The organism is Finegoldia sp. (assembly GCF_046991905.1).
Classification (GTDB): Bacteria; Bacillota; Clostridia; order Tissierellales; family Peptoniphilaceae; genus Finegoldia.
Window position 1 is genome coordinate 1 of sequence record NZ_JBKWZF010000015.1, and the last position, 57,671, is coordinate 57,671.

The 57,671-nt window shown below is 31.2% G+C and carries 54 protein-coding genes, 1 tRNA gene, 1 pseudogene and 1 riboswitch (1 of these 57 running past the window's edge); of the genes and pseudogenes, 7 read left to right on the forward strand and 49 right to left on the reverse strand.

Annotated features, from left to right (window positions below):
- Positions 1–121: 121 nt before the first annotated feature.
- Positions 122–934 carry a J domain-containing protein gene (locus tag ACLUJM_RS07335; protein ID WP_154253639.1) on the reverse strand — a complete coding sequence of 271 codons (813 nt, stop codon included), beginning with the start codon at positions 932–934 and terminating at the stop codon, positions 122–124.
- Positions 935–1,013: 79 nt separating this feature from the next.
- Between ACLUJM_RS07335 and ACLUJM_RS07340 the strand changes: the two genes are divergently transcribed.
- Together ACLUJM_RS07340 and ACLUJM_RS07345 are read left to right on the forward strand one after the other, a co-directional pair.
- On the forward strand, positions 1,014–1,922 hold the full coding sequence (locus ACLUJM_RS07340) for an AAA family ATPase (RefSeq protein ID WP_294685818.1): 909 nt from the start codon (positions 1,014–1,016) through the stop codon (positions 1,920–1,922).
- Positions 1,922–3,607: a hypothetical protein gene (locus ACLUJM_RS07345; protein WP_412412547.1), complete on the forward strand. Its 1,686-nt coding sequence runs from the start codon at positions 1,922–1,924 to the stop codon at positions 3,605–3,607. The genes ACLUJM_RS07340 and ACLUJM_RS07345 overlap by 1 nt, the downstream gene beginning before the upstream one ends.
- 48 nt (positions 3,608–3,655) lie before the next feature.
- Here ACLUJM_RS07345 and nrdG read toward each other — a convergent pair whose 3' ends face one another.
- The 8 genes from nrdG to ftsE all read right to left on the reverse strand — a co-directional run bounded on the left by nrdG (position 3,656) and on the right by ftsE (position 13,203).
- Positions 3,656–4,156 (reverse strand): anaerobic ribonucleoside-triphosphate reductase activating protein, encoded by a 501-nt coding sequence (gene nrdG, locus ACLUJM_RS07350; protein WP_094208906.1) that lies wholly within the window; start codon positions 4,154–4,156, stop codon positions 3,656–3,658.
- On the reverse strand, positions 4,156–6,279 hold the full coding sequence (nrdD, locus tag ACLUJM_RS07355) for an anaerobic ribonucleoside-triphosphate reductase (protein ID WP_412412548.1): 2,124 nt from the start codon (positions 6,277–6,279) through the stop codon (positions 4,156–4,158). The genes nrdG and nrdD overlap by 1 nt, the downstream gene beginning before the upstream one ends.
- 237 nt (positions 6,280–6,516) lie before the next feature.
- Entirely contained in the window at positions 6,517–7,476 is a 960-nt protein-coding gene (locus ACLUJM_RS07360; protein WP_227904979.1) for a polysaccharide deacetylase family protein, read from the reverse strand.
- An 8-nt stretch (positions 7,477–7,484) separates the two neighbouring features.
- Positions 7,485–8,660 carry a S41 family peptidase gene (locus ACLUJM_RS07365; RefSeq protein WP_412412549.1) on the reverse strand — a complete coding sequence of 392 codons (1,176 nt, stop codon included), beginning with the start codon at positions 8,658–8,660 and terminating at the stop codon, positions 7,485–7,487.
- 142 nt (positions 8,661–8,802) lie between these two features.
- Complete coding sequence (locus ACLUJM_RS07370; RefSeq protein ID WP_412412550.1) at positions 8,803–10,254, reverse strand: peptidase S41; 1,452 nt, start codon at positions 10,252–10,254, stop codon at positions 8,803–8,805.
- A 151-nt stretch (positions 10,255–10,405) separates the two neighbouring features.
- Complete coding sequence (locus ACLUJM_RS07375) at positions 10,406–11,629, reverse strand: murein hydrolase activator EnvC family protein (protein WP_412412551.1); 1,224 nt, start codon at positions 11,627–11,629, stop codon at positions 10,406–10,408.
- 10 nt (positions 11,630–11,639) lie between these two features.
- Positions 11,640–12,533: a permease-like cell division protein FtsX gene (gene ftsX, locus ACLUJM_RS07380; protein ID WP_094206029.1), complete on the reverse strand. Its 894-nt coding sequence runs from the start codon at positions 12,531–12,533 to the stop codon at positions 11,640–11,642.
- On the reverse strand, positions 12,520–13,203 hold the full coding sequence (ftsE, locus tag ACLUJM_RS07385; RefSeq protein WP_002835102.1) for a cell division ATP-binding protein FtsE: 684 nt from the start codon (positions 13,201–13,203) through the stop codon (positions 12,520–12,522). The genes ftsX and ftsE overlap by 14 nt, the downstream gene beginning before the upstream one ends.
- Before the next feature lie 99 nt (positions 13,204–13,302).
- Between ftsE and ACLUJM_RS07390 the strand changes: the two genes are divergently transcribed.
- Positions 13,303–13,836: a 5-formyltetrahydrofolate cyclo-ligase gene (locus ACLUJM_RS07390; protein WP_278735448.1), complete on the forward strand. Its 534-nt coding sequence runs from the start codon at positions 13,303–13,305 to the stop codon at positions 13,834–13,836.
- 79 nt (positions 13,837–13,915) lie between these two features.
- Here ACLUJM_RS07390 and ACLUJM_RS07395 read toward each other — a convergent pair whose 3' ends face one another.
- From ACLUJM_RS07395 to ACLUJM_RS07525, 27 genes are all read right to left on the reverse strand, one after another.
- On the reverse strand, positions 13,916–15,406 hold the full coding sequence (locus ACLUJM_RS07395) for a peptidase S41 (protein WP_412412552.1): 1,491 nt from the start codon (positions 15,404–15,406) through the stop codon (positions 13,916–13,918).
- The gene (locus ACLUJM_RS07400) at positions 15,396–15,560 is read right to left on the reverse strand and encodes a hypothetical protein (protein ID WP_412412553.1); all 165 of its coding nucleotides are present in this window, start codon (positions 15,558–15,560) and stop codon (positions 15,396–15,398) included. Before ACLUJM_RS07400 ends, ACLUJM_RS07395 begins: the two co-directional genes overlap by 11 nt.
- Before the next feature lie 28 nt (positions 15,561–15,588).
- Positions 15,589–17,064, reverse strand: a complete 1,476-nt coding sequence (locus ACLUJM_RS07405) for a peptidase S41 (RefSeq protein ID WP_412412554.1) — start codon at positions 17,062–17,064, stop codon at positions 15,589–15,591.
- Between the two features lie 14 nt (positions 17,065–17,078).
- Positions 17,079–17,213: a hypothetical protein gene (locus ACLUJM_RS07410; RefSeq protein ID WP_412412555.1), complete on the reverse strand. Its 135-nt coding sequence runs from the start codon at positions 17,211–17,213 to the stop codon at positions 17,079–17,081.
- Positions 17,214–17,295: 82 nt separating this feature from the next.
- Complete coding sequence (locus ACLUJM_RS07415) at positions 17,296–18,789, reverse strand: hypothetical protein (RefSeq protein WP_412412556.1); 1,494 nt, start codon at positions 18,787–18,789, stop codon at positions 17,296–17,298.
- A gap of 31 nt (positions 18,790–18,820) precedes the next feature.
- Positions 18,821–18,946: a hypothetical protein gene (locus ACLUJM_RS07420; RefSeq protein ID WP_412412557.1), complete on the reverse strand. Its 126-nt coding sequence runs from the start codon at positions 18,944–18,946 to the stop codon at positions 18,821–18,823.
- Positions 18,947–19,028: 82 nt separating this feature from the next.
- Positions 19,029–20,639: a hypothetical protein gene (locus ACLUJM_RS07425; protein WP_412412558.1), complete on the reverse strand. Its 1,611-nt coding sequence runs from the start codon at positions 20,637–20,639 to the stop codon at positions 19,029–19,031.
- Between the two features lie 59 nt (positions 20,640–20,698).
- Positions 20,699–22,228: a hypothetical protein gene (locus tag ACLUJM_RS07430; protein WP_412412559.1), complete on the reverse strand. Its 1,530-nt coding sequence runs from the start codon at positions 22,226–22,228 to the stop codon at positions 20,699–20,701.
- 449 nt (positions 22,229–22,677) lie between these two features.
- A complete protein-coding gene (locus ACLUJM_RS07435) occupies positions 22,678–23,763 on the reverse strand; it encodes a phage tail protein (protein ID WP_316094975.1) in 1,086 nt (361 codons plus the stop codon).
- 71 nt (positions 23,764–23,834) lie between these two features.
- Positions 23,835–24,176: a type II toxin-antitoxin system PemK/MazF family toxin gene (locus ACLUJM_RS07440; protein ID WP_002835111.1), complete on the reverse strand. Its 342-nt coding sequence runs from the start codon at positions 24,174–24,176 to the stop codon at positions 23,835–23,837.
- Positions 24,177–24,285: 109 nt separating this feature from the next.
- Complete coding sequence (gene alr, locus ACLUJM_RS07445) at positions 24,286–25,461, reverse strand: alanine racemase (protein ID WP_304066758.1); 1,176 nt, start codon at positions 25,459–25,461, stop codon at positions 24,286–24,288.
- Complete coding sequence (locus tag ACLUJM_RS07450; RefSeq protein ID WP_304066755.1) at positions 25,461–26,300, reverse strand: NAD(P)H-hydrate dehydratase; 840 nt, start codon at positions 26,298–26,300, stop codon at positions 25,461–25,463. Before ACLUJM_RS07450 ends, alr begins: the two co-directional genes overlap by 1 nt.
- A 1-nt stretch (position 26,301) precedes the next feature.
- On the reverse strand, positions 26,302–26,655 hold the full coding sequence (acpS, locus tag ACLUJM_RS07455; RefSeq protein ID WP_154272294.1) for a holo-ACP synthase: 354 nt from the start codon (positions 26,653–26,655) through the stop codon (positions 26,302–26,304).
- On the reverse strand, positions 26,645–28,012 hold the full coding sequence (locus ACLUJM_RS07460) for a GTP pyrophosphokinase family protein (RefSeq protein ID WP_304066750.1): 1,368 nt from the start codon (positions 28,010–28,012) through the stop codon (positions 26,645–26,647). Before ACLUJM_RS07460 ends, acpS begins: the two co-directional genes overlap by 11 nt.
- A 97-nt stretch (positions 28,013–28,109) precedes the next feature.
- Positions 28,110–28,373 carry a DUF3343 domain-containing protein gene (locus tag ACLUJM_RS07465; protein WP_002835117.1) on the reverse strand — a complete coding sequence of 88 codons (264 nt, stop codon included), beginning with the start codon at positions 28,371–28,373 and terminating at the stop codon, positions 28,110–28,112.
- Positions 28,363–29,646 carry a double-cubane-cluster-containing anaerobic reductase gene (locus ACLUJM_RS07470; RefSeq protein WP_002837167.1) on the reverse strand — a complete coding sequence of 428 codons (1,284 nt, stop codon included), beginning with the start codon at positions 29,644–29,646 and terminating at the stop codon, positions 28,363–28,365. Before ACLUJM_RS07470 ends, ACLUJM_RS07465 begins: the two co-directional genes overlap by 11 nt.
- A gap of 11 nt (positions 29,647–29,657) precedes the next feature.
- The gene (locus ACLUJM_RS07475; protein WP_412412560.1) at positions 29,658–30,452 is read right to left on the reverse strand and encodes a 2-hydroxyacyl-CoA dehydratase; all 795 of its coding nucleotides are present in this window, start codon (positions 30,450–30,452) and stop codon (positions 29,658–29,660) included.
- A complete protein-coding gene (locus ACLUJM_RS07480) occupies positions 30,452–31,207 on the reverse strand; it encodes an acyl-CoA dehydratase activase (RefSeq protein WP_294684408.1) in 756 nt (251 codons plus the stop codon). Before ACLUJM_RS07480 ends, ACLUJM_RS07475 begins: the two co-directional genes overlap by 1 nt.
- 149 nt (positions 31,208–31,356) lie before the next feature.
- Complete coding sequence (locus tag ACLUJM_RS07485) at positions 31,357–32,001, reverse strand: hypothetical protein (protein ID WP_412412561.1); 645 nt, start codon at positions 31,999–32,001, stop codon at positions 31,357–31,359.
- A gap of 252 nt (positions 32,002–32,253) precedes the next feature.
- Entirely contained in the window at positions 32,254–33,561 is a 1,308-nt protein-coding gene (locus tag ACLUJM_RS07490) for an NCS2 family permease (protein WP_294685338.1), read from the reverse strand.
- An 11-nt stretch (positions 33,562–33,572) separates the two neighbouring features.
- Positions 33,573–35,486: a ribosomal protection-like ABC-F family protein gene (abc-f, locus tag ACLUJM_RS07495; RefSeq protein WP_412412562.1), complete on the reverse strand. Its 1,914-nt coding sequence runs from the start codon at positions 35,484–35,486 to the stop codon at positions 33,573–33,575.
- Between the two features lie 53 nt (positions 35,487–35,539).
- Complete coding sequence (yfcE, locus tag ACLUJM_RS07500; RefSeq protein WP_412412563.1) at positions 35,540–36,082, reverse strand: phosphodiesterase; 543 nt, start codon at positions 36,080–36,082, stop codon at positions 35,540–35,542.
- On the reverse strand, positions 36,082–38,412 hold the full coding sequence (lon, locus tag ACLUJM_RS07505) for an endopeptidase La (RefSeq protein ID WP_294685335.1): 2,331 nt from the start codon (positions 38,410–38,412) through the stop codon (positions 36,082–36,084). The genes yfcE and lon overlap by 1 nt, the downstream gene beginning before the upstream one ends.
- A gap of 63 nt (positions 38,413–38,475) precedes the next feature.
- On the reverse strand, positions 38,476–39,711 hold the full coding sequence (gene clpX, locus ACLUJM_RS07510; protein ID WP_306478856.1) for an ATP-dependent Clp protease ATP-binding subunit ClpX: 1,236 nt from the start codon (positions 39,709–39,711) through the stop codon (positions 38,476–38,478).
- Positions 39,712–39,721: 10 nt separating this feature from the next.
- Positions 39,722–40,309 (reverse strand): ATP-dependent Clp endopeptidase proteolytic subunit ClpP, encoded by a 588-nt coding sequence (clpP, locus tag ACLUJM_RS07515; protein WP_002835127.1) that lies wholly within the window; start codon positions 40,307–40,309, stop codon positions 39,722–39,724.
- 40 nt (positions 40,310–40,349) lie between these two features.
- Positions 40,350–41,675 carry a trigger factor gene (tig, locus tag ACLUJM_RS07520; RefSeq protein WP_412412564.1) on the reverse strand — a complete coding sequence of 442 codons (1,326 nt, stop codon included), beginning with the start codon at positions 41,673–41,675 and terminating at the stop codon, positions 40,350–40,352.
- Positions 41,676–41,798: 123 nt separating this feature from the next.
- Positions 41,799–42,785: a cell wall-binding repeat-containing protein gene (locus tag ACLUJM_RS07525; RefSeq protein ID WP_304110806.1), complete on the reverse strand. Its 987-nt coding sequence runs from the start codon at positions 42,783–42,785 to the stop codon at positions 41,799–41,801.
- A gap of 126 nt (positions 42,786–42,911) precedes the next feature.
- Here ACLUJM_RS07525 and ACLUJM_RS07530 point away from each other — a divergent pair, with 126 nt between their 5' ends.
- Positions 42,912–43,574, forward strand: a complete 663-nt coding sequence (locus ACLUJM_RS07530) for a helix-turn-helix transcriptional regulator (RefSeq protein ID WP_304110804.1) — start codon at positions 42,912–42,914, stop codon at positions 43,572–43,574.
- A gap of 14 nt (positions 43,575–43,588) precedes the next feature.
- Here the strand turns inward: ACLUJM_RS07530 and ACLUJM_RS07535 are convergent, their stop codons facing one another.
- Genes ACLUJM_RS07535 through ACLUJM_RS07550 form a run of 4 tightly spaced genes read right to left on the reverse strand, consistent with a single transcriptional unit; the run spans position 43,589 to position 46,383 of the window.
- Entirely contained in the window at positions 43,589–43,729 is a 141-nt protein-coding gene (locus ACLUJM_RS07535) for a FeoB-associated Cys-rich membrane protein (RefSeq protein ID WP_002835131.1), read from the reverse strand.
- A gap of 27 nt (positions 43,730–43,756) precedes the next feature.
- Positions 43,757–45,886, reverse strand: coding sequence for a ferrous iron transport protein B (gene feoB / locus ACLUJM_RS07540; protein ID WP_294685330.1), 2,130 nt, complete (start codon positions 45,884–45,886; stop codon positions 43,757–43,759).
- A gap of 12 nt (positions 45,887–45,898) precedes the next feature.
- Positions 45,899–46,129, reverse strand: a complete 231-nt coding sequence (locus tag ACLUJM_RS07545) for a FeoA family protein (RefSeq protein WP_035109672.1) — start codon at positions 46,127–46,129, stop codon at positions 45,899–45,901.
- 29 nt (positions 46,130–46,158) lie between these two features.
- Positions 46,159–46,383, reverse strand: coding sequence for a FeoA family protein (locus ACLUJM_RS07550; RefSeq protein ID WP_002835135.1), 225 nt, complete (start codon positions 46,381–46,383; stop codon positions 46,159–46,161).
- A gap of 334 nt (positions 46,384–46,717) precedes the next feature.
- Between ACLUJM_RS07550 and glmS the strand changes: the two genes are divergently transcribed.
- Positions 46,718–48,538 (forward strand): glutamine--fructose-6-phosphate transaminase (isomerizing), encoded by a 1,821-nt coding sequence (gene glmS / locus ACLUJM_RS07555; RefSeq protein WP_412412565.1) that lies wholly within the window; start codon positions 46,718–46,720, stop codon positions 48,536–48,538.
- A 70-nt stretch (positions 48,539–48,608) separates the two neighbouring features.
- Here the strand turns inward: glmS and tsaD are convergent, their stop codons facing one another.
- From tsaD to ACLUJM_RS07580, 5 genes and pseudogenes are all read right to left on the reverse strand, one after another.
- Entirely contained in the window at positions 48,609–49,631 is a 1,023-nt protein-coding gene (gene tsaD / locus ACLUJM_RS07560; protein ID WP_294685339.1) for a tRNA (adenosine(37)-N6)-threonylcarbamoyltransferase complex transferase subunit TsaD, read from the reverse strand.
- 21 nt (positions 49,632–49,652) lie between these two features.
- Positions 49,653–50,108: pseudogene (gene rimI / locus ACLUJM_RS07565) on the reverse strand (ribosomal protein S18-alanine N-acetyltransferase); the annotation flags it as partial.
- Positions 50,050–50,736, reverse strand: a complete 687-nt coding sequence (gene tsaB, locus ACLUJM_RS07570) for a tRNA (adenosine(37)-N6)-threonylcarbamoyltransferase complex dimerization subunit type 1 TsaB (protein WP_294685328.1) — start codon at positions 50,734–50,736, stop codon at positions 50,050–50,052. The gene tsaB and the pseudogene rimI, both read right to left, overlap by 59 nt.
- Entirely contained in the window at positions 50,717–51,181 is a 465-nt protein-coding gene (gene tsaE / locus ACLUJM_RS07575; RefSeq protein WP_294685327.1) for a tRNA (adenosine(37)-N6)-threonylcarbamoyltransferase complex ATPase subunit type 1 TsaE, read from the reverse strand. The genes tsaB and tsaE overlap by 20 nt, the downstream gene beginning before the upstream one ends.
- Before the next feature lie 110 nt (positions 51,182–51,291).
- Positions 51,292–51,882, reverse strand: coding sequence for an ECF transporter S component (locus ACLUJM_RS07580; protein ID WP_294685326.1), 591 nt, complete (start codon positions 51,880–51,882; stop codon positions 51,292–51,294).
- Positions 51,883–51,952: 70 nt separating this feature from the next.
- Positions 51,953–52,067, reverse strand: a riboswitch (FMN riboswitch).
- An 83-nt stretch (positions 52,068–52,150) separates the two neighbouring features.
- On the opposite strand from ACLUJM_RS07580, the gene ACLUJM_RS07585 reads away from it, so the two are divergent.
- Together ACLUJM_RS07585 and ACLUJM_RS07590 are read left to right on the forward strand one after the other, a co-directional pair.
- On the forward strand, positions 52,151–53,413 hold the full coding sequence (locus tag ACLUJM_RS07585; RefSeq protein ID WP_294685325.1) for a M18 family aminopeptidase: 1,263 nt from the start codon (positions 52,151–52,153) through the stop codon (positions 53,411–53,413).
- 174 nt (positions 53,414–53,587) lie between these two features.
- Positions 53,588–53,664, forward strand: a tRNA-Pro gene (locus ACLUJM_RS07590).
- A gap of 149 nt (positions 53,665–53,813) precedes the next feature.
- Here the strand turns inward: ACLUJM_RS07590 and ACLUJM_RS07595 are convergent.
- From ACLUJM_RS07595 to cdaA, 4 genes are all read right to left on the reverse strand, one after another.
- Positions 53,814–54,491: a 5'-methylthioadenosine/adenosylhomocysteine nucleosidase gene (locus ACLUJM_RS07595; RefSeq protein WP_294685324.1), complete on the reverse strand. Its 678-nt coding sequence runs from the start codon at positions 54,489–54,491 to the stop codon at positions 53,814–53,816.
- Complete coding sequence (glmM, locus tag ACLUJM_RS07600; protein ID WP_294685323.1) at positions 54,488–55,837, reverse strand: phosphoglucosamine mutase; 1,350 nt, start codon at positions 55,835–55,837, stop codon at positions 54,488–54,490. The genes ACLUJM_RS07595 and glmM overlap by 4 nt, the downstream gene beginning before the upstream one ends.
- A 144-nt stretch (positions 55,838–55,981) precedes the next feature.
- On the reverse strand, positions 55,982–56,959 hold the full coding sequence (locus ACLUJM_RS07605) for a YbbR-like domain-containing protein (protein ID WP_412412566.1): 978 nt from the start codon (positions 56,957–56,959) through the stop codon (positions 55,982–55,984).
- Positions 56,949–57,671, reverse strand: the 3' portion of a protein-coding gene (gene cdaA / locus ACLUJM_RS07610; RefSeq protein ID WP_294685321.1) for a diadenylate cyclase CdaA. Its footprint extends 120 nt past the window's final position; only the last 723 of its 843 coding nucleotides appear in the window; its start codon lies beyond the right edge, outside the window; the stop codon is at positions 56,949–56,951. The genes ACLUJM_RS07605 and cdaA overlap by 11 nt, the downstream gene beginning before the upstream one ends.

Below are 57,671 nucleotides of genomic sequence, written 5' to 3' on the forward strand. Positions count from 1 at the left end.
ATGTTTTGTTTGGTCACTTACATATTAACACAGCTGATTAGCTATGAGTTATTTTGTGTTGCACTTGTTATGATAAATTATCTGCAATAAAAAACTGGGAGAATAATCTCCCAGCAATATACTATTTTTTGTTTTTGATTCTGTTATATCTTTCAATGTTTTGCTCATTGGACAAAAAGTCGTATGCGTTGTTGACTTCTTGGAACTTCGCAGTTGCATCAGCTGCCTTGTTTATATCAGGGTGATATTTCTTGGCAAGTTTTCTGTAATTCAATTTTATTTCGTACTTGTCTGCGTTATATCCCACTCCTAATGTATCGCAGTGTTGTTCATAAGTTTTTACAAAATCGTCCACTGGATTTTGGTATTGATTTTGATATCCATACCCTTGTTGTCCGTAACCTTGGTTGTATCCACCGTATTGACCTTGTTGTTGATAATATCCAAAATCATTAAAGTCAAATCCATTTTGATTGAACCATTCGTTAAATCTTCTAGTCCATTCTTCTTGTTCACGTCTTTGTCGTTCTTCACGCGCTTTTCTTTCTTCTTCTTGTTTGTTGAAGATGTATTTTTTCTTGTAATCAGAATAAGAAGTGTATTTTGTTTGTGAATTATTGAGATAATAATCCCCGTATCCAAGTAAGAATTCAACCATAGAATATTTTACATATTTTAGATAATTTACAAATCCTTTGCCTAGAATCGGAAATATCGTTATGAACAAAACCGTAAATGTAATCCATTTGTATTTGAAAAATATATAAGGAAAGAACAAAATAAATATACAACCGAAGGATAATATGGATCCTAGTACATACCTAAATCCCACAGTTAAATTAACCAATGTTTCTATAAATGCTATTAAAAATCCGAAAAATCCATCTAAAAATTTCGCAAATCCTTTTACGAAACCTCCCCATGCTTTCTTCATTTATTCACCTACTTCCAATTTCTTTTAATTTATTATATCATACTAATGTCACAATTAGATGAATAATGAAAGAGGTAATATGATTAATTTACTTGAATCACAAAATATAAATAAAAATTTAATAAAAGATGTAGAAAAGTTTTTGAAGAATAATGATGTAGATGATAAATTCAAATCTAGAATTCCCAAACCACGATTTAATTATTATGGAAAAGAAGTTTTGGAAATGGCTATAACTAGCATTTTAGAATCTAACAATTTGTTATTAGTTGGCCCTAAGGCTACTGGAAAGAATATTTTATGCGATAATTTGGCGTATATTTTCCAAAGACCACAATGGAATATTTCTTTTCATGTGAACACGGATTCAGAAAGTTTGATTGGAATGGATACTTTGAAAAACGATGAGGTTATTTTCAGAGCTGGTCCTGTACTTGAATCTTCATTAAATGGTGGTTTCTGTGTTTTTGATGAGATTAATATGGCAAAAAACGACTCTGTTGCGATTATGCACTCCGTGTTGGATTACCGTAGAATTATCGACATTCCCGGTTTTGAAAAAGTAGACATCCACGATAAAACAAGATTCTTAGCTACAATGAATTACGGATACGCTGGTACTCGTGAAATCAATGAGGCGTTGTTATCCAGATTTTTCGTGATAGATATGCCAAAAACAGACGAAAAAACTCTGAACAAAATACTTTCAGAAGAGTTTTCATTGACAGACACTGCACAAAAAATGTTCGTGAAATTTTTCATGGATTTACAAGAAAAAAGTTTGAATTCTGAAATTTCTGGAAGATGTATAGATTTGAGGGGTTTATTGTCTTCAATTCATGCTATGAAAAGAGGTTTGAGCGTAAAATCCAGTCTCAAACTTGGTATAGTGAACAAAACATTTGATGAATTTGAAAAAACAATCGTGCAAGATATTATCGATACTATATTTAAGGACGATTTAAAACCGGAAGAGATATTTGAATAATGGAAGATTCAAGGTCCAAAAATCTATTTTGGTTGTTGAGTGAAGATTACAACATTAACCCTAATTTAGATTTTATTACAAAAGAAAATGTCAATTCAGAGATTTTTCAGACTGCGCTTTTTGGATTTGCCCACAGATTCTACGATATGAATTCCGTTATGAAAATAATTGATAATGTGTCAAATAAAACGGATATTTTTACGATTTTGATGATAATTTTAGATAACAATCTAAAAGAAAAAATGTTAAATGAAAGAAATGGGCTTGAGGATTTTGACAGGTTACAGAAATTATACTATTCTGACAAGTATTATAGGTCCAATCCTAGAAAAATTTCTGAAGAATTGGAAAAATATCATTACACTGATAAGCCCTGGACAACTACAAAATCCATCAGAGAAATCTTGATGTTGACTAAAACAAAGTGCAATGATAGCTTGTCTCTTATAAACCTTTTGATTGAGATTATAAATAAATATTTCTACTCATATAAAGATACTCGCAATAATGATAATTTCGAAAAGATAAAAAAAGAAGTCAAACCAGTTATCCAGAAAACTAATCAGAAAATTATAACAAAACAAGAAAATGTATCTCAACTTGAAAAATATTCCATTGGATCACAAGAATTTACTGAAGATTTGTACAAATTATTGGAAGATGAGGATGTCGACAACGACTCTTCCACTCAAAAAACTTCCCGTACTAAGGATGTTCATCAAAATATCGAAAGATTGTACGGAAAAAGTATCGTTGATCAATCTATCTTGAATTCTTTGAAAAATAAACTGTCTACCGATATTCATTCTGATATAAATTTTCACATAGTGAATGCCAATTCTACTAGAATTGAAAACTACAGAACGAATCTTTTGGTAGAATCTTACAATGAGAATATTAAACATTTCGAGAAAAATATCCTCATTTACAATCGCCAAGTCAATGTTTTAAGTGAAATGCTGAAACTTGCTCTTCTCAAAAATGAAGATGATGATGTTAGAAGGTCGACGTTCGGAACTATCGATATCAAAAGAGCATGGCGTCACACCAAACTAAACGACAATAAAATTTTTAACAAAATCTACAAAAACGAAAACAGTCCAATGTCTGTTGATTTATTGTTGGATATGTCTGCGAGTCAAAGTGAGAAGAAGGAAATTATAGCAGCACAAGCTTATGTTATAGCGAAAGCATTAAGTGATTTGTCCATAAAAGTTCGTGTACTTGGTTTTCAAAATATGTACGATTATTTGATAATTACAAAATTCAAAGACTACGACGAACAGAACTGCAAAAATATTTTTCATTATCATCCAGAAGGCTCAAACAGAGACGGATTGGCACTCAAATTTATGAGAAATATTATGACGGAGCAAATGGAGTCCAAACTTTTGATAATGCTAACAGATGGTAAGCCCAACAATATCGTAAATCTCAATTTTGTTGGCAAAACCAGATTTAAAGCAGAAGATTATGTCGGAGAATTGGCAGTAAAAGACAGCGCAAAAGAAGTATTCTTGACTAGAATGCAAAAAATAAAATTACTAGGTGTGTTCACTGGATCACAAGACGATTTGACTTTTGAGAAGGAAATCTTCACCAATGATTTCTGCTACATTAAATCTCCTGAAATGTTTAGCAAAACCGTCGGCTCATTTATCAAAAATATAATATCTAATATGTAATTAATTGCAAAACGAAACCGTTAGAACCAGCTGATTCTAACGGTTTATTTATAATTTATTTTCATCAACTAATATGATGTCATCCATTGTGGTCTTGTTCAAATCAATCAATCTTTGATTTGAAGATCCACGAAACTTCAATCTCAAATCTTTTAATTCTTCTACGAATCTTCCATCAACAAGTACATCGCACATGTCCAATAGTTTTTTGCAGTTTTGTTTTTGAGAAAGTGTTTCGTAAGTGTATCCCGAAAAAATCCAGATACTTTTGTTCGTATTTTCTCTTATTTTGCCCACAATTTCTATCAAATCATCGCATGATTCGAATGGTTCTCCACCTAAAATTGTGAGTCCATCAATTTCTTCTTGGTTCAAATAATCTATTACTTGATTTGTTTGCGTATCGGTCCATTTTTCTCCAAAATTGGGATCTTGGTATTCTTTGTTAAAACAATTCTTGCAGTTGAGGCTACATCCTGTTACAAAAAACGTGCATCTAATTCCAGGGCCGTTTGCCACATCGTATTGTCTGATCTGTGCGTAATTCATTAAATGTGTAATACCCTATCTTTGATTTCTTTTGTTCTTCCTTCATTCCAGAAGTTTTCTCCAAGATATCCACAAGTTCTTCTAACAACATTCATCGTAGCATGGTCTTTGTTTCCACATTGTGGGCATTGCCAATCACCATCTTCGTTGATTGTAATTTCTCCATCGAAACCGCAGTTTTGACAATAGTCGCTTTTTGTGTTGAATTCTGCGTATTGAATATTATCGTAAATGTATTTGACAAGAGTTTCCAAAGCTTTCAAATTCTTGCTCATGTTTGGAATTTCTACATAAGAAATACATCCTCCTGATGATTTATCTTGGAATTTCGATTCAAATGAGAACTTTTCAAAAGCAGATATTTCTTCTCTTACATCAACGTGGAATGAATTTGTGTAGTAACCTTTATCTGTGATATTTTCGATTACTCCGAATCTTTCCCTGTCGATACTATTAAATCTGTGAGTTAAACTTTCTGCTGGAGTTCCATACAATGCAAATCCTAGATTAGTTTCCTTTTTCCATTGTTTTATTTTTTCATTCATGATATCCATTATTTTCATTGCAAATTCTTTGCCTTTTGGATTTGTGTGGCTTTCACCAATTGTTAGTAGCGTTGCTTCGTAAATTCCAATGTAACCCAAAGTCACAGTCGCATATCCTCCTATCAACAAATCTTTGATTGGTGTGTGTGGTTTAAGTCTCGCGATAGCTCCGTGTTGCCAATGAATTGGTGACGAATCACTAGTGACATCTTTTAGTAAATCGTAGCGTAATAATCCTGCACGTTTGCACATTTCCAATCTTTTGTCTAATATTTCGAAGAATTTGTCTTCATCTCCATCAGCCAAAATCCCTATTTGTGGCAAATTAATCGTAACCACACCGATATTAAATCTTCCTTCGAATTGATAATTTCCACGTTCATCTTTCCATGGTGACAAGAATGCTCTGCATCCCATTGGACTGAACACATTTCCTTCGTAGTTTTCTCTCATTTTCTTAGCCGAAATGTAATCAGGGTACATTCTCTTAGCTGTGCAACGAATTGCAAGTGAAGTCAAATGATAAAATTTGCTGTCCTTGTGAATGTTGTTCTCATCCAAAACGTAAATTAATTTAGGGAATGCTGGTGTAACATACACTCCTGCTTCATTTTTAATTCCTTGAATTCTTTGCTTCAAAATTTCTTCTATTATCTTTGCAGTTTCTTCCTTGTATTCATCGTGATCTTCAATAAACATAAACAAAGTCACAAATGGAGCTTGTCCATTGGAAGTCATCAATGTATTGATTTGATATTGGATTGTTTGAATTCCTGATTCCAAGTCTTTTTGAGTCATCTTATCTGCCATTTTTTCAGCCATGTCGATGTCTCCAAGAGTTTCAATGCACAAATTCAAATTCTTTTCGTAAGATTTTCTCAAATACTTTGACAAACATCTAATATCGATACTTTGACCACCGTATTGATTACTTGCTATTTGTGCGATTATTTGAGTCATTACATTACAAGCAACTTGGAATGATTTTGGCGATTCTATTAATTTGCCGTTTACAACTGTTCCCTTATCAAGCATATCTTTCATATTTACAAGGCAACAGTTAAACATTGGTTGAATTATGTAATCCATATCGTGAAGGTGAATTGCTCCTTCATCGTGAGCTTGAAGCAAATCTTGAGGAATAAGCTTTCTTCTAGCAATATCCTTACTAACTTCACCAGCTATTAAATCTCTTTGAGTAGAAGCTATCACTGCATTTTTGTTGGAGTTTTCTTCTAACAAATCCTTGTTACTTTCTTCCAATAAACCGATTATACTTTCATCAGTAGTGTTAGTTTCTCTTTTATATTTTTGTACGGCTTTATAGTTTTCATATGCTCTTGCCGTAGCGGGATTGTTGTACTGAATTAACTTATAATACACTTGGTCTTCGATATCAGTAATACTCAAAACTTTTCCAATCGTTTTGGCATATCCTTCAATTTCTTTGGCGATTTTTTCAGCCAAATTTTCCTCGTAAATTCCTGTACTACTATTCATAGCTTTTTCTATCGCAACGACAATTTTTTTAGCATCAAATTCAACTTGTCGCCCGTCTCTTTTTTCTACAGTTAGCATTTGCAATCCCTCTTCTCTTTCCTTTTTTTATAAGATTAAATCATTTTTTTACTATTTCCTAATACTGCTTTATTATATCAAATACTACAGATAGTATCAATATGTGGGTTTTTGATTTTTATTCATACTATATATAGTTAGTAGGATTTAAAACATTAAAAAAGCACCTTATCAAAAAGGTGCTCTGCATAATAATTTAATTGTGGCAAATTTAAGCTAATATTTATAATTTTAAAATTATTTTAAAATTCCAAATTCATATCCCTTATCTTTAAAATTTTTAATAATTGCTGAAAGTGAATCAACAGTTAGTTGTTTTCCTGGTGCATCGTGACACAAAACTACAACTAAATCTTGCTCAGCTTGATAAGTTAATGAAGTATTTGCAAATTCAACCATACCTTCTACTGTCGTTGGTCTTCTGCTTTTTGGTTCAGCATCTCCAACTAAACTGTTCCAATCTATCCAGTGAATGCCCAAAGATTCTAATGCATCATCGCCTGGCTTTAATTGTTGCCAACTCATGTGTCCGCCCGGATATCTCCACACACTCGTTTTAAAATCAGGACCAAGCACATCTTGTAATGCTTTTTGTGCCATTTCAGCTTCTTTTTTAATTCTATCAGCGTTTGCAACTCTTCCTGGATATAATTTTGAATAATCGTGTTCAAAAGAGTGAAGAGCAATTGCGTGACCTTCATTTAATTGGCGTTCCAAAATATCTTTTGTATCTTGTGAAACATGTTTACCAACTACAAAAAATGTAGCAGGAACATTTTCTTTCTTTAATACATCCAAAACTTGTGGAGTTATGCTGTGATTTGGACCATCATCAAAAGTCAAGAAACAAATTTTTTTGTTGTCAGTGTTTTTAACATATCCCTCAGATTTTGTTGGTCTAATAAATTGACTAATTGTTTTGGCATCATAAGCATACGAATCTGCTTTTAAAATATGATTTGAACCCTTCATTAATTTATTCGGATCTGGTTTTGGCTCTTCTTTTTTCTCTGCGTTTTTTTTGTTCGATTTCTTAGAAGAATTCTCAGCTACTTTTGGATTAAGACTTTGTTCGCTGTTGGCTACTTTTACTGCAACAAAACTTCCCACAGCCAATACAAAAACCAAAAGAACTATTGAGTTGATAATTTTCTTTCTTCTCTTGCGTTTTCTTCTCGCTTCTCTTTCTTCTCTCATAATTTCTCCTATTTCTTATTTAAAATCTCCAAAGCTTTTTGAAGTTGGTTATCTTCATTCATAAACTCAACTCCGATACCCTTAGCTTTTTCATCTAATTTGATTTCAACATCTGGTTTAACACCTTGCTTGTGAATTTTATTGCCATTTGGTGAAAAATACTCGCTAATAGTAAGCTTCAATCCTTCGCCTTTTTCCATCGGAATAATCGTTTGAACGATACCCTTTCCAAATGTTTTTTCTCCGACAACCGTAGCCTTCTTGTAATCCTTCAAAGCCCCCGTCAAAATTTCAGATGCAGAAGCACTTGAACCATTCACAAGAACTACCATTGGTAGATTTTGTTCCGAAGAATCACTCTTTTGAACATCTTCTTTTTTATTCTTATCCACAGTCTTAACTATTACTCCTTGTGGAAGAAGATAGTCTGCTATTTTAACCGTAGAATCCAACAAACCACCAGGGTTGTTACGCAAATCCAAAACAATTGATTTCACATTTTGCTTTTTCAAATTTTCGTATTGTTCGATAAATTCCTTATCAGTTTTCCTGTCAAATTGAGTTATATTGATATATCCTATGTCTCCAATTTTTTGAGAATTAACAGTAGTCAGACTAATCATACGACGTGTGATATTTACATCGAAAATCTTACTAGTTTTGTTCTCCATTCTGGCAATAGTAAGCTTAACATCTGTATTAGGCTTACCTTTCATAACCTTCACTGCATCATTCATTTGTGATGCATTGTAATCCTTGCCGTTAATTTTAAGTATAATATCATCTTTTTTGATGCCTTTTTCAAAAGCTGGACTACCTTTGATAGCACTAACAACAGTTATAGCACCAGTTTCAGAAGGAGTAACCACAATTCCAACACCTGCATATTCTCCCTCAGTTTGTTGATTCAAACTATCCATCTCTTCCTTAGTCAAAAACTCAGAATAAGGATCTCCCAAAGCCTTTACATACCCTTCGACAGCCCCTTCTTGTTGCTTGTTCTTGTCTATATCAAAAAGATAATATTGGTCAATTAAGTTTTCAATCTTATTGATCTTCGCTAGTGGAATACCATTTTCATTCGCAATCGCAGTTCTTTTTCCTGTAGCATTTCCTACAGAAAAACTTAGATAGACCAATAAGCAAAGTCCCAATCCGATAAAAACTTTTTTTAATGTCTTCATAAATCACCTCTTAACTAATATATAGTATAACAGATTAACGATTTTTTGTATTAAAATTGAGTTACAATTTGTCTAAGATTATTTGGTTTTTAATAAAAAATATCCCCTCTTAATAAATAAAAGAAGATATTAATTACATTATTTAATTGTTAATAGCGTAATTCATAACCCTGTCATTTCCAATAGCATAATCTTGGATTTGATTTTCGATAAACATATCTGGATACCACGTTGATCCATCTCTTTTATTAAGATTGGAACAGTGTACTACGTCATCTAATGTATAATCGTACCTTGTGACTCCACTAGATTTTTTTACAAATAATTTACTACTTCCTAAATACATAATACTTGACGATTCTGTCGTCCAACCAGAAGGTCCTCCAGTATTTTCCCCAATTATCTGAAGATTATCAAGATTTCTCTTAACTCCGTCTACGAAAAAGGATCCAGCAGAGTAATTTTCTGATCCAGTTAATAATTTTATTTCCAATTTAGGATTCAATAGTTGATATCTTTTCAGTGCCAATTCAAGTTCCCTTGCATGTGTTGGCCAACCACCTGTGTTGTATCTTACATCTACAATTATTTTTTCTATATTATTTTGTGAAACATCTTTATCCATTTTTTCTATCATATTTTCCAAGATGTTATTTTTATCGGTATTATAACAATTGTTGTATTGTATGATTAAGTTAGTATCATTAATATAATAATAAAATGGTTTCATTTTCATGTATCTCATCTTGTCATTTTTTGTGAATTTATTTTTTGTGATATCTGTCATATCATATAAGATTTGAGAAAAATCTGTATTTTCATAACTATATTTGTTTATTTTAAAATCTGGCAAATCTATCATTTTGATTTTTTTATTAAGCTTTTTGCCATCAGTTTCTATTTGTAATTTTACTTCTCCATTTTTAATTATATTTTCTTTTTCTAGTGCATCTCCATAATATAAATAAAAATCTTTTATTATCGTATTTTTGAAATATTTATTTTCTGCTGAAGTGTATTTGTATAATCTTTCTGTTATGTCCTTGGTATCAATATCGGCAAATTTTATTATCTTAGAGTATAATAAATCTTCGTATTCAGGTGTTGTATTAATTATGTAATAATCTCCATTTATAATTCTAATCTTAATTGGCATACAGCTTTTCCCTATTCCATACATAGCTGAAGTATGTCCATCATTAGTGTTTGCAATTAATTTTGCAAAATCTAAGTTTAAATCAGAAACCGTTTTATTGTCCGATGTTTTCAATAGCTCTTCACCAAGTTTTTCTATTTCTTCTCTTGTAGAATTTCCTAAATAAGCTTGCCATTCCAAATAATAATTTATAAAATTTTTCATATCTTTTTCATACTCAGATTTCGTAAGTACTCTGTTTAATTCAATTTTTCCCAATTGTTTAACTCTTAAATCATCAAGATTGTGCTCTTCTAAATTTAAATTAAGTTCTATTGGTATTGTAAGAATTTCATTATCCAATTCATTCTTTGCAAATCCTCGTGTTTGTGTATTTAATGCAAGAATGCACGTTAGTAAGAATAAAATTATTTTTTGACTTCTCTTTGTTTTTTTCATTTTTCCCTCTTATTTATTGTCAATCGTTTTCTATAAACTCATATTACAAACAAAGAGCATATTTGTCAAATATTTAGTTATTTATTTCTGAAAACATCGGGAAAATTCTGCAATAAAAAAAAACTAAGTTATTGCTAACTTAGTTTCATAATTATCTTAAATAGTTAAGGGGATCAGTGTGTTGACCATTGAATCTAACTTCAAAATGAAGATGAGGTCCTGTTGAATATCCAGTTGATCCCATATATGCAATTAGTTGTCCACGTTTTACTCTTTGACCTACGCTACAATTAAATCCACTCAAGTGTCCATAATAAGTCAAAGCTCCATTATCGTGTTGAACTTTTACAAGATTTCCGTAGCCACCGCTCCATCCAACGTGAACTACAACTCCATCTTCTGCAGATACGATTTGTGTTCCCATTGGCGCTGCAATATCAAGTCCTGTGTGGAATCCTGATCCTCTTCCGAATGGATCGCTTCTCCATCCATAAAAAGAAGTCATTCTGTGAGATGATGGTACAGGCCATTGTAAGTATGCTCCATCGTTATTGATGACTGGTGCTGAAATGTTTGTGTTGATGGCTTTATTTCTTTGCGCCATTTCACGTCTTCTTCTTTCAGCTTGAGCTCTTTGTGCGGCAAGTAATTTTGCTTGTAATATCGCCTTTTTTTCTTGGTCGATTTTGCCGTCAATTTTTTCAAGCTCTTTAATTAATGAAGATATTTCTGATTCAGTCATGGTTACATTTTTAGATATATCGTCGATTAATTTTTGTTGTTCTGCCAATGTATCATTTAATGCTACGACTTTTAATTCCAAATTCTTTTTTACAATTTCCATTGTTTGCATCTTGGATTTTAGTTCGTCTTGTTTGTAATCTAATGAGATTTTTTCGTGTTTCAAATCATTCAATAGATTTTTGTCAAATCTAGCAATGTAATTCATCAAACTTACGTTGTTCAATAAATCATTCAAATTTCCAGATCCGAAAAGCACATCGACCTTTGCGCCGTCTTTTGATATGTACATTCCTTTTAATCTTTTTTGAAATTCTTTTGTTTTTTGGCTGATACTAGATTTGTAATTTTCGATTTCTTTTTTAGTGTCATCTATTGATTTATTAATTTTCGCCAATTCTTGTTGTTGAATAGCAAGTTCTGACTGAGTTTGAGTTAATTTTAAGTTGATGTTTTTCAACTTTTCCAACTCAGCGTCTTTGTCATCTTTTAATTTATTTAGGTTGGATTTAGATTCGTTTAAATCCGAAGTTTTTGCTTTTTTTTCGTTATTTAATTCGGTTAATTTGTCTGCATACACTGCATTAGTCATAAGCATCATGCACAAGGCTAATGCGACAATTTTCTTCTTCATAATTCCTTCCTTATATTTTGAGATATTTTTTGCTACTTAATACGGAACCGAATGCCCCAATTCCGATACCTAGACTGATAAAAATCTTCAACAAATCCCACCTAATCATCACTGGTGGAACCAAATATGTTGATATCAATCCATACACAGTCTTATTATACCTCAAATACCCATATCTGTACAGGTAATAACAAGCCAAAAACGCAACCACAGCGCCAATTATTCCGAAAAATATTCCCTCAACAACAAGCGGTGCAGATATTACCAAATTCGATGCACCAATATTTTTCTTAATGGCAATTTCTTTTCTTCTGGCATACACAGTTAATCTAATCGTATTTGAAATATTTATTATTGAAATCATCACTAATATTGCAACAACGATTGATCCAGCGTATTTTACAATTCTAGATGCATTTGAGATTTTTGCAATTAAATCCTTGTAAAAGCTTACCTTTTCAACTCCATCTATTTTTTGAAATTCTCTAACGTATTTTTCAGCATCGTTTACATCCTTCAATGTAACTTCAAATGATGCAGGAAAAGCTGATTCCATACCTTCTATCAGAGTTTTATCATCTAAAGACTTGGAGAAATTCTCCATAGCTTGTTTGTTGGAAACATACTTCAAATCCTTAATTCCATCTTTTTGTTTGATAAACTGTTCAATCTTTTTCGTCTTGTCCTCTTGAATTCCATTTTCCAAGTACACATTTACAAGATTAACTTTTCCTTCTATGTCTTTTACAGCTTGATTCATCGTCAACATAGATATAATTACAGATCCCAAAATCAAAAGCGCCAGAGATATCGTCGTCAAAGATGCAAGTCCCATCGATCTGTTTTTCCAAATACCTACAAATCCTTCCTTCAAAGTGGATATCATAACTCTAATTCTTCTCATACATTCCACCTTCTTCATCTCTAACAATAATTCCTTTGTCCAATTGAATTACTCTTTTTTGTAATTTGTTCACAATATCTTTCTCGTGAGTTATCATCAAAACAGTCGTGCCACGTTCATTAATTCTAACCAACGCATTGGCAATGTCCATACTAGTCACTGGATCCAAATTCCCCGTAGGTTCGTCTGCAATAAGTAGTTTTGGTTTATTAACCATTGAACGTGCAATGCACACTCTTTGCATTTCCCCGCCGGATAATTCGTGAGGATATGCATTCTTTTTGTCTTTCAAATTTACCAAATCAAGCACAGTATCAATCGTAGATTTTATTTCTGAAGAGCTTTTCCCCAAAATTTGCATAACGTATTTTATGTTTTGGTACACAGTCTTATTCTCCAATAATTTAAAATCTTGGAACACCATTCCTATACTTTGTCTTAATTTAGGAACCTTTCGTGCTTTTAATCTAGTTATGTCTTCACCGTAAAGGTAAATCTTACCCCTATCTGGATTTATTTCTTTAAGTATAAGTTTAGTAATAGTTGATTTGCCCGCACCACTTGGCCCAATCAAAAAAACAAATTCACCTTGTTCAATTTTAAAATTGCAATCGTTTAGTGCGCACACTTTATTTTTATATGTCTTATCGACATGAACGAATTCTAACATTTTTCACCTCGTAAACCTAATTATATCACAGTCTTTTTAAATTTTTAAACAACTGGATATTTAAATCTTTTTAGGGTATATATATTTTAGGTGATGAAAATGAACAAAAAAGAAATTAGAAAACAAATGTTAAAACAAAGAGACTCCATCTCTGATAAGCAAAAAGTCGACGATGAACTCTTAAAGGAATTGGAAAACTTAAAAGAATTCAAAAATTCCGAAAACTTTTTTGTGTATGTAAGCTTTGGATCTGAGTTTAACACTCATAAGCTTATAAAAGATTTGTTGGAACAAGGAAAAAAAGTGTACGTTCCCTATGTAAAATCAAAAGGACACATGATTGCAGTAGAAATCAAAAGCATGGACGATTTGGCTCCTGGAGCTTACGGAATCCTAGAACCTAAAAATCCAGTTGAATCAGACGTTAAATTTGATTTCATGCTAGTACCTGGACTATGCTTTGACAAAAACAAATACAGAATCGGCTACGGCGGAGGATTCTACGATAGATTCATCGACAAAATCGGCGAAGATTCGTATAAAGTATCCATAGTCTACGATTTTCAATTAGTCGATGATTTAAATCCAGAAGAATTCGACAGACCAGTAGACAAATTAATAATCCAAAAATAAATACACACAATCAAAAAAGACCACAAAATTGAATTTCAATTCATGTGGTCTTTGAATCTTCTCATATTCCTAGAAATATCTAATTAAATATTCCCTTTATTCTATCAAACAAAGAATTGTTTCCTTCATCTCTCAGCACATAATTCATAACCTTGTCATTGCCAACTGCGTAATCTTCGATTTGGTTTTCGATAAACATATCAGGATACCACGTTGATCCATCGCCTTTGTTTAAATTCGAAGAGTGTATAACATCTTTGTAAGTATAATCATATCTTCTCATTTCTCCTGATGTGTATATGAATAGTCTGCTTTTCCCGAGATATACAATATTTCCTCCAGACATATTATGATTCGAAGCTCCCGCAGTATTTGTTCCAATCATCTGTACATTTTCTAAGTTTCTTTTTACACTATCTATCATTCTTATTCCTGCTGAAAAAGTTTCTTCACCAGTTAACACTTTGATATTGATTTTTGGATTTAATAATTGATATTGCATTATTGCAAACTCTAATTCTCTTGCGTGTGTAAACATGCCACCACCATTATATCTGATGTCTAATATGATGTTGTCAATATCTTTTGCTTGTATTTCATTTTGCATTTTAGTTATCATATCTTTTAATACGTTATATTTATTGATATCGTAAGTATAATTATATTTAATTACTAAATTTCTGTTTGATTTATAGAAGTAAAATGGTTTATTTTTTGTGAATTGTTCTTTTTCCCAATTTGTATATACATCCCATTTTAATTCACTAATATCGTACATTATTTGATTGTAGCTTTCATCATCGTAGTAACTTTTGTATATTCCAACATTATCAGTGTTTATAGTATCTACAGTTTTATCAACGATTTTTCCATTTTGTAAAATTTGGAAATGTACTTTATCTCCTTTTATTATATTTTCTTTTTTAAGTAAATCAGTGTATAACATATAACTACGATGTAAAATATTTTTCCTTCCAGTTTCATTCTCTGCAGAAATGTATTTGCACACTATTTTCAATATTTCAGATGATTTTACACCTTCAATGCTTACGATTTTTGAATACAATAAGTCCTTGCATTTTTCCGTTGTGTTTATGATGTAGAATTCATCGCCAATTATTTTTATTTTGAACGGGAATCGCTCTGTCCCCAAAAAAGACATAGCAGTTGTGTGTCCATCGTTCATGTTAGATATTATTTTAGCAAGTTGCAAATTCAAATCACCAACGGTATTTTCTGTTGGATTTTGTAGTAATTTATCAATATCCGAATCTAGTTGTTCTTTTGTGTATCCGCCCAGATATCCTTGTTCATGAATATAAAAGCTTTTAAAATTATTAACATCTTTTATGTAATCTTCTTTTGATAAAACTCTATTTAATTCAATCTCTCCAAGTTTTTTATGCTTTTCCTTGTTTGTGTCCAAGTTTCCCTTATCATACATGCTATCTACAGAGAATGTAAGCACCTCTATATTATCAAGTTCGTTGTCAGAATATGAAATATTAGAAAAAGCTACTGCTATAACTATAATTATAGCAGCGCTCATTTTTTTGATCTTATTTATCATTTTTGATTTGTAACCCTTTTCTGTATGGATTAACACATGGATATACTGGATCTATACCTCCTCTTCCACCTCCGTCCAATACTATACAAGCTGAACTTGAATTTGGTTTTATTTTAATTAAGTTTCTACTATTTCTTTCTTTAATGATTTTCATAAAATACTCCTTTCAATATTTCCTGATATTATTTTTTCAAATTTTTTATTTTATTGATCAAGAAATTGTCTCCTTCATCTCTCAATGCATAATTCATCGCAGGATCATTTCCTATCATATAATCTGCAAATGACTGTTCTGCGTAAAAGTCTGGTGACATTGTATTCCTGTCAAAATCAAAGTTCATATAATTAAACAAATACGAATCGACATTTCCATAGTATTCTCTAAAAACCATCATACAGTAAGATATTTGAAAATAAGTATCTTTAGTATAAAACATATTAACATTTCCAGCAGATGTTAATACTGGAAATCCACTATCTGTACCAATTACTTCAACGTTATGAAAATTCTTTACAAATAGCAAAGCGCAGTCTCCTGCAGCAGAGTAAGTTCCATCGCTTACAAGAACTTTTATTTTGGTTTTAGGATTTGCTCCCTGATATGCCATCATCTTACTAAAAATATTGAAGATATTTGAGGAATCTCCTCCGGAGTTATATCTTAAATCAATGATTATATTTGAAAATTTGTTACTATCTAATTTGTCACAGACATCCTTGGTGAATTTTTCAATCTTATAATTATCATTTTCAGTACAGGAATTATATCTAAGAATTAAATTGTCACCTTCTATTTCAATATAATGTAATCTGTTTACATCTACAGGATATGATAATGGTTTTATTGAAACATTTTTTTCATTACTAGTTCTTTTTCTTTCATATTGTAATATATCAGTCTTTTTCCCATTTACCTTTAATTTACTTACTATTAAATCATCTGACTTAACAAATGGTATATCTACTTTTATAATTTTATCTGCTGTTTTTAATTCATAAATATTCTGTTTTTCTGCAATTAGATTTTCTTTTTTCAAAATATCGTAAGAATTTAAGAAATAATTTTGATGACTACGTCTAAAACTTTTGTTTTCTCCAATAGCATAAGTTTCTAATCTATCAACAATATCTTCTATTTTAATATTATTTATGCTTATAACTTCTGATCCTAGTAAGTTATTAAATTGTTCATTTGCTTCCACTATATAATATTTCCCATTAAATTCAGCTATAAAAACTTCAGATTTTTTCATATCAATTGGATGAATAGAAACATGCCCTTGTTTATATTTTGAGATTACTTTCATTAAATCAAGATTTAGATCCAGAACAGTTTTATTTTGTGAATCATTTAATAGTTTATTATACGAATTTGTAATTTCATCAATGTTTTGTGCTTCATAATAAACATGATTATCTATCATAAAATCTCTTATACATCTTACCTGATTCTCGTATTTCTGCGAACTAATTGGTTTAATGCCTTCAATTTTTTTAGAATTATATTTTTCAATGTTACTAGTGTTGATGTAATCAATTAAGTCCTGTTGACTATTTGTTATAATTTCGTCCTGCTTAACAAAACTAGTAGTGGTTATAAAAAAAATCATAATCACAACTAACTTTATTTTTTTACTTAACGTCTGTCTTTGCAACATATCCATCACCTTTATTATAATTCTTGAACACATACTAAAGTTCCATAACAGTTGCATTTGTTATTCCAACAAGAAACTTTGCTAATGCTACAAACTCCACTTCCACTTGTTCCCGCTCCGTGATTTCTTCCGTTCATTAATACTTTCATATTTTCCTCCTTGAATTTTATCCCGTTTCTCCAAATTTATTTTTAGAGAATGCCGTTCTCTAACTACCTGTTTTTAATTTTATTAATTAATAATAGACTGCAACTTATTAATTAGCGAACTATCTCCTTCATCTCTCAATGCATAATTCATTGCTGGATCATTTCCTATCATGTAATCTGCAAATGACTGTTCTGCATGAAAGTCTGGAGTAAGCAGGTTTTCATCGAAGTCATAGTTTTTGTAATTATGATTGTATATATCTTCAATGGTATATTCAGATCTGATTAAAGTATCACCGTAACTGCAAATGCTTTTAATGCTACTTATATAAAACACATTATTTATTCCAAATGTATTATTTATTGTACTGCTTGAATCAGTTCCTATTATTTCTATATTATCTATGTTTCTCATTGTATTGATGCAAGCTTCTCCTCCAGCAGAATATGTCAAATTTCCAATCAATAATTTGGTTTTTGTTTTTGGGTTTTGTAATTTATATAACATAATTTCTTTTAATATCGGACTATAAACATAAGAGTGTCCTCCCGTATTAAATCTTATATCTATAACGATTTTCAAAGGTTTATTAGTTTTTAAATTATCATTTAGCTCTTTTTCAAATTTATCTATAGTGTACTTATCATTTTCAGTGCAAGAATTAAAATGTATTATCAAACTATCATTTTTATTTTGAAGATAAAATAGTTTTTCTCTTATATATATCTTATCTAATGGATTAATAGTAATATTACTTAATTTTTTGACTTCATGAATATTTTCAAATCCTGTATCCTTATATATTTCATTAAAATCTGATTTTATTTTCTTAAACTTCCACTTTCCAGTTTTTATTGGTGTGATTTCTTTATAATATATTTTGCCATTATTTTCTAATTTAAATTGGACTTTTTCACCATTTACTATGTTTTCTTTTTTTAGAAAATCATAATGCATTATCCCTCGAATTGAGTTTGTTGCAGTGAAGATTTTATTTTCTCCATAAAAATACTTTGAAACTTTTTCTATTACTTTTTGTATAGGTACTCCATTAATATCTAAAATTTTTGCTGCTGCTATCTCTTTATTATTTTCAGAAAAGTATATGTAATATCCATCTTTGAATTTCATAAATCTTATTGGCAAAATTTCTGTATAATAATCATTACTTATTCCAAAATGTCCTTGTCTCAGACTAGATATCAGTCTTTTACATTCCATTTGCGTATCAATAATTGTATGAGCTTTCTCATTTTGGATTGCTTTTTTACACTCTTTTGAAAAGTCTTGCCTAGAAATTCTATCAAATAATATGTGATTATCTAACACAAATTTTTCAATTCCTTCTATGGTATTCTTATATTCTTGTTGGGATATTTCATCTTTAAGATTGATATCCTCAGTTTCACCATATTCTCCATCTATCGAATACATCTTATCTAGCATATAAGATGGAATTTTTTGCACACTAGTGTCATAATTAAAACCTGAAGTAAGTATAATAAAAATTATACTTAAAACAAGCTTTAAATACATTTTTTTACTTGTATTTATTTTTGATTTCTTCAATTCCATAATAAAAATTCCCCCCCCCAGAAAAAAGCAATTAAGTATTATGTTTCCACAAGGATAATATTTTTTTGACTAGACAAGAAATACCATTAACTGTTGAACAAGGACTACTACTATTTGTTCCTGCTCGATTATCTCTACCATCCATTAAAATTTTCATATTTTCCTCCGTTAACTTCATATGTTATTTCTGTAAATCTATATTTAGTTAATGTTATTTTCCAAATACCTTTTTTAATTTATTAATTAAAAATAGACTTGATTTTATTAAATAAAGAACTATCTCCTTCATCTCTCAATGCATAATTAGTCGCAGGATCATTTCCTATCATGTAATCTGCAAATGACTGTTCTGCGTGGAAATCTGGTGTCATTGTATTATGTATATAATCGTAATTCTTATAATTATGGTTATATACATCACTAAGCATGTAATCATTACTAAAGACTTTAGGACAATATGTTCCTAATACTTGAAATCTTTTTACATAAAATAAATTCAAAGCGCCTGATGCCATTCTCACAGGAAATCCTGAGTTTTCTCCAATAACTTCTACATTATCTAAAACTTTTAATATACTCAATGCATTATCACCTGCTGCAGAATAAGAATTCCTTCCTATTAAAAGTTTAATCTTTACATTTCCATTTTTTGATTGATATTGCATTATTTTCATTATTATATTCTCGAAAAGATAATCAGATCCACCTCCATTTAGTCTTAAATCAATAACTATACATTTAGGATTTTTGCTAATCAATTTTTCATTAAAATCTTTTTCTAACTCATAAATACTGCTGTTTTCATTTTCAAGTGCTGAATCATAATGCACTATTAGACTATTATTTTTAATTTCATTGTAATATAATTTATTTTTTGGTTTATTTTTTGGTATTGGTCTGATTTTAATGAATTCATCTTTTAAATTATTAAAATAAAATTCACCAATATTGAATGTAAAGAATTGTTTATTATTTATTTCTATTTTGTTTACTTTAATTTTGGGGAAATCACTTGATTTTATATCATAATTGTATTTATTATTGTCTTTTTTTAAAGTTAACCTTATATTATGGTCTTTTGTTATATTTTCTTTTCTCAATAAATTCATCATTATTATATTCTGGCATGCTACTTTATTACGAAATGATTCATTTTCACCAGATACATAGTTAGATATTCGTTTAATTACTTCATCTATATTAATTCCATTTATTTCCAATACTTTACTTCCGATAATATCATTTTGCGAACTTGCAAATACATAATATCCGTCACGAAATTTCTCTAATATAATATTTGAATATGAATTTTCATAATCGGATATAACTTGTACATGTCCTTGTCCAAGCTTTGCCATAAGTAATTTCATATCATACTGCATATCTAATAATGATTTAGTATTCGCATTCCTGATAATATTATTACATTCACGTTTAAATTCTTCTCTTGAAACATTATCAAACAAAATATGGTTTTCTACCATAAAATCCCTGAATTCTTTCATGATTTCTTTATATTCTTCTATATCTATCTTATCTTGTGGATTTATGTCCACAGTTTCTAGCTTATTAATATTCTCATTTGAAATATACATGCGTGTAGTATCTTCATCAAATTTATCTATGTATTTAAAACCAGTAGTAGTCATGATAAATATGATAACTACTAATAGGTTAATAATTTTATTTTTAAAATTTATTTTCTCATTAAACAATTTTATCCTGAAATTTTCACAATTTATTCCGAAACAATTGCAACTTAAATTACCACAATTAGATTCAGTAATACTGCCGGCATCGTTATTGTTTGTTTCTACTCCAGGATTTCTTCCATCTAGTAATAACTTCATTCATTTTCTCCTATTAAAATAAATTTATATTTAGCTAATATTATCCTAATAAAAACCTTTTAATTTTTAGAATATAGAAATCCCTTTATTTTATCAAACAAGGAACTATCTCCTTCATCTCTCAATGCATAATTCATCGCAGGATCATTTCCTATCATGTAATCTGCAAATGACTGTTCTGCGTGAAAATCCGGTGTAAGCATATCCCCTTCATAATCATAGTTTTTATAATTATGATTAAATACATCTTCCTTTTCATAATTTTGTTTAACTATTCTTATCCCATAATTACAATAAAGTTTTAGACTTTTGATATAAAACATACTATCAGAGCCCGTTGTATTTTTAATTGTAAATCCCGAATCAGATCCTATTACTTCAACATTATCCATTGTTCTCATCGTTTGCATAGTTGCGGGTGCTGTTGCAGAATATGAATTATTACTTATCAATACTTTAATTTTTGTCTTGGGATTTTTTATCTGATACAATGACATTTCTTTTAAAATATATGGGTAAATGTAAGCACTACCTCCCTCATTGAATCTTAAATCCACAACTATTGTAGAAGGCTTACTTTCATATAATTTTTTATTTATCTCTTTCGAAAAATCGAAAATATTAAATTCTGCATTATCAAAACATGAATTATAATAAATTATTAAATCTTTGTTTTTTATTTCAGAATAAAAGTTTTTTTCTGTTTGATTTATTACATCAAGTGGTTTAATGCTAACAGAATTCTGATTATTCATTCTATTTACAATCTTAGCTATATTCATAAAATAAAAATCAGTATTTTTAGAGTCCAATTTCCCAAATTCCCATTTTCTGAAATTTTGAGGAATTACATTTTTATAAAATATTTTCCCATTTTTTTCTAATTTAAGTGTTATTTCATTGCCACTTACTATATTTTCGCGTCTTAAATTATCGACTATTCTAATGTTTTCAATTGCAGAAAATCTGGATATATTCTTGTTTTCACCTAAAAAATATTTTGATACTTTCTCTTCTACTTCTTCAATTGGAGTATTATTTATTGCTAAAAGTTTGCTTCCTAGCATGTTACTGTCTTGTTTGTTGCATATTTTTATGTAGTAACCATCTTTTAACAGAATTAAATCTACTGGCAATTCTTCAGTAAAATATCCTGACCCAAATCCAAGATGTCCTTGTTTTAAACTTGACGCCAGTACTTTTAAATCTAGTACGGTATCTACTATTGTATGTTCTTTTTTATCTTTAATAAATTTGTCGCATTCTTTTGAAAATTCCTCTCTGGATGTATTATTAAAAATTATATGATTTTCTTTCAAAAAGTTTTCTACATCTTTTATTGTTTTTTCATATTCTTCTTGTGAGATTTTAGTTTTCAAATCAACCGTAATTTTGTCTTCTAAATTGATATTTTCTTTTGTAATAATTTCACGTATATATTCAGGTACTTCTTGCACATTATCTGAATATGTAAATCCTGAGCAAAAAGTTAAGAAAATTAAACTAAGTAGTGTTTTAGTAATAAAGCTAATTAATTTTGTCTTTTTATAGCTTATACAGATGTGTTCTTCTGTTTTGTTGTTTTTCACGCTAATTTCCACTCCTTTTGATAATGAAGCATAAATATTGCAACTTATTTGATATTTGACTTCTAACTTGTCGATTTTATTTTCAATGAGATTTATTTTGAATTTTAATGTTTTTATTCGAATCGTGTAACGTTTTCATAATATTTAAATAAAATCCTCGCTATTAATTCATATTATATTTAATTGATTTTTTTGTCAACAGTTTATTTATTTGAAGTTCTTATATATAAAGATTGATACGGATTAGTTTTTGTTCTTTTGTTTATAAATCAGATTATCCATAATAAACAAGTATAGATATTATCCGCTTTTGCTAACTTTATTTCATTTATTTGATAAATCTATAAGTATTTGTTTTTATATCGATACAAGATAGTTTCTTGTTGGAAATCATAATATGAACTAAAAAACAGAGACATTTTAATGTCTCTGTTCAATCTCTAATATTATTATTTAAAATCCAGTGTATCCACGAATTGTAATATTTCTAATAACTTTGTTCTTTTTTTGAATGTTTTTTCTATGTTTTTCTTCAAATATTGGTACAAATCATCGTTTCTAGCTTCAAATGATTTAATTTCCATGACAATATTCATGTACTTTTTGTCTTTGTATGTGCTTTTTAATCTCTTTCGATAAATTTCCCATACTTTTTCAAATGTTTTGTCTCTGTCCTGTTTGATAAGTTCTTCTACGAATAGTATAAAATAATACGAATCATGTATCGATGACAAGTTTTTGAACACATTCGTATAATCTTCTTCGTTCAAATATTTCTTGGTTTCTGATATGATTTCTTTCTCCATTTCAATTGAGTAATTATCATTGTCCAAGCTTTGTGAAAGCATGATTACATAATCGTTGATTAATTTGAATGTGGATTCTTTGTCGTCGACTTTTGAGTATTTGTACAGAAATTCTCTCCATTTTGCTATGAATTTGGTCATGTAATTCATAAGTATATACGTTCTTACATCTATTGTGAACACGTAATTAGATGTGAAGATGAAAAACTTTTTGAAATATTCAAAATATTTCAATAGCGCATCTGATATCATGCTAATGGATAATGTTGTGACTATTTCTTGGTTTTCTTCTGTCAATTCGATGTTGCCTTTTAATAGTGACGGACTATTTCCATATTGTATTAATTTTTTGATTGCGAATACAAATAGATACGAATATGATTGATCATCTTCGATTTTGTCGAATAAATCTTGTAGCATATCAAAATCTTTGTCTTTGATGAGATATAGTATGGCCTTTTTGTGAAGTTGTACTTCGCTCATATCGCTGTAGTAATTCACAACTGAAGAAAATGAATTTTCTTGTTCACGCTCAACTAAATCGATTAATTCGATGTCACTGTTTCTGTCGTTGATGTATATGTCGTTGATTTTAAGAAGTTCTTGTTCGCTATTTTCGTTTTTGAATGCGAATTTCTTCTTGTTCCAATCGTAGATGCTTAACCCATCTGTTCCTGTTTTTTTGTATATTAAAAAGTTGTTTAATCTAAAAATATCGTAATTTTCCATAGCTTAAATTATATACAAAAAAAGCTACCAAATCAAATTTGATAACTTTTTTATAAAATATGTAGTTTAGATTATATACCCACAGATATTTTTAAAGCTTCATCCAACTTTATCAGAACTCTATCGTCAAAGCTACCTACTTTTTCACGAAGCCTTTTTTTATCAATAGTTCTTATTTGTTCAGCTAAAATAACTGAATTTTTCGGTAAGCCGTACTTGGATCGTTCTATTGCCACGTGTGTTGGTAATTTCGCTTTATTTATTTGTGAAGTAATAGCTGCTATGACTACGGTTGGACTGTATTTGTTTCCCACATCATTTTGAACAACAACGACAGGTCTTACACCACCCTGCTCAGATCCAACAACAGGGCTTAAGTCTGCGTAAAATATGTCTCCTCTTTTTACCTTCATAAACTCACCCTATAAACTCTTCGCTATTTTAAGAACTATTTTTATTATATCCAAAACACTTCAAGAAATCAATATAAAAAACTTGCCCAACTTAAAAGCTGGGCTAAGATTAGTTGATTTTTTGTAAATAGTCACACACTTCTACGACTTTTCCATTTCTAGTATAAATTCTAGGAATTCTCATTGTAACTCTGCACAAAAGCTCATAAACATTTGTGTTTGCCATTTCTGCCAAATCATACAACGAGATTTCTCCCATGTCATCTTTTCCGAACAACAAAATTTTGTCGCCGACTTTTACATCTCTAATGTATGTTACATCTATCATGATTTGATCCATGCAGACTTTTCCCAAAATTTTTGCTTTTTTGCCGTTGATAATTACATAAGCTTTGTTGGATAATTCCAATGGATAGCCGTCAGCATATCCGATTGTCGCTGTTGCAACTACTGTTTCAGAGTTTGTCGTGAATGTTCTACCGTATCCAATGTCTGTTCCTTTTGGAACTGTTTTAATCATGGACACTGTTGTGTAAAGTGATGATATTTCTTCTAGGTTTAATCTTGAATTTTCCCTTACATAATCTGATGCGTGATAGCCGTAAAGTCCGATTCCGCATCTTATCATATCCAAGAAATATCCGTGAATTATCGCTCCTGCATCATTTGCTATGTGTTTTATTGGAACAGTTATTCCTCTGTTTTCCACATCAATCATAAAACCAATGTATGTATTGTATTGTTCTTTTGTATAGGAATAATCTTCGCTATCAGCATCTGAAAAATGGCTGTAAATTCCTTGCAACACTACATTATCCATTTTATAGATTTTGAAGATGTCTTCCAAGCATTTATCTTTGTCAAGTCTAACTTGAAATCCTAATCTTGTCATTCCTGTATCGATTTTGATGTGAACTTTGCATATTTTATTCAAACTTTTTGCAACGTTATTGATTTCAACTGCAGTTTCGTAATCGTAAACCGTTAATTCGATGTTGTTTTTTATTGCTACTTCAATGTTTTCATTGGAAATGTAGCCTAAAATCATAATTGGTTTGAATATTCCATTTTTGCGAAGTTCCAAGGCTTCATTTATATTGGACACTGCAAAGTAATCTATTCCTAAATATTCCAATTCTTTTGTGATAAATGCTGCGCCTTGTCCATAAGCATTAGCCTTTACAACGGCACACATTTTGACTAAATTGCTGATGTTTTTTATTTCTTTGTAATTGTGTTTTAATTTGTCCAAATCAACCTTCAAATAACTTTGATACTTAAACATTATTTCTCCTTACAGGCATTGATTGCTTCCGGTAAATTTCTAATAATATCCGATGCAATAATGCTATCTTCTCCTATTTTTTGTTTTGCAAAATCTCCAGCCATTCCGTGAATATACACTCCCAATTTACAAGCTTCGAACACATCTCTGTTGTGCATGAAACTTGCAATGATACCAGACAAACAATCGCCACTTCCAGCAGTCGCCATTCCCGCATTTCCAGTATTATTTACATATATTTCATCATTTTTTGCAACGATTGTGTGATGACCTTTGAGAACTACGATGCATTTGTGTTTTTTCGAAAATTCTGTGGCGACCTTTTCGCGATTTTGATTGATATATTCTACATCCAATCCAGAAAGTCTACTAAATTCAAGCGGATGTGGAGTTATCGCAACAGAATAATCATCAAATTCTAGTTCACTGAAGTCTTTTATTGAATTCAATCCATCAGCATCTATCAACACTGGTTTATGAAAATTTTTGAGTACGGCTTTTATCAATTCGTAATTTAATTTGTCTTTTCCCATGCCACAACCTATTGCGACACAGTTTTTATTGGAAATATATTCTAAAATCTGAGCAATAGAATTGGCACCCAATTTTTTGTCGACACACTCAAGTGGAAGTATTATATTCTCAACGGATTTTATTTGCATAATTTCTGAGATAACTTCAGGGACAATCGTGTACACCAATCCACTACCACAACGAAGTGCTGCCATGCTTGCCAAGTACACACTGCCACACATTCCGTTAGATCCACCGACTATGCAGACTCTTCCGTAGTTTCCTTTATTGGAAAAAGGATCGCGTTTTTTTATTGTAAAATCCATTTTAATCCTCCAACATCAACACGCACATTGCTATTGCGTATTCTTCATCGTGAGAAATGGATGCATCAATATCTAAAACTTTTGGAAATTTATCTGTATTTAATTTTACAACTAATCCCTCGTCATGTATAGACTCTACATCCATAAAACTCATTTTACCAATTCCAGTCTTCAAAGCTTTTGACACTGCTTCTTTCATGCAAAACATCCCCGCAATCGTCTCAAAACTTCTGTTTTTGGATTCAATGTATGAAATTTCACGTTCAGTGAAGACTTTTTTCATAAATTTATCCAGATTTTTGATGTTTTCTATTCGTGAAACTCTCAGAATATCAGTTCCACATCTAATCTTCATTTTTGATTCCTTCAAATTTTTCCAAGAATTTGTTTCTCAATGCTAAAAAATCTAATTTTTCGATATCTTCCACGCTTTCCACATCTTTTACGAAATCTTCTACTATTTCTCCTATTATTTCGAATGAATTTTGTGAAAAATTATTAATATTATACGATTCTGACAAGTATTTCATGCTTTCTTTCATTAATTTATCCGTCAAAATATCTTGGTAAGTTTGGTTGATATTGCAGTTACTGATTTCTTTTTCGATGACTTTTTTTATGGAATATATCACATAATACACAAAATCCATAAAAATTTCGTTGTTTTCTCTGTCATCAAGCGCAAATAATATTGACAAGCAGAAATTCCAGTTGAAGTCCTTGTCCAGTCTGCTGTTAAGTCCTTGTGCAAATGAAGTGTGAATGTAATCCCCAAATTCCATATCTGAAAAATCATACAATTCACCAAAACTAATCGGTTTGTTACTTATGGCATTGACCTTGTTTAATATGTCGATCAATCTTTCTTCGTATTGTTTTTTCTCCAAAACATCCATTACAGAAAACAAATAATCGCTCACTACATTTGCGATATTTCTCATATCTATTACAAAACCTAAGTTGTATTTCAGTTTGAGCATGTAACCATCGTGAATCATTTTTGTTATGATGCTTTTAAATTGTTGTCTTGTAGCGTCATCTTCGTTGGATTCCACTGTCATCATTTTTTTGTAAACGCTGTTTAATTGTTTGTCTATAATTGTAAGGTTATTATTGATTGAGTACATCACATCACGTATCAAATCTTCAGTCATAACGTAGTTTGAATTTTTGTACAAAATCGAATGATCTACCTCTCCCCAGAACACATTGACCATGGATTTGATTTGCACTTCGAAATTAATTTTCATGTCGTCATTTTCCACGAAAATAGCGTCGATTTTATAAATTTCGAACCCGTTTTTTTGTTTTTGTGGTTGTGGTTGATCCAGGTTAAGTCTGATTCTCATATCATACTTAGAATAATAATAGCCGTCTTCATCTTTGTAATAAAAAAGTCTTTTTAAATATTCGTACAAATCTTTTTCATTTTCATTGAAACGACATTCTATTCTAACTCCAATCAAATCTGGAAATAGATTGAACACATCCTCTACATCTTTACATTTTATATAATAATTTTGTTTTAGTATTTTTTCTTTGATGCTGTCTTCTTTTTTTACACGTGCGTTAATATTAATAACATCTTCGTTCGTTTCAAAAACTTTACTGAAAAACTCTTTTGTTTCTTCTGCAACAAAGTTTATGAATTTGTAACGACTATTAATTAATTTAACAGCATCATTCATAAATTGAAAAATTCCAGCTCTCATTTTATTCTCCTTTTTATTGCTACTACTATTTTACCATATTTAAGCATTTCACAAGCATCAAAAAAGAGCACTGCGTGTGCTCTTTTGATTTTACAATTTATAGAAACTTCATCCTGTTAGGATTAATGTCTCGTTCTATTTCGTGAAAGCCCTTGATTTCGATGTTGTTTTCTTCTATGATTTTTTCGATTTTCGGTTTGTCTTCCAAGTTATCGTACAATATAGAAATCCCACAACACACATCCAATACTCTTGGTGTTGGTGCAATCGTAGCTTTGATAGAATTTTCTTTGATTAAATCGTAAAGTTTTTGTCCGTTTGCCACATCTTTGAACAAGATGTAGTTCATTTTATCTGCCATTTTCAATCATTTCAACGAAGGCTTCAATTCTTGTCTTCAATTGTTCGCTGTCTTCGTCTGTATAGTCAGTTTCAATTCCCAATACTGGAATGTTGTGATCTTTAAGTTCTTTTTCTACAATGTGACCTTCTGTATCGTAAATGTTACAGAATTTTAAGTTAACATCGATTACACCATCAACGTTGTATTCTTTTGCAAGTCTGATGATGTCGTCAACTCTTTCAGTGTTTGGAGTGTAACATGCGCAGTTGATACCTTTCATGTATCTATCTGTTAGGTGATCAACCATTTCATCCATAGTTTTTCCAGATTCATCTACAGTTAATTCAAAATATCTTGAACCTGTACACATTTCTTCACATACAACAGCTGCTCCACTTGATTCAATGATGTGGTGTAGTTTCCAGTTTGGAATAGACAATGGAGTTCCTGTTAACATCAATCTTGTAGCGCCTTTTTTGTATACGCTAACGTTTTGTTCTTTTCTCTTGTCCAATTCGTCGCATAGTTCATTTACTTTTTGCGCAAATCTTGTTGGATCATCGTAGAATGCGATTTGTGAAATTAATAAGCAGTCCTTACCACTGATTGGAACATTGTCTAATTTACGGAATTCCCATAATCTTTGCATTGCACGTCTTTTGTTGTTGATTAAAACAATTGCATCGTGAAGAGATTCTGGAGTTAATTTGTTGCCAGTTAATTCTTCAATTCTGTCGATGTATCTATAAACTTCATCTTTAAAGAATTCAACGTCTTTGTCTCTTTTCATTTGTGGCAAATCAAAGATGTACATTGGAGCATCTTTTGACATGATTTCCCAAGCTTTTTTCTTGCCGTCGCAAGTCGTTTCTCCGACGAATAAATCTGCAAGTCTGAAGAATGGACAAGTTTTTTCAAATCTAGCACCTAGAGATGCTTTGATTAGTGGACATGTTGCAGTTGGAAGATATTTTTCTCCACCTGGTACCCAGAATTGTGATCCCGAACACAATCCAGTATTGATAGCTCCACAACCAAATACTACTTCATCAGGAACGTGAATACAGAATGTTCCTACAACTTTTCCGCCGTTTTTTTGGAATTCTATTAATTCAGCTGGTCTAATCCCGTGGATTTCTGCAACAACCATGTTGAAATAATCCATTTTTTCTGGTCTGTTTTCTTGTGATAAATATACATCACCAAATGCTTGTGGTAAAACTTCACACAAAACGTCGTGTTGATCGACATCCATTCCTAAATCTTCCCACATTTTTCTGTAATCTGCCATTTTTATACCCCCTAGTAAGTAATTACATTATCATCATAATCAAATTGGCTACAGTTATTAATCACATAATCAGGTTTGAAATCGAATTGCTTGTACTTTTCATCTATGTATTCAAATCCTTTTTTTGTAAAAATTTCGTGATATTCCCCTTCACAAAAATAACCTTCTTTGATTAATTGATTAAATTGTTTGTACACTCCAGCTGCCGCTTGAAGTTTTACAGATGATTTGTCCCTAAAAGAATCATCTATATGTCGTTTAATAAACTCAACTCTTTTGTCGATGTCGAAGATAAATTTGGAGAAGTATTCCACTTCGTATATTCTTTTCTCATCGACATCACACTGTCTGAGTTTGTATATAAGAGAAGAAATTTCTCTTGATTTTTCAATTAATTCGTCAAATATTTCTTCGTCAAATTTTTTGTCTAATTTTTCTTCAAGATATCCGATTAAAGACGTATAATCCTTGTATTTGTATACGAAAACATCCTTGTCAGTTTTCTTCTTCAACGTTTCGTAGCGAATTTTACAACTATCATCTACAATGAAAAATGATGAACTGAACATAAATGGACATCTGCCAAGTTCCAAATATGCAAAAGAAGAATTCAACATATCACAGTAGTTATTATCCGAATAATCTTCTGTGACTTCCTTGTCTATTCCGTAAGAATACACTGATTTCACTCCAAAACTCTCAACGATTTCCCATGGAATTCTTCCCCATAGTGAAACAATAGTTGTTGTTTTACTCAATGTGAGTGCATCAATGTATGCGTTTTTTCTAATATCCAAATAATCCATTATCTTGCTAGAACAGCTGCTCCCAACGCTCCTGCAAATCTCGCGTTTTCATTTGTTTCTACAGTTGCAGACAAAAGTTCTGACAAGTGTTCTGTCATATAATCATTTCCCGAAAAACCACCAGTCAAGAAATAATAATCAGTTGCTGGAAGTCTGTGAACCAAAGTTTTCACTTTGTTGATTATAGAATTAATTACACCACAGGCAATATCTTCTTTTGGTGTTCCTTTACCAATAAGTGAAATGATTTCTGTTTCAGCAAATACCGTACACATGGAAGAAATCTTGACATCTTTTCCAGTTCTCGCCAAATCAAACATCTCGTCAAGCCCAACTCCAAGACGGTTTGCCATTACTTCCAAAAATTTTCCAGTACCAGCAGAACACTTATCATTCATTATGAAATCTTCTACCATACCATTTTTGTAACTTATGGCTTTTGTATCTTGTCCTCCAATGTCGATAATAGTCATATCAGTATCGTTGAAAAAACTTGCGCCTTTTGCGTGGCATGTTATTTCTGTAACGACTTTGTCCGCAAATGGAACAGAAACTCTCCCGTATCCTGTAGCAACAACTTTGCTATTATCTTCGTTTACTCCATTTGATTCTAGCCATTCTTTTATAGTTTTACTTGTTTCAACAGAACTCCAGCCCGTTGGCATAACTTTTTTGAAAAGAATTTCTTTTTTTGAATCATCTAAAACAACTACCTTTGAAGCAGTTGAACCTATATCAATTCCTACATAATACATATTTATCACCATCTTCATTATAACATCAAACAAAATCTTTTTCTGATTTATAGGATTATTCAATAAATCACGCATTACTTATAGGAAAAATCTATAAGTAAAATGTGAATTAAAAAAGCCTTGAAAAATTAATTTCAAGGCTTGACTTGCTATCCTATTACTATAATATTTCCCCACCATCTAAAAATTGATTGTGATAATTCATTTGCAGCGTATAATCTGTCTTTTCCTTTTGGTTGTCCATTAAAGTACATTTCTCCCCAATTGTTCGGATCGTAAACTTCAAAATACAATCTATTATTGATATGAGTGTATCCTTTTACAACTAAGAAATGTCCTCCTTGGTAGTTGTAAAATCTACCGATATTTGAATTGTTGTTATTATTAAATGAAATAAATCCAGTATTCACACAAACAATTGCAATATTTCCATTATCCAATATATCTGTCAAAGTATCTTCTCCATTGTATACAATTGTACGATTTGGAATTCTTTGATCATTCAAATATTGTGATACAGTGTTTGTTGACCACCATCCACCTTGCATAGGATAACGATCTCTTGCTCCTGCTGCTGTCGCGATTGTATTTCTATTGAACCATTTCTCGACCATTACACTTGAAGATGGACCACAATTTGAGTTGCTAGCCCAGCCAGTGTTTCCTTGATCTATGTACCAATTATAGTTTCTGTTGTTGTGTACTTCTTGTCTTACTGCGCCTGTAAAAGTCGGTGTTACTAATACTACAATTGCCATTAAAAGCAATAATATTTTTTTGCTAATTTTCTTCATAATTTACTCCTTTAATTTTATTTTATAAAAAGAAGACGTTTTACTAATTTTTATAACCTCCTTATTTTATTTTTCTTCTTTTTAATAGCTAAGTTATTTGACTTTTTAACGATTAATTATGTAAATAAAATGAATTCTCTGTAATTATGTTATCGTTTACAATAAAATTATAACACGTAAATTTAAAATTTGAAATACTTTTGCATAAAAAAAGTAGCACATTTTTTTAAAATGCACTACTTCTTTTGTTTTCTAAAATAATGGCCATATAATTCTCAAAACAAATACAATTGCCAAGATATACATCAAAATCGAAACGTCCTTTCTCTTTCCAGCTAATAATTTTATCAAAACATAGCTAATCATTCCGAAAGAAATTCCTTCTGCTATTGAATAACAAAATGGCATTGCAATTATTGTTATGAATGCAGGAATTGCTTCAGAATAATCGTAAAAGTCGATTTCTTTTATAGAACTTAACATGAATAATCCTACGATTACCAATGCAGGTCCTGTTGCTTGTGCAGGAATCATTCCAAAAATCGGGAACAAGAATAAGCTTAGGAAGAAAAAGAATGCTGTTGACAAAGCTGTTAGACCAGTTCTTCCACCTTCTGCAACTCCTGATGCCGATTCAACAAATGTAGTTACTGTACTTGTACCAAGCAAAGCTCCAGCTGTTGTTCCAATCGCGTCTGCTAATAATGCAGGAGATGCTTCTTTTAATTTTCCTTGTTCATCTAACATACCAGCTTTTGCACTAACTCCAACCAAAGTTCCAACCGTATCAAAAATATCTACAAATAAGAATGTGAATACTACTGTGAACATATCAAAAGTAAATATTTTGTCGAATTGAATTTTAAATGCAACAGGTGCAAGTGAAGGTGGCAATGTAATTGGAGATCCGCCTTGGTATTTTGACACTCCCAAAATTAAAGCTAAAATCGTAGAAGCCAAAATCCCATACATCAACGCACCTTTGATTTCTCTAGCCAAAAGTAAAGCGATAATGAATAATCCTACAATAAATACTACGCTTTCTCTGTTCAAGAGATTTCCCAATTGTAAAACAGTACCTTCACCTTGCAAAATAATTCCTGAATTTACCAAACCAACTAGCGCTATGAAAAGTCCAATTCCACAGCTAACTGCTTTTTTTAAGTTAATTGGAATCGCATCAAAAATCATTTCTCTTACTTTAAATAATGAAAGAATTAAAAATACAATACCTTCCAAAAATACTGCAGTCAAAGCAAATTGCCAAGTATAGCCTAGTGTTTTAACAACTGTAAATGTAAAAAATGCATTAAGTCCCATACCTGGTGCCAATCCGAATGGTAAGTTAGCCAAAAAAGCCATACAAACCATAGCGATAATACTGGAAACGACACTAGCCGTGAAAACTCCGCCCTTGTCCATTCCAGTTTGGCTCAACATTTGTGGATTTACTGCTAAGATATAACTCATAGTCATAAATGTGGTAAATCCTGCCATTAATTCCGTCTTAACATCTGTTTTTTTCTCAGTTAGACGAAATCTTTTTTCTAAAAAATCCAAGTTTTCCCTCCTTAATTTTTATCAAAATCTTCGTATTCCAATTGTTTATCTTCCCAATCTGAATACAAAGAATTTTTCTCAGCATTAAGATTTTCCAATTCTTCATTTAATTGAAGAATTTTTTGAGGATCATCGTAAATGTCATTTTGACAAAAAATATCTTCAATTTCTTTGATTCTCTCATCAATTTTATCAATATTTGATTCGATAGTCTCGATTTGTTTCCTTAATTTTTTAAGATTATTAGTAATAGCTCGTTGTTTTTTCTTTTCCTTAACAGCGGCAGTTTTGTTCAAACTTTCTTCTGTTTCATCTGTTTTAGAATCATTTATTTTTTCTTGATAATAATCGTAATTTCCAAGATAAGTCGTCGCTTTGTCTTTTTCTAATACAATAATTTTATCACAAACTCTATTTAAAAAATATCTATCGTGGCTAATTACAAAAACCGTACCCTCATAATTTATTAAAGAATCTTCCAAACTTTCCTTTGAGTCAATGTCCAAGTGGTTAGTAGGTTCATCCAGTAATAAAAAATTTGATTTTGAAAGCATCAACTTCAATAACGATACACGAGCCTTTTCTCCACCACTTAAATCTTCAATCAGTTTGAAGATATCATCTCCAACAAAATTCATAATAGCAAGAGCACTTCTGATTTCGTAGTGAGTCATTTTAGGATATTCATCCCAAATTTCATCGATAATTGTATTTTTGTCGTTCAAATACATCTGCTCTTGGTCAAAATATCCGATATTAACATTGGAGCCAAGTCTGAATTTACCAGAAGTTGGTTTTAATTTTTTAGTAATAATATTAAATAAAGTCGTCTTTCCAACTCCATTTGCCCCGATTAACCCAACTCTTTCTTCCTTATATATATCTAAATTGCAGTTGTTAAATATAAGTCTTCCGTCGATTTCTTTGGATAAATCGTCAACCATTAAAACGTCCTTGCCACTTGGTGAAGAAATTTTGAATTTGATTCCAAATGTTCCATCGTCGTATGTCGGCTTATCCATCAACTTCATTTTGTCTAAGAGTTTTTTTCTGGATTGTCCTTGTTTATTCTTCTTAGCATTATCAGTGCTAGTGTATTTTTCAACGATTTCAAGTTGTCTCTTATACTCACGTTGTTGATTTTCGTAAGTCTTTCGTTGGATATCCATATAGATTTTTCTTTGTTTCATAAAGCCAGTGTAGTCTGTTTCATAGGTTTTAATACTCCTATTTTCCATATGAAAAATCCTATTTACGATACCATCTAAAAAATATCTGTCGTGGGATATAATAACACAAGCGCCCTTGTAATTTTTCAGAAAAGTTTCCAAAAACTCGATAGCTTTGATATCCAAATGGTTGGTAGGCTCGTCAAGTAACAAAACATCACATTTTTGTAGAAGAAGTTTTGCGAGCATTATTCGAGATTTTTGACCACCACTGAAATTAGTGACATTTTTATCCAAATCATCATCCGAAAATCCCAAACCTTTTAGTGTGCCTTTGATTTCAGAATCGTAGAGATATCCTCCCATTGATTCAAATCTTTCCAAATCTCTGTGGTATTTGTTCATCAAATCTTCCAAATCTTCAGCATCTTTCATTTGATTTTCGTATTCGCGAAGTTTTCCTTCTAATCTTAAAACTTCTGAAAACACACTCAAACATTCTTCGTACAAAGTATTAGTTGAGTCAAATGAGTTGTGCTGTTTTAAGTATCCGATTTTTAGATCATTTTTGATGAACAAATCCCCACCATCTTTGGACAATTCTCCTGTGAGAATATTGAACAAAGTTGACTTACCTGCACCATTTATTCCTATGATTCCAATTTTATCATTGTCGTTAATATTAAAAGTCACATTTTCTAAAATGCTTTTGTCTAAGAAAGATTTTTCTATGTCTTTTGCACCTATTAGAATCATTTTTTCACTTCCTAACTAAACAGTCAATCAACTCAATTCTGAGTTAATTGACTTCATATTTTCAAAGATGACAAAACTTTGTTTGAGTCTATATCTATAAGTTTGATTTCATCATCATCTATTATTGCAACTGATTTTACACCGTCTTTTGGAATAGAAGGGCTACCAGGATTTAATAAAATAACGCCGTCTTTTTGATCCAAAACTTTTACATGAGTGTGTCCAGTAATTACAATATCGCATTTGTTTGCATTTGCAATGCGAATTCTTTTATCTTCATCTTCCTCGTAGCCATGAATTGTCAATATTCTATGACTTCCAAGATTCATTATTCTATGTTTTTGAGTTAAATCATGCTCAATAACCATTTGATCCACATCGCTATCGCAATTTCCTCTCGTATAGACTACGTTATCCATTGATTTCAATATAACTGCCAAATCTTTTGGATTATAATCTTCAGGAAGGGCATTGCGTGGTCCATGATATAAAACATCTCCCAAGTGCAAAATGGTATCACAATCTTTTAAAATATCCAATGCTTTTTTCGTGTTTTCCAACGAACCATGAGTATCACTTATTACACCTATTTTCATTAGATTAATACCTCATCCAATATTTCTTTTACATTATTTGTAAAATAGAATTTGATTTTTTGTCTAATTTTAGGATCAATGTCTTGGATATCTCTTTTGTTTTCTTTTGGCAAGAAAACTTTATTAATTCCGTATCTATGAGCAGCCAATACTTTTTCCTTAACTCCACCAATTGCCAATACTCTTCCTGTAAGTGTTATTTCTCCAGTCATTGCAAAATCGTGTTTTACTTTTCTTCCTGTCAATGCACTTACTAGCGCTGTAACCATTGTAACACCCGCTGACGGTCCATCTTTTGGAACAGCACCTTCTGGAACGTGAATGTGAATGTCTTTTTCTTTGTAAAATTCACCCTTTATTCCCAAAGCTTCTTGGTTGCTTCTAATGTATGAAATAGCTGCCATTGCTGACTCTTTCATTACATCGCCAAGTTTTCCTGTAAGTTGTGTTTTGCCGCTACCATCCATAACATTAGCTTCAATTGTAAGAATTACTCCACCTACTTGTGTCCAAGCTAATCCATTTACAACTCCAACTGTATCTTCTCTTGGAATTTCGTCGTCAAGAACTAATTTTGAGCCCAAGAATTTTTCCAAGTTTTTATTGTTAACCACAACTTTTTTCACATCGTCTCTTACGATTTTCACAACAGCTTTTCTGACAACTTTTCCAATATTTCTTTCAAGCTCTCTTACTCCACTTTCTCTTGTGTAATTGTTAATAATCGTATAAATAGCATCCCTTGTAATGTGGAATTGTGATTTGTCCATTCCATTTTCTTTTAATTGGCGTGGCAATAAATATCTGTTGGCTATTTCAAATTTTTCAGAATCTGTGTAACTTGTAACTCTGATAACTTCCATTCTGTCTAACAAAGCATCTGGGATTTGTTCTTGTGAGTTGGCAGTTGTGATAAATAAAACATCTGACAAATCCACAGGGATTTCGATGTAATTATCTGTAAATTCACTATTTTGTTCAGGATCCAAAACTTCCAGTAAAGCACTTGCAGGATCTCCTCTAAAATCAGATGCTAATTTGTCAATTTCATCCAATAAGAAAACAGGATTTAACTTTTTGGCTTTTTGTAATTGAGTAATAATTCTTCCAGGCATTGCTCCAATATAAGTTTTTCTGTGGCCTCTGATTTCTGCTTCATCGCGAACACCACCCAATCTCATTGACACGAATTTTCTGTTAGTTGCCTCAGCTATTGACCTTGCAATAGAAGTTTTACCAACCCCTGGAGGTCCAACCAAACAAAGAATAGGTCCTTTTAATGATCCAGTCATTTTTTTAACTGCTAAATATTCCAAAATTCTTTTCTTAACATCTTCTAATCCAAAATGTCCGTCATTTAGAACTTTTTCAGCAACTTTTAAATCGATAGAACTTTTTGATTTTTTGTTCCAAGGAATATCCAATACTTGATCAATATAATTTCTGATAACTGTGCTTTCAGGATTGTTTGGATTCATAGAAGATAATCTGTTGATTTCTTTAAGAACGTGTTCCTCTGAATCTTTTTTAAGTTTTAATTTCTTTACTTTATTGGCATAGTCGTCAGTATCTTCAATATCGTATTCTTCACCCAACTCCATCTTTATTTGACGTAATTGTTCTTGAAGGAAATATTCTTTTTGAGTGTCAGAAATCTCTTTGTTAGTTCTCTCTTCGATATCTTCTTTTATCTTCAAAAACTCTATTTCTTTAATTACAAATTTGTACACCAATTCAATTCTTTCATCCATATCCAAAGTTTCCAATAATAAAATTGAATCCTTGTCATTTAGTGAAATAAGCATAGAAATAGTGTCTATCAATGAACTTGGATCATCTTCATTTAAAAGTCCTCCAAGCAAATCTTGTGGTAATGGTTTTTTGATAATTTCTGCCAAACTTTCAAATGAAGAAATAATCATTCTTATCATAGTCAATGATTTGTCAGTTGGATGATATTTTGTTTTATCGTATTCTAAAACTTCAACATTTGCTTCTAGGAAACTGTCGTTTTCAACAAAATCCAATATTTTTGCTCTATCGTAAGCTTCAACCAAAACTCTCACATTTCCATTTGGCATTTTAATAGTTTGTTTGATACTTGCAAGAACACCAGTATGGTAGAAATCATCCTTTGAAATGTTTTCTAACATTGGGTCTTTTTGAGTACAAATAAAAATCTCAGAATTTCTGAGCAAACTAGCGTTTAAAGCATTTAATGAAACTTCTCTTCCAACTTCAAAATGTTGGATATTATTTGGAAACAACCACAAACCTCGCAAGGCAATTATAGGAAGTTTCTTTTCTGATTTAGTATAATATTCTTTCATCAAACTCCTCTTTCAAATTTAATCTATTGATAAAAATAGCTCACATAAAGTGAGCTATTTTGGTTAATTATTATTTGTTTTAAAAACAAGTTTTGGGTCTTTTCCTTCTAGTACACTTTCTTTTGTCAAAATAACTTTTGAAATGTCTTGTCTTGATGGTAGCTCAAACATAATATTCATCAAAGATTTTTCTATTATTGTTCTCAAACCTCTGGCACCCGTTTTTCTATCGTAAGCTAGTTTTGCGATAGCTTTGAGTGCATCTTCATCAAATTCTAACTCAACATCATCCATTTTGAATAATTCTTGATATTGTTTGATGACCGCATTTTTAGGTTCCAAAAGTATTTTAATTAAAGCTTGTTCATCTAATTCATCAAGTGTAACTAATACAGGAATTCTTCCTACAAATTCAGGAATCAAACCAAATTTAATCAAATCTTCTGGTCTAATATCTTTGAACAATTCAGAAATTCTCTTATGTTCATTTTCTCCCAAATCTGCACCAAAACCTATTGATTTTGTTTCTGTTCTTCTTTCGATTATTTTTTCTAAGCCGTCAAAAGCTCCTCCAACGATGAATAAAATATTTTTAGTATCGACTTGGATATATTCTTGGTTAGGATGCTTTCTTCCACCTTGTGGTGGTACATTGCAAATTGTACCTTCAACTATTTTTAATAAAGCTTGTTGAACCCCTTCACCGCTAACATCTCTAGTGATGGATGGATTCTCGCTTTTTCTCGTGATTTTATCGATTTCGTCAATGTAAATGATACCTTGTTCAGCTTTTTCGATATCATAATCTGCTGCTTGAATAAGTTTCAAAATTACATTTTCTACATCTTCACCAACATATCCAGCTTCTGTAAGACTAGTTGCATCGGCAATCGCAAAAGGAACGTCCAAAATTTTAGCTAATGTTTCTGCTAAAAGTGTTTTACCACTTCCTGTTGGACCTACCAATAAAATATTCGATTTTTGTAATTCTACATCATTATTCATTAGATTAGAATTAATTCTTTTGTAATGATTATATACCGCAACAGCTAAGGCTTTCTTGCCTTCTTCTTGTTTGATTACATAATCATCAAGCACATCCTTGATTTCGATTGGCTTAGGCAAATCAATTCTTTCTTGGATAGTATCTACATCTTTGAATTCTTCTTCTATTATGCTGTTACATAATGAAACACATTCATCGCAAATAAATACTCCAGGTCCAGCAATTAATTTTCTGACTTCATCTTGTGATTTACCGCAAAAAGAACATTTATATTGATTTTCATTCTTTGGCATAAATATTTCCTTATTTAGAAGTATATATAACTTCGTCTATCAATCCATACTCTTTTGCTTCTTCTGCTGTTAGTATGAAATCTCTGTCTGTATCTCTTTCAATTTTTTCTAGAGGTTGTCCAGTTCTTTCAGATAATATCTTGTTTAATAATTCTCTCTTCTTCAAAATATTCTTAGCGTGAATTTCGATATCACTAGCTTGTCCTTGTGCTCCTCCAAGCGGTTGGTGGATTAAAGTGTCTGCATTTGGAAGTGCATATCTTTTTCCTTTTGCACCACTTGTTAGAAGAATTGCTCCCATACTAGCAGCCATACCTACACAGATTGTGGAAACATCTGGTTTAACGTATTGCATAGTATCGTAAATTGCTAATCCTGCGCTTACAGAACCTCCTGGTGAATTGATATATAATTGAATATCCTTTTTTGGATCTTCACTTTCTAAGAACAATAATTGAGCTATAACAAGATCCGCCATCTGATCATTAACTTCGCCTGTGACGAAAATAATTCTTTCTTTTAAAAGTCGAGAGAAAATATCGTAAGATCTTTCGCCTCTATTACTTTGTTCTACAACCATTGGTACTAAAGATGGCATAATAATAACCTCCTATTATTAATTCTAATATATTGAAATATTATTTATCTTCTTTTGTTTCTTCAGCTTTCTTTGTTTCAAATTTAGTGATTTCTACTAATTTTTCTAAAGCTTTCTTTCTCTTGATGTCTTCTTTTAAGAATTCTACGTTTGGACTATTTTTGAATTCTTCGATGAATTTTTCTTCATCATCTTGTCCATATACCTTTGCAAATTCTTTTAATTGTCCATCTAATTCTTCATCTGTTGATTCGATTGCTTCTTTTTCGATATATTTTTCTAATACCAAATCACCTTTAACTTTTAATTCAGCGTTAGCTCTTAATTCGTTTTTAACATCTTCTTCAGAGGTGTTAGTGATTTGGAAGTATTGATCTGTATTTAAGCCCATTTGTTGAACTCTTCTTGCAAAATCTTGGAATTGACGATTAACTTCGTTGTCAATCATTGATTCTGGAACTGTAATTTCAGTAGCATCAATCAAAGCTTCTACAGATTTGTTTTGTTTTTCAACTAATTGTCTTTGTTCGTTGTCTTTTTCTAAGTGTTCTTTGATGTCTTTCTTGTATTCGTCAAGAGTATCGAATTCAGAAACATCTTTTACGAATTCATCATCTAATTCAGGTAATACTTTTTCTTTGATTGAATTGATTTTGCATTCAAACTTAGCATCTTGTCCTTTTAAAGAATCTTCGTGGTAGTCTTCTGGGAATTTAACATTAACATCAAATTCGTCTCCAACATTGTGACCTACGATTTGTTCTTCAAATCCTGGAATAAATGTGTGTGAACCTAAAACTAATTCATAATCCTCAGCTTCTCCACCGTCAAATGCTTTATCATCTACAAAGCCTTTGAAATTGATAGAAACAGTGTCATTTTCCTTAGCTTCTCTACCTTCAACTTCTTGAACTCTTGCGTTTGATTCTAATTCGTGGTTAATTTTCAAATCAACATCAGAATCAGTTACTTTGTATTCGTCGATTTCAGCTGAAAGGTTAGAATAATCACCTAGTTCAAATTCTGGTTTCAAGTCAACTGTGAATTTTACTTTAACATCATTGTTTTCAGTAATATCGTCAAGATCGATGTCTGGTTGAGAAACTGGTTCTAATTCTAATTCTTCGATAGCTTTTTCGTAAATTCCTGGTAATAAAAGATTTACAGCATCTTCGTAGAATAAACCTTCACCATAAGCTCTTTCCAACATTTTTCTAGGAACTTTACCTTTTCTAAATCCTTTTAAACTAAATTTAGATCTATTCTTTTTATAACTTTCCTCAATTGCGTTATTGAAATCTTCTGCTGGTATTTCACATGTAAATACCGCTTGATTTTTTTCTTTACTTACAAGCACTGCGCTCATACTTTCCTCCTAAATTTTATTTAAAACTTAAATTAATTTCACTTAAAATAGAAATTCCAGCTAATATTATACCCTAAATGCCATTTTTTTTAAAGTTTTTTAGCTAAAATCATTAAATTACTGTCATTTTTGTTCAACTTTGTAGTATAAATCTAATTTTTTTGCTAATTTTTTAAAATTTTCTTCCCTATTTCCAATATACACACCATTTTGTATAGAAGTTGTAAGAAGTTTATTGGTAGTCTTGTCAACATTACCTTCATTTACCAAAATATTTACATAATTTTTTTGAAGACTTACGAAAGACGCCAACAACGAAGTTCTAATATCTTTGTATTCTGTAAAAATAATCTTTGAATATTTGATATTCGTGTTTTGTGTATAATTAGCATCATAAACAGATTTGTAATTATTTCTTGTAATTTTAAACCCGTTTTGTTTTAACTTCTCATCATATTCACTACTTATTATTGATGTAGGCTGATCTATCAAAATATTTGAAATTCCCTTATCAATAGCGAATTTTATAATAGAATCGTCAAATTTTTTACCGTCTACAAAAGTAATCGCATACCCATTTTTCAAATAGTATCCCATCTTTGCTTGAATGAAATTGAAATTTGACAAATCACTGATTACTAAAGTATCTGTTGGATTTAAGTTAGTGTTTTCTTTTATAACATTCTTAGATACTTCAATTCGATCTCTTCCATCAATTCTTGTAACTAACAGCCCACTTAATTTCAAATTATCTGCGATTTCTTCTGAAACTGATTTGGGTCCACCAACTATATACACATTCTTAGCTTTAAGCCTATCGACTTCTTTTAATATTGGACTTTCTTTCTTTATATATGCTCCATCATTTTGAATAAACAAAATCGCTGCTTTGTTCTTATATGCAAAACTAAGCGCCGATATTATGTCACTTTCTTTTTTTTCATTAACAATCACTAAGTTAGCATTTTTGTCGTAAACTTCTTCTGTCAATTTTTCCGATAAGTTTGAACAATCCTTCTCTATTATTTTATCCAAAACTACATCTGTATTAGCAAATGATTTTGTAGACAAAAACAAAAAGCACATACACAAAATTAATATTCTTTTCATAATTACCTCTTAATTAATTATATATTAAATCCAAAACAAAATCCAAAAATATATCAATTGTTGCAAGTTTTAGTAAATTAGTTATATAATTACTTCGTAACACTCATAAAATGAAAGGATTTGTGTATGTTCGTATTGGAATCAAAATTAATAAATGCTGTTCAGCTAAAATCGAATAAAGAAGCACATGAATTAGCTGACAAATTGTTGAATATTTGGCAAAATTCAGAAACTAATATAAGATCCCAAAAGAACACAATTATTCAATTGTTGGGAATATTTTGCTGGAACCAAATTAAGAATATAAGCGATAATCAGAGTCTAAAATTTTGCGAAACCGAAAAAAACAAATTATTGTCTAAAATAGAAAATGATGAATCTGAAAATCTTGATCAAATACTCCATGAAATTGTAGAATATTACACTACAAACCAAAATATATTTACAAAGGGTTGTGAAAACCCATTAATCAGAAGGGCATTGGATTATATTTACAATAACAGTGAGCAGAAGATTTCTCTGGATATTCTGTCTGATCACTTGCACGTGTCCAAAAGCTATTTGTCGACATTGATTTGTCAAAACACGGGAAGCAATCTTCCAAATATTTTGACTACTTTTAGAATAGAAAAAAGTCTACTGCTTTTGACTTACACCGACAAATCCGTTAGCGAGATTTCAAAGGAAGTTGGGTTTCAATCTGATTCATATTTTTGTCAACAATTCAAAAATATAAAACAAATTACACCTAAAAAGTTTAGAACAATAACAAAGCGTGACCTCTGCTAAAGGCCACGCTTTTTTTATTGTTTATTGTAATTATTAGAATGAGGGCAAGAAGTGGAACCGCAATCGCAGCTACCACCTTTTTTAATCATACGACGTACTGCAAACACAATTGCTACGACAATTATTGATAATACTACTATATCAGCTATATTCAAAAAATCACCTTCTTTAAAATTCTATCTCTATTCTACTGCTCTTTTTGATTGATTGTTTTTGTATTTATCTTTTCTAAATATCATATACAACATTCCAACCAACACTACAAGCGCTATTGCTGTCATAATTGTAAATGGTTGTTTTACTACCAACACATTTAAGAATTGATATACCATAAACGATATTAAATATGCAAAAACAATTTGATAAATAATCGCAAATGCTGTCCATTTTGAAGAATTCATTTCTTCTTTTATAGCACCAACTGCCGCAAAACAAGGAACTGTTAATTGGTTGAATACCAAGAAACTCAAAGCAGATGCTATAGTGAAGTTACTTTTTACCAAATCAGCTATTTTACCTGTATCATTACCTACACCAGAAACTATTCCGTAAACACTGACTACCATTTCTTTAGCAACAGTTCCTAAGAATGAAGCTACAGTTGCAGTCCAATTTCCGAATCCTAATGGAGCAAACAATGGTGCGAATATTTTTCCGATGAACGCCAATATAGTATCGGTACTATCATCAGCGAAATGAACAAATTCTCCCTTAACAGAAATACTTTGTAAAATCCAAACGCAAATTGATGCAACTAGGATTATTGTACCTGCTTTTATGATAAATGATTTAGTTCTATCCCAAGTTACACGCAAAACATTTGAAACAGTTGGTTTGTGATATTCAGGAAGTTCCATTACGAATGGAGCTGGTTCTCCTGAAAAAGCTTTTGTCTTTTTCAAAATAAGGCCACTGATTATTACTGCCAAAATTCCTGTAAAATACAATAATGGAGCAAACCACCATTGACCGAAAATCGCTGCTGCAAATAATGCTATGATTTCTGTTTTTGCACCGCAAGGCATGAATGATGCAACGATGATAGTCATTTTTCTGTCGTTTTCATTTTCAATAGTTCTTGTTGCCATAATTCCTGGAACTGAACAACCAGTACCAATTAAGATTGGAATAAATGATTTACCAGATAAACCAAATTTTCTGAACATTCTATCCAACATAAATGCAATTCTTGACATGTATCCTATATCTTCTAAAATAGCTAACAATAATTCCAACGTTGCAACCAAAGGCAAGAATCCCAATACTGCACCAACGCCGGCAACAATACCATCTACAACAAGGCTTGTTACCCATTCGCTAGTTCCGATTGCTTCTAATCCTTTTGTAGCTAAATCAGCTAATGCAGTTCCCATCACAGTATCTGCCCACCAATCGTGGAATGGAGGACCACCAACAACCTTTACCGCAATAAAGTAAACGGCTATCATTATCAATACAAAAATTGGTAATGCCAAAAATCTATTCGTAACCACCCTGTCAATTTTATCACTAGTTGTTAATCCCGATCTTCCTTTTTGTACAGAATCTGAAATTACTGAAGTAATGAATGTATATCTTTCATCTGTAATTATGGATTCACCATCATCATCGTATTCTTCTTCAATTTTTGAAACAATTTCTTCAACTTTTGCTTTTTCTTCATCAGTGATATGAACAGCTTGTAATGCTTTTTCATCTCTTTCCAAAGCTTTTACAGCAAACCATCTTTTTGATTCAGAATTTTTTATAGATTCAACACTATTTTCTATTTCAACAAGTATATTTTCAATCTCATCGCTAAATGAATTAATTGATTTGTGATGAGTGTTTACTTGTTTTTGTGCAACTTCAATTAATTCATCCAAGTTTAATTTTTTAAGTGCTGATACTTCAACTATTGGAATTCCCAATTTTTCAGATATTAGTTTTGTGTTTAATTTATCGTTATTTTTCTTAACGACATCCATCATATTAAATGCCAAAACCATTGGAATTCCAATTTCAGATAATTGTGTTGTAAGATACAAGTTTCTTTCAATATTTGAAGCATCCACAACATCAATAATTACATCTGGTTTTTCGTTTATTAAGTAATTTCTACTAACAACTTCTTCCAAAGTATATGGAGAAAGAGAATAAATTCCCGGTAAGTCGGTAATTTTAATATCTTTATTATTTTTTAAGGTTCCCTCTTTTTTTTCTACAGTAACGCCTGGCCAGTTACCAACATATTGATTGGATCCTGTCAACGCGTTAAACATCGTGGACTTACCACTATTAGGGTTACCTGCTAAAGCAATTCTTATTGACATAAGTCCTCCTAATTATTTATCTATAATTTCTATTAAAATATTTTCTGCATCATCTTTTCTAAGACTTAATTCATATCCTCTCAAATTAATTTGAACTGGATCTCCTAATGGTGCTACTTTTCTGATATAGATTTCTACATTTTTTGTAATACCCATATCCATTATTCTTCTTTTAACAGGACCTTTTCCCAAAATCTTAACAACTCTGTAGTATTTTCCTACTTCGGCGTGTTTAAGATTCATTTCGTTATCCACTTATGTATCCTCCTTAATTAAATATGATTTACCATAATTCTCATAGCTATATCTTTTCCTATAGCCACTCTTGAACCTTTTATTTTAACTATCAAATTTCCGTAGCTTTCTGAAACAACCGTAACTACTGCTCCTTCAACAAAGCCCATATTATTCAATAATTTTTTTTGTGAATCATCTTTTATTTTTTTTATTTTTACGATCTCAAAATCTTCATTGAGTGGCACTAATGCCAAATTCATTTAATCACCTTCATTTAAACGTCTAAATCCATTACATTGATATTATATTGATAAAGAGTATTAATGTCAAGTGAAAATCATTATTATTTTTTCATTTGTTACAAAATTATTGCAATTTGCTAATAAAATTTACACTACATTTTATATTTGATATAATATCTCAAGAGATAAAAACAAAAAAGCGCCAGACCTTTACGGTTAACGAGGGATAGAGTTATCGAATTTTTCGGCGGGAGCTCTGTAGGTAACACAGCCTTAGCATTTAACAAAGTTCAAGAGCAATTTTGAAACAAAAATAATGAAGTGTATCTCTAAAATATTTGGAGGTAAATATATGTGCGGAATAGTATGTTATAACGGCGAAAAATCAGCCGTAGAAATCATATTAAACGGATTAAAATCTCTGGAATACAGAGGTTATGATTCAAGCGGTATTTCTGTAGTAACAGATAAAATCGAAACAGTAAAAAGAAAAGGGAAATTGCAAAATTTAATAGATTCTATCGATGAAATCGACAACAACGCAAGTGTCGGAATTGGTCACATCAGATGGGCAACTCACGGTGAACCAAATGAAATTAACGCTCACCCACAAGTAAGTGAAGATGGTAAATTCTCAGTTGTTCACAACGGTATTATCGAAAATTACAAAGAATTAAAAAAAGAATTAGAAGATAATGGTTACACTTTTAAATCTACAACAGACACAGAAATTGTTGTTGCATTGATTAGCCAGTACTATAAAGACGATTTATTAGAAGCAGTAAAATCTACAATCAAAAGATTAAATGGAGCTTATGCATTAGGAATTGTTTCAGAATACGAAAAAGACAAACTAATCGCTGTAAGAAAAGAATCTCCGTTGATTTTAGGAAAATGTGACGACGGAATAATTCTAGCAAGTGATATTCCTTCTGTTTTAAAATATACAAGAGACATCGTGTATTTGGAAAATGGAGACATCGTAGAAATAGATAAGAAAAATTACACAATTTACGATAAAGATTTCGAAAAAGTAGATCGTGAAGTTAAAACTGTAAACATGACAATTGATCAAGCTAGTAAAGGTGGCTATGAGCATTTTATGTTAAAAGAAATTCACGAACAACCAGAAGTTGTTAAGAAGACTTTGGAGGTTAATGTAAAAAATAACGTAATAGATTTTGCAGAAAATTCATTAACTAAAGAAGAATTATCAAAAATAAACAAAGTATACATCGTTGCATGTGGTACAGCTTATCATGCTGGTGAAGTTGGTAAAGTTGCTATTGAAAAATTGGCAAAAATACCTGTAATTACTGATATCGCATCAGAATTCAGATACAACGATCCATTTATCGACGAAAACACTCTAGTGATTTTGATTTCTCAATCAGGAGAAACTGCTGATACATTGGCAGCTCTTAGAGAATCCAAAAACAAAGGTGCAAAAATCTTGGCAGTTACAAACGTAGTTGGCTCATCAATAGCAAGAGAAGCTGACAAGGTTATCTACACTTTGGCAGGTCCAGAAATTGCAGTAGCTAGTACTAAAGCATACATTTCACAATTGGTTACAGTGATAATGTTGGCTTTGGATTTCGCAAAGAAATTAGGCACAATTGAAGATTCTGAATATTCAAAATACATCGAAGAATTAAAAACAATGCCTGAAAAAATAGATGAAACATTAAAATCAGAATCAATAACCGAAAGAATAGCTGAAGCTATCAAGGAAGATAAATCGATGTTCTTTATCGGACGTGGATTGGACTTCTTGAGTGTAAAAGAAGGAGCTTTAAAATTAAAAGAAATTTCCTACATTCACACTGAAGCATTCCCTGCAGGAGAATTAAAACACGGTTCAATCGCTTTGATAGAACAAAACACTCCAGCATTATCAGTTATTACACAATCAAAATTAGCTGAAAAGACAATTTCAAATGTTCAAGAAGTTGTGACAAGAGGAGCGAAAGTATTCACAATCACAGTTGAAGGAAATGACAATATGAAAGATTTCTCAGAAGAAATCATCTTCATTCCTAAAACTTTAGAATTATTGTATCCGATACTTTCAGTAGTCCCTGAACAATTGTTGGGATATCATACTTCTTTGAAAAAAGGCTTAGATGTAGATAAACCACGTAACTTAGCAAAATCAGTAACAGTTGAATAAAAAATACGGAGTCCTCATTTTAAAGTGAGAACTCCTTTTTAATGTTAATATTTAATTTTATAGCTACATTTTATAATTCTAAATTAGGATAAACTTTCAAATCAAGTCCGTCTTGTTTTCCGTTGATATAATCGTAGTATCCAGCAGTTGCAATCATTGCAGCGTTATCTGTACACAAGATTTTATCTGGGAAATACACTTGTATTCCATTTTCTTTTGCTTTTTCCAAAACTCTCTCTTTTAATCTAGTATTTGCTGCTACTCCACCACTTAGTACGAAAGTTTTTTGATTTTTTTCTTCTAATAATCTAAAAGATTTTTCAACCAAAACATCTATGACAGCTTCTTGGAAAGATGCTGCAACATCTTCTTTTATTATTTCTTCGTTTTTTTGATTTTTATTGTTCAAATAATTTAGAACAGCTGTTTTCAATCCACTAAAGCTGAAATCGTAGCTGTCTTTTTCAAGCATTACTCTTGGAAAATCTATCGCTGTTGGGTTTCCTTGTTTTGCAAGCCTGTCAATAACAGGTCCACCTGGATATTCCAATCCCAAAGCACGAGAGACCTTATCATAGCTTTCTCCACAAGCATCATCTCTTGTAGATCCAATTATTTCATAATTTTGGTAATCCAAAACATCTATAAGATAAGTGTGTCCTCCTGATACAACCAAGGAAATGAATGGAGGTTCTAATTCTTTGTGGCTAATGTAGTTTGCGCAAATATGCCCTTGCATGTGATTAACACCTACAAGTGGTTTTTTCAAACAAAAACTCAATGATTTCGCACAAGATATTCCAACCAAAAGAGCTCCAATAAGTCCTGGGCCCTTTGTAACGCAAATCACATCCACATCTTTCAAAGTAATATTAGCCTCATCCAACGACTGTTGCAAAATGGAGTTCATAGCTTCCAAATGAAGTCGACTTGCAACTTCTGGAACAACTCCTCCGTATCTTTTGTGTACATCAATTTGAGAAGAAATCACATTGCTCATTACTTCTCTTCCATTTTTGACAATAGCAACACTTGTTTCATCACAAGATGTTTCAATTGCAAGCGTAATTATATTTTCATTTATTTCTTCCATATTCAACATCATCCTCAATGCATCCTCTTTTGGAGTTTCGTAATATCCATTAATTCTACCGTTTTTTTGAAATCCAAATTTCGTGTAAAGATTAATAGCCTCAAAGTTAGATTCTCTAACTTCCAAGTAAATATTTTTGACACTTTCTTTTCTGCAAAAATCTAACATAAATTTTATAAATTCAGTTGCAATCCCACAGTTTCTGCAACTTTTTTTCACAGAAATTGTTTGTAATTCAGCTTCATCAACAACTACTGAAAACCCAAAAACTCCTACGATTTCTCCATCTTTTTCTCCTACAAAATAGTGATTGAATTCATTTTTTAAACAAGCTTCGTATCCTATTTTGCTCCAAGCATCTGAAAAGCTCTCTTTTTCAATCTTTACAACATCATCCAAATCAAAGGAGTTCATTTCTCTAATTTTCATTATTATGTCTTCTTTCATAATCCCTTTGAGCTTGTGATTTTCTGACATAATCAGGACTCAAAGTATAAAAACTATCAAACTCTGTAGTTTTATTAGCCAAATCACAAATAGACCTTGTAATGCAATTATTCAAGGAAGAATTTGCAAGGTGGAAATTCTCCTTAGATTTGATTTCATCTAAGAAAGAATACACTCCATCTCCCACGAAAATATATTCTTTATCATCGTCAAGTTGTTCAACCAAATCTTCAAAATAAATCAAATCATCATCCATCAATCGCTCTAACTTGGAATCATTTGTAAACATCGAATAATAAACTCTTCCACCTCTAGCATCCAAAATAGGAATAATGATTTTGTCAGTGCTTATCATATTTGCCAAAGCTTCTAATGTAGATATGCCGACGATTTTTTTGTCGAAAACTTGTGCAAAAGTCTTCGCAGTAGTCATTCCAATTCTAAGACCTGTAAAAGATCCCGGTCCTTTGCATACTGCGAACACATCCACATCTTCAATTTCTGTATCTAATTTTTCAAGCATTTGCTCAATCATCAAAACCAAAGTTTCGCTGTGAGTTTTCTTTTGATTTATATTATAATCTCCAACAATCAACCCATCTTCCATCAAAGAACAAGAGCTAATCATAGTAGACGTATCAATCGCTAAAATTTTCATTTAATTCCTCTATTATTTCTCTTTCTCTCTTATTGTTCCCATCAATTCTAATTTTTCTGGAAACATCACTAATTTTTTCAATATAAATTTCAATCAAATTTCTTGGCATGTAAGACTGTGCCTGACTTGCCCATTCAATGATAGTAATTCCTTCTGGATACAACAACTCATCAATATCCAATGATTCTATCTCCATTTCATCTTCCAATCTATACAAATCAATATGATTTAATTGAACATCACCGTAATATGTATTTACCAGTGAAAAAGTTGGACTTGTAACATTTTCTTCAATCCCAAAACTCTTAGCAATAGATTTAGTAAGGGTAGTCTTTCCTGTTCCTAAATCTCCAATCAATGATATAACATCTTGCTTTTTAAAAGCTTTTGCTAGAATTTGTCCAAATTTTTCAGTATCTTTTAAATCATTTAAAATATATTCCATAAATATCACCAAATAAATTATATCACAACTGAACAACAACAAAAATGACCCATTATTTCAGATTAATGAGTCATTGTATATTTTATGAATTTTTACATGTATGTTATTGATTATTTTTTCAAAAATCTTGAAATTGGCTTGTAAAGTGCGATTGTAACTGCAGATACGATAATACCTTTTACAATGTTAAATGGCACGATACTGAAAAGCACGAACATCAATGGAGTGCCTGCCAATGAATTTACTTTTGCAAACTCTTTTGTAAAATCAACCAAGTTAATTCCGTACAATGGGAAAATTACAAAATAGTTAGAAATACAAGCAACTACTGTGTACGCCAATACACCAAAAACTAATCCAGTGATTGCTGATTTTTTGCTTTTTCCTTTGTTGTAAATTGAACTTGCTACAACAACGAATACTGATGATAATATAAAGTTAGATAATTCCCCAACTCCACCAGTAGTTGTTCCGTTAATTATAAAGTTCAACAAAATCTTAACTGCAGAAGTTAACACTCCTGCTACAGGTCCTAGTGCAAATCCTGAAATTAATACTCCCAAATCTCCTATGTCCACTGTCATAAATGGTGGTGCAAATGGTAGAGGGAATTTAAAAATCATAAGCAATGCACTTATTGCCCCTAAAATACTGATTCTCACCATAGTTTGTGTACTTGAGTTTTTTCTTGTGGTTTCCATAACCTACCTCCTAAGATTTTCTAGGGCAAATAAAAAAGCCCTTTTATTTAGGGCTAAATGTCAATTATTACATTTACTTCTTTCGTCCAGACTTTACTGTCGGTATTGGAATTACACCAATTCATGCATAATGCTCGCGGACTATAACCGCCGGTGAGGAAATCAACCTCGCCCTGAAGTAACTTCATTATACCACTACCAAATTATTTTGTAAACTTTTGCTATTAAGTATTTTTATTTTTGGGTATACTATTATTGAGGTGATTTTATGAATATAACAAAAGATTTAATGAGTTTTATCGATAACAGTCCATCTGTGTTTCACGTTATCGATAATTTCAAAGAAATACTAACTGAAAATGGATTTTCTGAATTAAAATTTAAAGATAATTGGAAAATCGAAAATGGCAAAGGATATTTTGTAACGAACAATGATTCTTCAATTATCGCTTTTAAAGGAAACTCTGATTTTGACAACATAAGATTAGTTGGATCCCACTCAGATAGCCCAACTTTTAGAATTAAACCAAATTCTATCGTAAATAAAGATGGATTTTTGACTTTAAACACTGAAGTTTATGGCGGACCAATACTAAGCACATGGTTCGATCGTCCATTGTCTGTAGCTGGTAGAGTTGTTTTAAAATCAGATAATCCATTCAAACCAGAAATCAAACACATTAACGTAGATAAGAATTTGTTGATAATTCCAAATGTAGCTATCCACATGAACAGAGATGTTAACAATGGCTACAAATTTAATGCACAAAAAGATACATTGCCACTTTTAGCATTATCAGAAAAAGATTCTAAGATAACTTTTGAAGAAATTTTGGCTAGAAATACTGGAATAAATGCTGAAGATATTTTGGATTTTGATTTGTTCTTATACGACAGACAAAAAGGTGAGTTTGTTGGAGAAAACGACGAGTTTTATTCAGTTGGAAGAATTGATAACTTGGGAATGGCTTTTAATTCTATCAAATCCTTAATAGATTCCGACGTTACAAACACATTAGCCTTAGCTATGGTTTTTGATAACGAAGAAATCGGATCTTCTACAAAACAAGGAGCAGGAAGTACACTTCTAAGCGATTGCTTCAAAAAAATAGTCGAAGATAACAGCAAAAACTTCTACGAAGTATTGCACAATTCTTATCTAATAAGTGCAGACCAAGCACACAGTTTACATCCAAATTACACAGAAATGGCTGACCCTACTAACAGACCACTAATCAACAATGGCCCTGTTATAAAATATGCGGCAAATGGAGCATATACTTCTGACGCAGTTAGCTCATCAATATTTAAAAAATTATGCTTAGATAAAAATATACCTTGTCAAGAATTCACAAATAGATCAGACAAGAGAGGTGGATCTACAATTGGACCAATCACTGTATCTAACTTGGACATTCAATCTATAGACATTGGAAATGCAATTTTGTCAATGCACTCAGTAAGAGAATTAGGCGGATGCAAAGATAACGAATATATCTACGAATTATTCAAATATTACTACGAATATTAAAGTAATGTAAATAAAAAGTAAAAAAATTTAAAATCTTAATAAAACGGAGATAAAATGAAATATTTGAAATTATTTTGTTTTATCTCCGTTTATTTTGTTATAAACGGATTTGTATTAAATCGAAATCTATCGTATACTAATAAAGTACTTGAGATAAGCAAGTAATAAAAACGTCGGGGTGTAGCGCAGTCCGGTAGCGCACGTGGTTTGGGACCATGGGGCCGGGGGTTCAAATCCTCTCACCCCGACCATAATCACAAATTATATTTGTGATTTTTTTGTTTCCTTTTGTTATTGATATTATGAAAAAATACATCTGTTTTATACAGATGTATTTTTTTGCTCATTTTTAAGCAAAATAAAAAACGTAGGACAAATTTACATTCATCCTACGAATTGATTACATATTTTTAATCAACACAACTACACTGTGTGCAGCCTTTTTTGTTTTTTCTTCCAAATTATTATAAAATTCATCATCTGCATCATCGTCCGCAAAATCAGACAAGCTTCTTATAACCAAGAATTTCACATTATTTAGATAGCAGGTATGAGCAATGGAGCATCCTTCCATTTCTGTTCCCAACGCGTGATATTTTTCGAATAATTCTTCTTGTTTTTCAGTAGTTGATATAAACTGATCTCCTGTTACAATAAGACCTATCCTGTGTTTTAGGTTTTCTTGAGTCATTATTTCGTCTAATTTTTTCAAAGTTTCACTATCAGCTTCAAAAGTATCAGTGTATGGGATATTGTTACTGAAAATATCCAAGTTTATATCGTGATATTTTAATTTATCTGCAAGAATTACCTCATCAAAAGTAAGAGTCTTATCCAATCCACCGCACACACCACAATTTATTACCAAATCAGGATTATACATGTCGATAATTCTTTGAGTCAACGCAGCAGAATTAACCTTTCCAATTCCACAAACACAATTAATAATTTTCTTATCTTCAAATTCAGAAACATAAATCTCATAGTGGTTGAACTTATCCATTTTGATTGGTTTGAATTGTTTTCTGAAATACTCTTGTTCACTTTCTAATGCTGAAATAATCGCTATTGTTCTCATATCAACTCACATCTTTCTTCGATTAAATCTTTCAATTCAATAGCCTTCTTTTCCAAAACTTCTTGGTTTTCTCCTTCAATCATAACCCTAATCAAAGGTTCAGTGCCTGATGGTCTTATCAAAACTCTTCCTTCATCTTTAAATTCATGTTCAAGTTCTGATATTTTTTGGTTGATTACATCATCATCTTGATAAACTTTTTTATATTCGTTATTTACCTTTGCATTTACTAAAACTTGTGGGAAACTCGTCATCAAATTATTCATTTCTGAAAGTTTTTGATTTGATTTAACAGCTATTTCCGCCAATTTAATCGCAGATAATATTCCATCGCCCGTTGTATTATCTTCAATGAAAATAATATGACCAGATTGTTCTCCACCGATAATGTAGCCATTTTTTCTCATCTCTTCAAGAACGTATCTATCTCCAACTTGTGTTTTAATAACATCAACGCCTATTTCTTTCAAACTTTTGATAAGACCGATGTTAGTCATAACAGTTCCCACAACAGCATTGTTTTTGAGTTTATTGTTTTCTTTTAAGAAATGACCAACTGCACATATAACATGGTCGCCGTCCATGATTTCTCCAGTTTCATCACAAGCAATCAATCTATCCCCGTCTCCATCAAATGAAAATCCCATATCAGATTCAGAAATTTTTACCAAATTGCTTATAACTTCAGGATTTGTCGAACCACATTTGAAGTTTATGTTTTTACCATCGTATTCAGTATTTGTAACAGTTACATCAGCATTTAATCTGTTGAAAATAATTGGTGCGATTTCTGAAGTAGCTCCAAAACCACAATCCAAGCTTACCTTCACACCAGTCAAATCCAAATCAACTCTACTCAAAAGATAATTGATATATGTATCCTTTGCACATTCTTCTTCATAAACTCTGCCAACTTTTTCTCCTGTAACCTTCAAATCAATCTCATCTTGATGATCAATCAAATACTCGATTTCTTCTTCAAGGCTATCTTTTAATTTGAAGCCCTCATTCGAAAAATATTTTATTCCATTAAATTCATAAGGATTGTGACTTGCAGAAATCACTATTCCGCAGCACGCATTGTAAAATCTAGTCAAATACGCTACAGCTGGTGTAGGAATAACCCCTAATCTGTAAACATCAAAACCCATGCTAGTAATTCCGCTAATCAAAGCAGCTTCCAACATATCCCCAGAAATTCTAGTATCTTTTCCTATAACAATTAATTTATTATCTACATCTTTTAATTTATAACAAGCTGCTTTAGCAAGCTTATAAGCTAATTCAACAGTTAAATCTTCGCCTGCAACGCCTCTTATACCGTCAGTTCCGAAATATTTTCCCATCAATATCCTCCTCATAGTTTTATAATCTAATTATAACACATAATGTAAATAAGAATTTTACAGAAATTATCATAAACGAAAAACCCTCTTTACTGAATTGTACAGTAAAAAGGGTTCTTATAATTTTTGTTTTTAATTCAAATTTTATTTTTCCAACACAATTGTTGCTGTAATTCTTCCGTTAGATCCTTCTGCCAAGACAATTGATTGCGGTAAATCCAATGTTACATCTACAGTGTTTTCTCCTTCTGTAAAGCCTGTCAAATCAATAGCTTTCGTGGTTATATTAGAATGTGATTTTATAATATCATCCTGACCTTTTATCTTAACAGTCGGTTTACTAAATGTAACTTTTTTCACTTTTAATCCAGTAGGAATATTAGTGAATACCGGTTTGATTTCGACATCTTTTTTTATAAAAACATCAATAATTACTTTGCAGTTTTCTGATGATTTTGTCAAGAATGACCTTGCTGCATCATCTTTTAAGCTCAAATTAATTGGCAAATCTAAGTTGATGTCTTTGTCTATATTTGATTGGTCTATTTTAACTGATGCGTAATCAATTGAGTTAAGATAAGTTTTTGCTCCAGATACTTTTATATCTTTTGGATCTAATTTTATCGTATCAAGTTCTACATTCTCCGGCAAATCTCCTACCTTCATTATCCTAATAGGAAATTTAACCGTGTCTACAGTTTCAGTCTTAACTAAAATTGTTTCGTCAGATTTGTCTAATACGTTGACTCCTTGTGGAAGGCTCACTTCCACGGGTAACGTTTCAGAATCTACCTTTATCGATTTCACATCGACAAAAGCTTTGATTTCTGAGTTTTTCATTTTGGTAATCGTATTTCTTCTTCCTTCAACACGCATTGAAACCGTAGGTGTTTTAGGAGAAATTATAACCCTTCCGTTTTCTCTAAGTTTATCTACACCGCGATATTCGATGTTTACGACCGGAATATCCTTAGTAACGACAGGATTTTTGTTTTCCATTACAAATGACCATAAAAATATTGCCAGTAGTAGGCACACTACTTTTATTATCAAGTTATTCGAATAAAATCCTTTGAAATCAATGTTTTTTAAGTATGAGTCGTTCTTTAGTTTATCTTTCATCTTCTATTTCCTTTCTATTGAAAATATAAGAATCTTGATCATTGTATAGTTTAGTCAAAATCTTTGTTAAAGTCGGTTCATCAACATATCTGTTAATTTTACCATGTTCAGCTATTGAAATACCTCCTGTTTCTTCTGAAACTATCAGTGCCAAGCAATCACTTTTTTCGCTCATTCCTATAGCCGCTCTGTGTCTTGTTCCCAATTCTTTAGATATAGATTGTTCTGTTGACAATGGTAAAAAACATGCCGCCGCTTTGATGGTATCATTTTTGATTACAACCGCACCATCATGAAGTGGAGTATTAGGTATGAAAATATTAATTAAAAGCTCACTAGATATCGCAGAATTTAAAGTTGTGCCCGTTTCCACTACATCTCCAAGCCCAGTACTTCTCTCGAAAATAATCAATGCGCCAATTTTTTGTCTTGAAAGCGAAAATACGGCGTGTACAATTTCTTCAACGCACTTATCCACCTTTTCTCCTCTGATGTCAGCAAATGATTTGGTCAAAATATTACTTCTACCTATTGTTTCCAAAATTTTTCTTAGTTCAGGCTGGAACACCACTATTATCATGATAGCCAAAGCCGTCATCATGTTTTCTAGAACCCAATTCACAGTGTATAATTTCAACGAATCACTGATTTTTACAAATATAAATATGATTACCAAACCTTTTATAAGTTGTTCGGCTCTTGTTTCTTTAAT

Bases quoted from the DNA above. Each gene is read 5' to 3' on its own strand.
- clpX (WP_306478856.1), bottom strand. From the start codon at position 39,711: ATGCCAAAGAATGAAAATCAATATAAATGTTCTTTTTGCGGTAAATCA.
- ACLUJM_RS07605 (WP_412412566.1), bottom strand. From the start codon at position 56,959: ATGAAAGATAAACTAAAGAACGACTCATACTTAAAAAACATTGATTTC.
- ACLUJM_RS07460 (WP_304066750.1), bottom strand. From the start codon at position 28,012: ATGAGAGCTGGAATTTTTCAATTTATGAATGATGCTGTTAAATTAATT.
- ACLUJM_RS07340 (WP_294685818.1), top strand. From the start codon at position 1,014: ATGATTAATTTACTTGAATCACAAAATATAAATAAAAATTTAATAAAA.
- ACLUJM_RS07395 (WP_412412552.1), bottom strand. From the start codon at position 15,406: ATGATAAATAAGATCAAAAAAATGAGCGCTGCTATAATTATAGTTATA.
- ACLUJM_RS07335 (WP_154253639.1), bottom strand. From the start codon at position 934: ATGAAGAAAGCATGGGGAGGTTTCGTAAAAGGATTTGCGAAATTTTTA.
- ACLUJM_RS07530 (WP_304110804.1), top strand. From the start codon at position 42,912: ATGTTCGTATTGGAATCAAAATTAATAAATGCTGTTCAGCTAAAATCG.
- ACLUJM_RS07585 (WP_294685325.1), top strand. From the start codon at position 52,151: ATGAATATAACAAAAGATTTAATGAGTTTTATCGATAACAGTCCATCT.
- ACLUJM_RS07410 (WP_412412555.1), bottom strand. From the start codon at position 17,213: ATGAAAGTATTAATGAACGGAAGAAATCACGGAGCGGGAACAAGTGGA.
- ACLUJM_RS07400 (WP_412412553.1), bottom strand. From the start codon at position 15,560: ATGAAAATCATTAAAGAAAGAAATAGTAGAAACTTAATTAAAATAAAA.
- ACLUJM_RS07375 (WP_412412551.1), bottom strand. From the start codon at position 11,629: ATGAAGAAGAAAATTGTCGCATTAGCCTTGTGCATGATGCTTATGACT.
- ACLUJM_RS07450 (WP_304066755.1), bottom strand. From the start codon at position 26,300: ATGGATTTTACAATAAAAAAACGCGATCCTTTTTCCAATAAAGGAAAC.
- clpP (WP_002835127.1), bottom strand. From the start codon at position 40,309: ATGCCATCTTTAGTACCAATGGTTGTAGAACAAAGTAATAGAGGCGAA.
- ACLUJM_RS07360 (WP_227904979.1), bottom strand. From the start codon at position 7,476: ATGAGAGAAGAAAGAGAAGCGAGAAGAAAACGCAAGAGAAGAAAGAAA.
- ftsE (WP_002835102.1), bottom strand. From the start codon at position 13,203: ATGTTAGAATTCGTTCATGTCGATAAGACATATAAAAATAAAGTGTGC.
- ACLUJM_RS07595 (WP_294685324.1), bottom strand. From the start codon at position 54,491: ATGAGAACAATAGCGATTATTTCAGCATTAGAAAGTGAACAAGAGTAT.
- nrdG (WP_094208906.1), bottom strand. From the start codon at position 4,156: ATGAATTACGCACAGATCAGACAATACGATGTGGCAAACGGCCCTGGA.
- ACLUJM_RS07425 (WP_412412558.1), bottom strand. From the start codon at position 20,639: ATGAAGTTATTACTAGATGGAAGAAATCCTGGAGTAGAAACAAACAAT.
- tsaD (WP_294685339.1), bottom strand. From the start codon at position 49,631: ATGGAAGAAATAAATGAAAATATAATTACGCTTGCAATTGAAACATCT.
- feoB (WP_294685330.1), bottom strand. From the start codon at position 45,886: ATGTCAATAAGAATTGCTTTAGCAGGTAACCCTAATAGTGGTAAGTCC.
- ACLUJM_RS07525 (WP_304110806.1), bottom strand. From the start codon at position 42,785: ATGAAAAGAATATTAATTTTGTGTATGTGCTTTTTGTTTTTGTCTACA.
- acpS (WP_154272294.1), bottom strand. From the start codon at position 26,655: ATGAAGATTAGATGTGGAACTGATATTCTGAGAGTTTCACGAATAGAA.
- ftsX (WP_094206029.1), bottom strand. From the start codon at position 12,533: ATGAGAAGAATTAGAGTTATGATATCCACTTTGAAGGAAGGATTTGTA.
- ACLUJM_RS07415 (WP_412412556.1), bottom strand. From the start codon at position 18,789: ATGGAATTGAAGAAATCAAAAATAAATACAAGTAAAAAAATGTATTTA.
- ACLUJM_RS07480 (WP_294684408.1), bottom strand. From the start codon at position 31,207: ATGTATTATGTAGGAATTGATATAGGTTCAACTGCTTCAAAGGTAGTT.
- tsaB (WP_294685328.1), bottom strand. From the start codon at position 50,736: ATGAAAATTTTAGCGATTGATACGTCTACTATGATTAGCTCTTGTTCT.
- ACLUJM_RS07440 (WP_002835111.1), bottom strand. From the start codon at position 24,176: ATGAAGGTAAAAAGAGGAGACATATTTTACGCAGACTTAAGCCCTGTT.
- nrdD (WP_412412548.1), bottom strand. From the start codon at position 6,279: ATGCTAACTGTAGAAAAAAGAGACGGGCGACAAGTTGAATTTGATGCT.
- abc-f (WP_412412562.1), bottom strand. From the start codon at position 35,486: ATGATTCTAATAGGTGCAAAAGACATAGAAAAATCTTTCTTAGACAAA.
- tig (WP_412412564.1), bottom strand. From the start codon at position 41,675: ATGAGCGCAGTGCTTGTAAGTAAAGAAAAAAATCAAGCGGTATTTACA.
- ACLUJM_RS07390 (WP_278735448.1), top strand. From the start codon at position 13,303: ATGAACAAAAAAGAAATTAGAAAACAAATGTTAAAACAAAGAGACTCC.
- ACLUJM_RS07475 (WP_412412560.1), bottom strand. From the start codon at position 30,452: ATGGATTATTTGGATATTAGAAAAAACGCATACATTGATGCACTCACA.
- ACLUJM_RS07580 (WP_294685326.1), bottom strand. From the start codon at position 51,882: ATGGAAACCACAAGAAAAAACTCAAGTACACAAACTATGGTGAGAATC.
- lon (WP_294685335.1), bottom strand. From the start codon at position 38,412: ATGAAAGAATATTATACTAAATCAGAAAAGAAACTTCCTATAATTGCC.
- alr (WP_304066758.1), bottom strand. From the start codon at position 25,461: ATGTTTAAGTATCAAAGTTATTTGAAGGTTGATTTGGACAAATTAAAA.
- ACLUJM_RS07485 (WP_412412561.1), bottom strand. From the start codon at position 32,001: ATGAAGAAAATTAGCAAAAAAATATTATTGCTTTTAATGGCAATTGTA.
- ACLUJM_RS07420 (WP_412412557.1), bottom strand. From the start codon at position 18,946: ATGAAAATTTTAATGGATGGTAGAGATAATCGAGCAGGAACAAATAGT.
- tsaE (WP_294685327.1), bottom strand. From the start codon at position 51,181: ATGGAATATATTTTAAATGATTTAAAAGATACTGAAAAATTTGGACAA.
- glmM (WP_294685323.1), bottom strand. From the start codon at position 55,837: ATGGGAAAATATTTCGGAACTGACGGTATAAGAGGCGTTGCAGGCGAA.
- ACLUJM_RS07550 (WP_002835135.1), bottom strand. From the start codon at position 46,383: ATGAATTTGGCATTAGTGCCACTCAATGAAGATTTTGAGATCGTAAAA.
- ACLUJM_RS07405 (WP_412412554.1), bottom strand. From the start codon at position 17,064: ATGTTGCAAAGACAGACGTTAAGTAAAAAAATAAAGTTAGTTGTGATT.
- ACLUJM_RS07465 (WP_002835117.1), bottom strand. From the start codon at position 28,373: ATGGCAGATAAAATGAACTACATCTTGTTCAAAGATGTGGCAAACGGA.
- ACLUJM_RS07365 (WP_412412549.1), bottom strand. From the start codon at position 8,660: ATGAAGACATTAAAAAAAGTTTTTATCGGATTGGGACTTTGCTTATTG.
- ACLUJM_RS07370 (WP_412412550.1), bottom strand. From the start codon at position 10,254: ATGAAAAAAACAAAGAGAAGTCAAAAAATAATTTTATTCTTACTAACG.
- ACLUJM_RS07345 (WP_412412547.1), top strand. From the start codon at position 1,922: ATGGAAGATTCAAGGTCCAAAAATCTATTTTGGTTGTTGAGTGAAGAT.
- ACLUJM_RS07545 (WP_035109672.1), bottom strand. From the start codon at position 46,129: ATGAATCTTAAACACGCCGAAGTAGGAAAATACTACAGAGTTGTTAAG.
- glmS (WP_412412565.1), top strand. From the start codon at position 46,718: ATGTGCGGAATAGTATGTTATAACGGCGAAAAATCAGCCGTAGAAATC.
- yfcE (WP_412412563.1), bottom strand. From the start codon at position 36,082: ATGAAAATAGGTGTAATAAGTGATACTCATGGTTCGTTGGAAAACACG.
- ACLUJM_RS07435 (WP_316094975.1), bottom strand. From the start codon at position 23,763: ATGGAAAATTACGATATTTTTAGATTAAACAACTTTTTAATATACAAA.
- ACLUJM_RS07470 (WP_002837167.1), bottom strand. From the start codon at position 29,646: ATGGCAGATTACAGAAAAATGTGGGAAGATTTAGGAATGGATGTCGAT.